We start from the raw sequence: 55,698 nt of genomic DNA on the forward strand, positions 1-55,698 counted from the left end.
CAGCTCACCCAAACCCAAGACACACAACAAGAAACGGGCCGCCGCTGACGCGGCGACCCGCCCCAAGGAACTCACCCCTGGTTAAAACACCAGGTCCACCTGAGGTGGACGAAAGCGCCGTTCATCGAGAGCGGAAGAGCTAGTGGACGACGGCCTTCTCGGCGCCCGCACCGGTGAGGGAGCGGACCTCCATCTCGGCCTGCTTGACCGGGTCGGCCTTCTCCTTGGACAGGATCGTGCCGACGTAGCCGAGCAGGAACGCGACGGGGATCGAGACGATGCCGGGGTTCGACAGCGGGAACAGGGCGAAGTCGGCGTTCTTGAACATCGAGGTCGGCGTGCCGGACACGGCGGGCGACAGGATGATCAGGGTGATCGTCACGATCAGGCCGCCGTAGATGCTCCACAGCGCGCCCGAGGTGTTGAACCTCTTCCAGAACAGCGAGTAGAGGATCGTCGGCAGGTTGGCCGAGGCCGCGACCGCGAACGCCAGCGCCACGAGGAACGCGATGTTCTGGCCGTTGGCGATGATGCCGCCGCCGATGGACACCAGACCGATCACGATCGCGGTGATGCGGGCGACCTTGACCTCGGAGTCCTTGTCCTCCTCCGCGCCCTTCTTGATGATGTTGGCGTAGATGTCGTGCGCGAACGACGCCGACGCCGTGATCGTCAGGCCCGCCACGACCGCGAGGATGGTCGCGAACGCGACCGCCGCGATCAGGCCGAGCAGGACCGGGCCACCGAGCTCCAGCGCGAGCAGCGGAGCCGCCGAGTTCGCCTTGCCGGGCGCCTTGTTGATCGCGTCCGGACCGACCAGCGCACCGGCGCCGTAGCCGAGGACCAGCGTGAACAGGTAGAAGATGCCGATCAGCCAGATCGCCCACACGACCGAGCGACGGGCTTCCTTCGCCGTCGGCACGGTGTAGAAGCGCATCAGGATGTGCGGCAGACCCGCGGTGCCGAGCACCAGGGCGAGGGCCAGCGACAGGAAGTCGAGCTTCGTGGTGCCGTTCTTGCCGTACGCCAGACCGGGGCCGAGCAGCTTCTCGCCCGCCTTCGGCGCGTTCTCCACGGCCGCGCCGAGCAGCCCGGACAGGTTGAACTTGTAGATGCCGAGCACCCAGACGGTCATGATCGCGGCACCCGCGATCAGCAGGACAGCCTTGATGATCTGCACCCAGGTGGTGCCCTTCATGCCGCCGATGAGGACGTAGGCGATCATCAGGGCGCCGACCACGGCGATGACCAGGGACTGGCCACCCGTGCCGGTGATGCCGAGCAGCAGGGCGACGAGACCACCGGCACCGGCCATCTGGGCCAGCAGGTAGAAGAACGAGACGGCCATGGTCGACGTGGCTGCCGCCGCACGGACCGGACGCTGGCGCATCCGGAAGCTCAGCACGTCACCCATCGTGTACTTGCCGGTGTTGCGCAGCAGTTCGGCGACCAGCAGCAGCGCGACGAGCCACGCCACCAGGAAGCCGATCGAGTACAGGAAGCCGTCGTAGCCGTTGAGGGCGATGGCGCCCGCGATGCCGAGGAACGACGCCGCGGACAGGTAGTCGCCGGCGATCGCGATGCCGTTCTGGGGGCCGGTGAACGCACGACCGGCGGCCAGGTAGTCGGCGGCGGTCCTGGTGTTGCGGCTCGCCCGGATGACCACGAACAGCGTGATCAGGACGAAGACACCGAAGATGCTGATGTTCAGGACGGGGTTGCTGCTGTTCACTTCGCGCTCTCCTCGATCTCGGCGCGGAGCTTCTCCGCGAGCGGGTCGAGGCTCTTGTTCGCGTGCCGCACGTAGAGCGTCGTGATCGCGAACGTCGACACGAACTGGAGCAGACCGAAGATCAGGCCCACGTTGATGTTGCCGAACACCTTGGTCGACATGAACCCGTGCGCGTAGTCCGCGAGGAGTACGTACAGCAGGTACCAGGCGAGGAACAACCCGGAGACGGGGAACACGAACTTCAGCAGCCGGTGCTTGAGCTGCGCGAAGTCATCACTTGCTTGGACGTCGACCCACTTCTGCGCGTCTGGGGACGACTCGGCCGGGGTGTGCTCAACAGTGCTCACAGTCCCCTCCTAGCGGTACTCGTCGTAGGTGTCAGCAACGTGACGGGCACGTAATGCCTCCAGGTGCGGTCCTGTTCTTGGTCGAGAACCGTATGGAGACCTGAGTCACTCGGTAAGACCCCGTTCGAGGCGTTGCGCCAGGCAGTCGGGTGAAGCGACGAACGGTCAGTATGCGTCGACGAACAGCACTCTGCGTGACCGAATTCGCCGTTCACCGATTCGAGTGACCGATTTTCACCCATTTGAAACGCTGACCACTCAGCGTGTCCGACTAGCTCCCCTGCGCTTGTCCTCGGCCAGGCGCGCCTTCTCCTCGGCGGTCCCGAAGCGGGCGATGTCGCGGTCCCGGATGAAGCCCAGCGGGTCCGGGGCGTGCAGGCGCAGCAGGATCTGGTTGACGTCCGCCGGAGCACGCCGGCGGGTCGCCTTGCTGACCACGATCATGGTCATGAACGCGATCGGCACCGTGACCAGCGCAGGCTGGGTGAAGACCGCGGGTGCCCAGCGGCCCGTGTAGGAGCTGACCACGCTGATCACCTGCGCGATGATCACCATGCCGCCGCCGAGGACGAGACCGCACACGGCACCCACCCAGGTGAGTCCTCGCCACCAGATGCCGAGCACCAGCAGCGGGCAGAACGTCGACGCGGCGAGCGCGAACGACATGGCCACGGTGAGTGACGCGTCGGAGCGCGGGAGTAGCAGCGCGAGGGCGATCGCGACAAGTCCGGTGAACACGGTTGCCCACCGGAAGTCACGAACCTTGCCCGGCATGATGTCCGTCGAGACCACCCCGGCGACCGACACGACGAGTCCCGACGAGGTCGACAGGAACGCGGCGAACGCGCCCGCGGCGACGATCGCGCCGAGGATCTGGCCACCCAGGTTCGGCACCATCGTGCTCGGCAGCATCAGCACCGCCGCGTCCGTCTTCCCGTTCACCAGCAGCTGCGGCAGGTAGAGCCGGGACAGCACGCCCAGCACCGTCGGGAAGATGTAGAACAGGCCGAGCAGGTAGAGCACGTGCAACGCCGTGCGGCGGGCCGCCTTGCCGTCCGGGTTCGTGTAGAAGCGGACCAGGACGTGCGGCAGGCCCATCGTGCCGAGGAACGTCGCGAAGATCAGCGAGTACGTCTTGAGCAGGTCGGAGATGCCCCCGGTCTGCGGCCGCGTCCAGTCGTGGTTGTTCGTCGGCGAGCCCTCGACCACCGGAACCGGGCTGCCGGCGGTGAACTCCATGACCGTGCCCGGGCTGAGCTCGTAGACGCCGCGGCCCCAGAACACCTTGCCGTCGGCCGGCCTGCCGTCGATCTCGCCGTGCACCTTCAACGTCAGCGGCTCGTCGACCCTGAGCTTGATCACCTGCTCGGCCACGGTGATCTTCTCGGCCTGCGGGAACCTGATCACGCCGTTGTCGCTGATCGGCTGCGTGCCGCGATCGGGAGAGGCGAGGAACACCACGAACAGCACGAACGTCGGCGCGGCGATCGCGAAGAGCTTGCCCCAGTACTGGAACGCCTGCACCAGCGTGATCGCCCGCATGCCGCCACCGAGCACGTTGATCACCACGATGACGGTGACGATCAGGCCGCCGAACCACGCGGGCAGGCCGGTGATCGTCGTCAGCGTCAGACCCGCGGACTGCAGCTGCGGCACCAGGTACAGCACGCCGATGCAGACCACGAAGAACGTGCTGAAGTGCCGCACGTTCGCCGATCCCAGCCTGGCCTCGGCGAAGTCCGGCAACGTGTAGGCGCCGGAGCGGCGCAGCGGTGCGGCCACGAACAGCAGCAGCGCGAGGTACCCGGCGGTGAACCCGATCGGATACCAGAGCGCGTCGATGCCGTCCTTGAGCACAAGGCCGGCCACGCCGAGAAACGACGCCGCGGACAGGTACTCGCCCGAGATCGCGGCGGCGTTGCGGGTGGCGGGGATCGCGCGGCGCGCCACCAGGAAGTCCGGAGTGGTGTTGGCCTTGCGCGAGCCGACGTAGCCGAGCAGGAAGGTCACGGCCGCGACGGCGACGATGGCGCTGAGGCTCCAGATGGTGGCGTTCACGTCAACGGTCGACCATGTTCACGAAGTCGCGCTCGTGCCGTTCGGCCTGCCTGCGGAACACCCAGCCGACCCCGTAGAGGACCGGGAAGGGCGCCAGGCCGAGCACGAGCCAGGGAATGCCGATGCCGAGGATCTTCAGATCCCCGATCTGCGGGAACAGGTAGAAGGTGATGGGCAGCAGGCACATGCCGATCAGGACCGCGAAGGCGAGCCCGAACGCGGAGCGGAGCTGCTGCTTGATGAGGTCGCGCACCAGCTTCTCGCCGACGCTGGTCTGCTCCTCCAGCTCGATGATCGTGCGCAGCGCCTTGCCGCGCGACTTCGTCGAGTCCGCGAGCACGACCCTGCGCCTGCGTGGTTTGCGGGCCTGCTCACCGAGCCAGGCCTCGCGGGCGGCCTGCTCGGGCTTTCCCGCGTCGTGCCTGCTCACCAGCCGCTCTTCGGGGGTCGCACGATCCGTTCCTTGAGCTCCTTGGTGTGCCGGCGGCTCACCGGGAGCTCCTTCGCGCCCTCACCGGTGCCGATGACCACCGCGTAGCCGTTCGCCGTCATCCGCAACTCGCTCACCAACGGCAGCGCGACCAGGTACGACCGGTGGATGCGCACGAACCCGGCGTTGGCCCACCGCTCTTCGAGCTGCGCCAACGGGATGCGCACCAGGTGGCTGCCGTCCTGGGTGTGCAGGCGGGCGTAGTCGCCCTGCGCCTCGACGTACCGCACGGACGCGCGCGGCACGAGCTTGATGGTTCCGCCCAGCTCGACGGGGATGACCTCGTCGTCGGCGGGTTCGGAGGCCTGGGCCATGGGCGCGGCGTTCGCGGCCGGGGCGGGCGCTGCCGTGCGGCCCACCCGGTCGGCGACGCGGGAGATCGCCTTGAGCACGCGCTCTTCGTTGATCGGCTTGTTGATGAAGTCGAGCGCGCCGACGTCGAACGCCGTGACGAGCGCGTCGCGTTCCTCCACACCCGTCACGAACACGAGCGCGGGCGGGTACCGGAACGCGCTGAGCACCCGTGCGAGATCCATGCCGGAAAGTCCGGGCATGTTGATGTCCGCGAACACCGCGTCGACCGGCGGCAGGCCGGCCTTGGTCCTCGCCATGACCTCCTGCTCGTAGTCACCCCTCAGGATGCGCAGAGCCTCGGCGGCGTCGAAGGCCGTGAGGACGCGCCGGATGTGGGGGCTGCTCTCGAGCAGGTACTTGATCTCGCTCAGGCCAGGAGCCTCGTCATCGACTGCGAGGACGAGGAGACCGGCGTTGTCTTGGGTACTCACTGTGTCGGGCATCTTGCCCATCAATGTGCGGTCATGTCTACGCCGGGGCAGGTCTCGACACGCCCTGCGAAACCGAACTGATGCTCACAGCCCGAATCGGGACCAGCGAGCACGTTCCTCCAGGCTCGCGAGCACCTGCGTCACGAGATCGCCCGATCGGGTGGACGCGCCGGTGAGCCCGAGCTTGGCCAGCAACGGCTTGCGCGGCTCGGCGACGGTCAGCTCGGCGTCCGGGAACCGCTTCGCCAGCACGCTGCGGAGCGTGCCGATGCCGTCGACCAACCCGAGCTGCTGCGCCTTCGTCCCGGTCCAGATCTCGCCGCTGAAGAGATCCTCCTCGGCCTTGAGCTTGCCGCCCCGGCGTTCGGTGACCCACGCCTTGAACTGCTCGTGCAGGTCGGCGTGCAGGCCCTTGAGCCACTCCACGTCCTCGGGCTTCTCCGCCTGGAACGGGTCGAGCCGCACCTTGTTCTCACCGGCCGTGTAGACGCGCCGCTCGACGCCCGCCTTGTCCAGCAGCCCGTTGAGCCCGAAGCCCGCGCTGACCACGCCGATGGAGCCGACGAGGCTCGTGCCGTGCGCGTAGATCTCGTCCGCCGCGCACGCCAGCCAGTAGCCGCCGCTCGCCGCCACGTCCTCGCAGAACGCGAGCACCGGCACGTGCTTCTTGGTCGCGAGCTCGCGGATGCGCTCGGCGATCAGGGCGGACTGCGTGGGCGCGCCGCCAGGGGAGTTGATGAGCAGAGCCACGGCGATCAGGCGCTCGTTGTCGAACGCGCGGTTGATGGCCGTCTCGACGTTCTGGAGGCTGATCGTGTTGCGGGCGACCGGCGAGGACTGCGGGGTGATGACCCCGTGCAACCGCACCGCCGCGACGACCGGTGGCCGTTCACCCCGGTCCATGACCCTCGGGAGCCGGGCCGCGATCTTGTCCGTGACGCTCATGTACTCGACAGTACGTGCGTTCTGGCGCCACGCGGGAGTCCCGCGTTTCCTTCCAGGGAACGCGGGACCCCCGCGTGACGTAAAACACGTGCTGCGCTGCTAGGTTCGGCGGGTGACGTTCAACCCGATCCGCTGGCTCGAACGCTATGTCGAGTGGTGGGACGACCGGGGCAGGCAGAACGCCGCCGGGCCGACGCCGATGCACATCTACTGGATGTGGGTGAGCTGGAGCGTGTGCGCCGTCGTGCTGATCACGACTCTGGCGGTGGCAGCACGCTGACCTGCGGTGCCTTTCAGCACTTGCAGCTGTTGAAGCCCTTGGCCGTGCACTTGATGCAGACGCGGACGCGCTCGGGTGCCTGTTGTTCCTGCAATTGATGTTGCCCTTAACTCGCGGCCGGCCTCGACCTGAGGGAGCGCCGGCTGTTCATTGGTCAACACCACAATCGGCACGTTGACCGTGCGGGTTGAGGATGGTTGCGCACTCAACTTCAGGCGCGGACGACCGGCTGCTCGTTCGTCATCGGCTCGTCCGTCAGCTGCGCGCCCAGGTTCAGGTTGGGCAGCACGTTCCGCGCGAACTTCGGCACCTTCAGGATGACCTTGGTGCCCGCGTTGGGCGCGGTCTCCACGACCAGGGCGTATTCGGCGCCGAACACCGTGCGCATGCGGTCGTTGATGTTGCCGATGCCCACGTGGGCGCCGGTCTGGTGGGCGTCCTTGATGTCGTCCAGGCGGTCGGGGTCCATGCCGACGCCGTCGTCCTCGACGCTGATCAGGGCCTCGTTGCCGTTGTCCTCGGCGGTGATGGTGAGCATGCCGCCGCCGGGCTTCTTGGCCAGGCCGTGCCGGACCGCGTTCTCGACCAGCGGCTGGAGCACCAGGAACGGCAGCACGACCTGCAGGACCTCCGGCGCGATGCGGAGCCGGACGTTCAGCCGGGAGCCGTAGCGGGCCTGCTCGATCGTCAGGTAGCGGTGGATGTTCGTGAGCTCGTCGGCCAGGGTCGTGAAGAGGCCGTCGGTGCGGAACGAGTAGCGCGTGAACTCGGCGAACTCCTGCAGCAGCTCGCGGGCGTGCGCCGGGTCGGTGCGGATCAGCGAGGAGATCGTGTTCAGGGCGTTGTAGACGAAGTGCGGCGAGATCTGCGCACGCAGGGCCTTCACCTCGGCCTGGGCCAGCGCCTGCCGCTGCTTCTGCACGACCTCCAGTTCGAGCTGGGTCGAGACGAAGCGGGCGGTCTCCTCGGCCATCCGGATCTGGCGCTTGGAGGCGACGCCGGACACGACGATCAGCGTGCCGGCCACGTCGCCCTCGACAACCAGCGGGACGACCACAACGCTGTGCAGTGAGCACGGGCCCTGCAGCTCGCAGCCGAGCTTGCGGTGGTCGACGTGTTCCTTGTGGCAGTTGTTGATCGCACGGGCAACCGTGTCGCGGAGGTACTCGTAGTGGTCGTTCGCACCGCCGTCCCACGACAGGACGGTGCCTTCCTCGTCGGTGATGGCGACCGCGACGCACCGCAGCATCTCGCGCAGGTGAGGGGTGGCCTTGTTCGCCGCTTCCTCCGTCAGGCCCGCGCGGAGGTCGCTCGACGCCCTGGACATGCGGTCGAGCATGTCCATCACAGCATCCTCGACGGAGGTGCTGACTCGTCGAGCGCGGCACAGCATCACGAAGAGGCCCAGAACGGCCAGGGTCGCGATGACGCCGAGCACAGCGCGCTCGGTCAACAGGTCGCCCACGGTGCACATGCTGTGCTGTGGGTGGCCCCGATAGCAAGAGGCGCGCCCGGCGTACGCCCGTACGGTCCACCGATCCGGGTAGACATCCGATGAATTTGGGGAGAGGGTGTGCGCGTGAAAGTGGCGCTGTTCGCAACCTGCCTTACCGACACGTTCTTCCCGTCGACCGCACGTGCCGTGGTGCGTCTGCTGGAACGGCTCGGCTGTTCGGTGGAGTTCCCGCTCGACCAGACGTGCTGCGGGCAGATGCACTTCAACACGGGCTATCGGGAGCATGCAAAGCCGCTGGCGCGCAAGTACACCGACGTCTTCGGCGGCTACGACCACGTGGTTGCGCCATCCGGGTCATGCGCGGGCATGGTGCGGGAGATCCACCCCACGCTGGGTGAGGCTCCGCCGCGGACGTTCGAGCTCGCCGAGTTCCTCGTGGACGTGCTGGGCGTGACCGACGTGGGCGCGTGGTTCCCCCACCGGGTCACCTACCACCCCACCTGTCACTCGCTGCGCATGCTGGGCGTGGGCGACAAGCCGCTGGCGCTGCTGAGGGCGGTCAAGGGACTCGATCTGGTGGAACTTCCGGACGCGACGCAGTGCTGCGGCTTCGGCGGCACGTTCGCGGTGAAGAACGCCGAGACCTCCACCGCGATGCTCGCGGACAAGATGCGGTGCGTGCTCGACACCGGCGCCGAAGTGCTCTCCGCCGGTGACAACTCCTGCCTCATGCACATCGGCGGCGGCCTGTCGCGGCTGCGCGCGGGCGTCCGGCCGGTGCACCTGGCGGAGATCCTGGCTTCGACGGAGGAGGACCCGTGGCGCGCAACCCCGTGACGTGGCTGGGCAGCCCGACGTTCCCCAAGGCCGCGAGGGCGGCGCTGCAGGACACCCAGCTGCGGCAGAACCTGCGCAAGGCCACCGGGACCATCCGCGGTCGCCGTGCCGCCGCGGTCGCCGAGATGACCGACTGGGAACAGCTGCGGGTCGCCGGTGAGCAGATCAAGGACGACGTCCTGGCACGCCTGGACACGTTGTTGCTCCAGCTCGAGGAGTCGGTGACGGCACGGGGTGGCGTCGTGCACTGGGCGCGGGACGCCGCCGAGGCGAACCGGATCGTGCTCGACCTGTGCCGCGCGGAGGACGCGCGCGAGGTCGTGAAGGTCAAGTCCATGGCCACGGCCGAGATCGGGCTCAACGAAGCCCTCGAAGCAGGTGGCGTGCACGCGATCGAGACCGACCTCGCGGAGCTGATCGTGCAGCTCGGCGACGACCGGCCGTCGCACATCCTGGTGCCCGCGATCCACCGCAACCGCTCGGAGATCCGCGAGATCTTCCAGCGCCGCATGGGGGTCGAGGTCTCCGACGAACCGGCGGACCTCGCCGAGGCGGCCCGCGTCTACCTGCGCGAGAAGTTCCTGACCACGAAGGTCGCCATCAGCGGTGCCAACTTCGCCGTCGCCGACACCGGGTCGATCGTGGTGCTGGAGTCCGAGGGCAACGGCCGGATGTGCCTGACGCTGCCGGAAACGCTGATCACCGTGATGGGCATCGAGAAGCTCGTGCCGACGTGGCAGGACCTGGAAGTCTTCCTGCAGCTGCTGCCGCGTTCGTCCACGGCGGAGCGGATGAACCCGTACACCAGCGTGTGGACCGGGGTGACGCCCGGCGACGGCCCGCAGGAGTTCCACCTGGTGCTGATCGACAACGGCCGCACGGCGACGCTCGAGGACTCCGTCGGGCGCCAGGCACTGCGGTGCATCAGGTGCAGTGCGTGCCTCAACGTCTGCCCGGTCTACGAACGCACCGGCGGCCAGTCGTACGGCTCGGTCTACCCCGGCCCGATCGGCGCGATCCTGACACCCCAGCTGGTCGGCGACATGCACGACCCGCAGGCCGCGTCGCTTCCTTACGCCTCCTCGCTCTGCGGTGCGTGCTTCGAGGTCTGCCCGGTGCGGATCGACATCCCGTCGGTCCTCACGCACCTGCGCGCAGAGGCCGTGGAGGCCAAGGGGCGCACCGCGGAGTCGGTCGCGATGGCCGCCGCCGCGTGGATCTTCGGCGCGGCCTCCCGCTACGAGAAGGCGCAGAAAGCCGGTTCCCTGGCCAGGTTCCTCGCCAGGGACGGGCGGATCACGTCCCTGCCGTGGCCGGGTTCGAAGTGGACGTCCTCACGCGACGTGCCCGCACCGCCCGCCGAGTCGTTCCGCACGTGGTGGAGGAAAAATCGTGGCTAGCGCGAAAGAAGAGATCCTCCAGCGCATCCGGAACGCCCGCGTGCCCGCCGCACCTCCGGTCGTGCGCGGCTACGACCGGACGGGCAAGGGCGGTGTCGAGCTGTTCGCCGAACGGGTCGCCGACTACCGCGCGATCGTGCACACCGTCAGCGACGTGCCCGAAGCGCTGGAACGTCTCGAAGGCAAGCGAATCGTTGCGCCGCAGGACGTTCCGCCTGAGTGGCTGATCGACGGCGTCACGTGGTTGCACGAACCGTTGTCGATCGACGAGCTGGACCAGGCCGACGGGGTGCTGACCGGGTGCGCGGTGGCGATCGCCGACACCGGCACGATCGTGCTCGACGGCGGCGAGGCCCAGGGCCGCCGCGCGCTCACCCTGCTCCCCGACTACCACCTGTGCGTCGTGCGAGCGGACCAGATCGCCGCCTCGGTGCCGGAAGCGTTGCAACGACTGGAGCCCACGCGGCCGTTGACGTTCATCAGCGGGCCGTCCGCGACGAGCGACATCGAGCTCAACCGGGTGGAGGGCGTCCACGGCCCTCGCACCCTGGAGGTCCTGATCGTCACTTGAGCAGACGCGACAACCGGCGGTCGGCCAGCGGCTTGCCGCCGGTCTGGCACGTCGGGCAGTACTGGAACGCCTTGTCCGCGAACGACACCTCACGAACCGTGTCGCCGCACACGGGACACGGCAGCCCGGTGCGCGCGTGCACCCGCAAGCCCGACCGCTTCTCGCCCTTGAGCCGGGCCGCGTCCTGACCGACCGACCGCGCCACGGCGTCGGTCAGCGTGCTGATCATGGCCTCGTGCAGCCGGTCCAGCTGCTCCTCGCTGAGCTTCCCGGCCGTGGCGTACGGCGACAACCGGGCCATGTGCATGATCTCGTCGGAGTAGGCGTTGCCGATGCCCGCGATCAGGCCCTGGTCCGTCAGCGCCGTCTTCAACCGCTCGGTGTGCCCGCTCAGCAGGTCTTCCAGCTGGGTGCGGGTGATCTCCAGCGCGTCCGGACCCAGCCGGGCGATGCTCGCGATGGTCTTCGGGTCGCGCACGATCCACGCCGCGAGGCCCTTCTTCGTGCCGGCCTCCGTCAGGTCGAAACCGGGGCCTTGACCGGGCGGACCGAGGTGCACGCGCAGCGCCAGCGGACCGCGCCCCTGCTTGGGCGGCGGCGCGGACATCGTGTCGGCCCACCTCAGCCATCCGGCGCGGGCGAGGTGAACGACCAGGTGGAGGCCGTCCGCGACCTCCAGGTCTAGGTGCTTGCCGTGCCGGTGCGCGGCCACGACCTCCTGGCCGTGCAGCGCGGTCCACGGCGGGTCGAACGTCTTGAGCACCTGCAGTGACGCCACGTCGACGCGGTGCACGGTTCGGCCCACCGCGTTCTCACGCAGGTGGTGGACCAGTGCTTCTACCTCGGGTAGCTCGGGCACCGGTCCAGTGTCGCATCAGTCGACGGGTTGCAGCGGGCCCTCGACGTCGGGCAGCGAGTGCATCTCGATCGTGCGAGCGACCCGCGAGGCCTCCTGGCGCACCGCCAGCGGCCCCCTGACCTGGCCGACCCACCGTTCGGGTGGCAGCTCGTCGGCCGTGGCCTTGCTCTCCGCGACCAGCGTGTGCGGCCGGCGCAGCGCCCAGCGGACCGGGAAGAACGCGAACAGGAAGATCAGCGCGAGGATGAGCCAGCCGGGCACGACCACCTGCTCCGGCGTCCAGGCGATCAGCACCACCGTCATCACGACGAGCATCCCGGCCATCATGACGCCCGGCAGGACGCCACCGCTGACGTCGTGCTCGAAGTCGTCGGACAACTCCGGGTTGCGCCACTCGATCCGGCTGTGGACCGTCCACATCCGCCCGTCGGCACCGCGCACCAGCCGCGTCATAAACCCGTCTCCCACGCTCGGTCGGTTCTGGTCAAACCGTACCCAACGCAGAGCGAGCCTTGTGGGTGAACTCGCCCGGTCTTGATCGTCACCGTCAGTTCTGGATGACGGGTTTGGGGTAGAGCGTGATCGTGGTGGACGTGGTCTGCGGCGACGAGCACGGGTCCGACGGCGGCGGAGGCGGAGGCGGAGGCCGATCGGACGACACCGGCGCCGTGTCCAGCGACCTGATGTCCCGCGAGCTGCTGATGATCGTGGTGACGACGACCTCGGCGGTGCTGGACGACGACTGCACGACCGGCAACGCCCGCTCGGCCGGTGGCTCCCGCCGTTCGGAGGTCTGCGGTGGCGGCACGTAGGGCGTCGTCTTGCGCACGGTCTCCAGCCGCTGTCCTCCGCCGGGGTTGACCACGTTCGGCTGCGGCTGCGGCTGGACCTGCTCCTGGTGGGTCTCGGGCGCCGGTGCGACCACGAGCTCCCTGCTGTGCCCCGAGCTGGTCGAACCCGACGTGCTCAGCGCGATCACCGGCCGCTGGTCCGGCTGCAGCACCGCCGCACCGGGGCCGCCGTTCAACACCGCGGCCATGGTGCCGATCAGGCCGACGGTCGCCACGCCGGCCGCCACGACGGCCATCTTCGCCTTGCTGATCAGCATCTTCCCGGCGAACGCGAGGCCGAGCGTGGACGGCACGACCAGGAACGCCGCGTTGGCGCGCAGGGTCGCGCAGACCTCGTTCAGCTCGGTGTAGAGCTGTGCGCAGGACGAGCAGCCGTCCAGGTGGGCGCGGATCCGGCGTTCCTCGACGCCCTGGACCCCGCCGGCGGTGAAGGTGCCGAGCTTCGACCGGATCGCCGCGCACGACGAACGCTCGTCGTAGGTGGCCAGATGTGCCTGCAGATACGCCGCACGCAGCCCCTCACGTGCGCGGCGGGCCAACGCCGACATGGCGTTCGGCGAAAGACCGAAGTGCGGTGCCACGGAGGCAGGGCGCTCGCCCTCCACCTCGACGCGCCACAGCACGACCCGCCACCGTTCCGGCAGGCTGGAGAAGGCCCTGGTGATCAGGTTGTGCTCGGCACGGCGGTTCGCGTTGTCGCCCACGGGCTCGACCCGGCGCCCCAGTTCCTCGTCCTCCACCGGGACGTCCCGCCTGCGGCCGCTCCACTCCCACGCGACGCGCCTCGCGACGGTCAGGAGGTAGGTGCGGACGTGGTCCGTCGGACCGCTCCCGCGCCGAATCGCCTGCAGCATGCGGAAGAAGGCCTCTGCGGTGAGGTCGTCAGCCTCGGCCGCCTCGCGGACGTGCCTGAGTGAGAAACGGCGGATCGCGTCCGCGTGCCGGGAGAACAGTTCGCCGTAGGCCGAGTCGTCTCCCTCGCGCACCCTGGCGAGCAGGTCCCGGTCGACCTCGTTCTCGTCGACCATCACGGGGTTCAACATGCCACAAGGGGCCAGACCTGCCCCTGGATGAGAACAGGTCGATATACAAGACCATCCGATAGTCGTGAGCTGATCAGCGCAACGCATTCGGTGACGAGACGGTCACAGGTGAGCGTCGGGCCGTCGGAGCGAGAAGATCAAGCGACTATCGTCACGGCCGTGGTGGACTGGCGGGAACGCGCTTCGGCCCTCGTGCCGGAACTTCGTGCTGTCGCCGAAACCGAGGAGTGGTCCTGCCACGTCTTCTTCTCCGAGCTGTCCCAGCTGACCATGGAGGCGCACCGCGAGCAGGACGACGACGTGCTGCGCCGCGCGTACGGCTTCGCGCACTGGTGCTTCCACCAGCCGGAGCAGTTCCTGGAGAACGCCGCGTTGATCAGCTTCTACGAGCACGTGTTCGACGACTGGGACCTCCGCGAGGAGGTCGCGGCCTGGCTGCCGTGCGACGTGCTGCCCAAGGTGCGGGCGTTGTGGGAGTGGCGCTGGCCCAAGGAGCAGTTGGACGAGGTAGATCAGCTGCTGGCGGGTTTGCGACCCCCCGGTCGAGACGCCGTTTGAGGCTGTTGTATAGTTCTTACCCGTAAGGCAGCAAGACAGGCGGATGTAGCGCAGTTGGTAGCGCATCACCTTGCCAAGGTGAGGGTCGCGAGTTCGAGTCTCGTCATCCGCTCTTCACTCAGGACGGCTCATGCTCACGAAGAGCATGAGCCGTTCCTCGTTTCGGAGGGCAGGGCCCCGGCAAAGTCGTCCAGCCCGCCCGATATGCCTGATGAGAGCGTGCCCACGCGGCGAGCGTCGTCCATGAAGGGCCCCTTCCTGAACCTGGGGTGGATGAAGGAGCCCTTCATCCACCACGACAAGGGCCCAGTTCCGGCTCTTGATCGAATCGCCAACCTCACGGAGGGCGTGAGCCGTTTTGTTCCGTTTCAGCGGACTGCTGGGCCGACGGTGAGCGTGCCCGCGTCGGCGTCCAGTTCGGCGACCGGCCCGAGGGGCACGGACAGCGGGTCGTCACCGTGGCCGACGTCGATGCCGCCGATCACCGGCACCCCCAAGATCTCCAGCCGGTCGCGCAGCACGTCGAGCACCGTCCACTCGCGGTCGGCGTAGTCCTCGAACCCGGGGAACCGGCCGAGCACGACCCCGCGCAGCCCTCGCAGGGAGCCGGATCGCATGAGTTGTGTCAGCTGACGGTCGACGTGTCCCAGTCCGACCGCGCGTGGCGCCTCCAGGAACAAGATCGCACCGTCGAGATCGGGCAGGCCGGCACCGACGGACCAGGCGAGCGTGCCGAGATGACCGCCGACGAGGTTCCCCTCAGCCGCACCTGGCACTCGGACGGCCGCCGTGAACGCCTCCGCGTCCCGGCGCAGAACGGTGGGACCGCTCTCCATCAGCAACGACCGCGTCGACGCCGCCGAACAGGCACCGGCCAGGAATCCGTGAATCCCCGCGACCCCGCAGTGCCGCCACAAGGCGAGGTGCAGGTTGGTGATGTCGCTGAACCCGACCAGCGGTTTGGGGTCGGCCCGGACGGCGGCGAAGTCGATGCCGTCGACGATGCGGTACGAGCCCGCACCACCACGGGTGGCGAACACCGCCCGCACTCCGGGATCCCGATAGGCGTCGTTGAGGTCGGACAGCCGGTCCTCGTCTCGACCTGCCATGTAGCCGTGCCGGTCCATCGCGTGCTCGCCGACCTCGACGACCAACCCCCAGCTCTCCAGGGTCCGCACGGACTCGGCGAGCTCCTCCTCGTTCGGGAAACTCGCAGGCGACACGAGACGAACCCGGTCTCCGGCCCTGACCTGCCGCGGCAGTACGACGTCCATCCCGCGACTGTGCCAGTCCCGGCCCGTGGTTCTCGGGGTGATCTCTGAGCCGCGCCGTGGAAAGGTGGTCCCTGTCCGCTCGCATCAACCTGATCGAGCTCGTTCGACAAGGACCTGGAGACCATGGCCATCACTCAGACGGCAAACGCGCACTGGGAAGGCTCTCTCGTCGAGGGCAAGGGAAACGTCAGCCTCGACACGTCCAAGAGCGGCAGCTTCGAGATCGACTGGAAGGCGCGTGCCGAGGAGGCGGGCGGCAAGACCAGCCCGGAGGAGCTCATCGCCGCGGCCCACTCGTCCTGCTACTCGATGGCGCTCTCGCACGGCCTGACCGGCGCGGGCACGCCGCCCACCTCGATCGACACCAAGGCCGAGGTCAAGTTCCAGGCCGGCCAGGGCATCATCGGGATCCACCTGACCGTGCGCGCCAACGTGCCGGGCCTCACCCAGGAGGCCTTCGTCGAGGCCGCCGAGGGCGCCAAGGCGAACTGCCCGGTCTCCAAGGCGCTCGCCGGCGTCGAGAACATCACGCTGGACGCCGCCCTGGTCTGAAGCGCAGCTCCGCGGGTCCGTTGCTGATCAGGTGCCTGCGGCGGCGCACGGGCTGCTCGACCACCTCGAACGAGCGGTCGAGCAGCTCCTCGGCGACGATGCGGCCCTGCAGCCTGGCCAGTCCCGCACCGAGGCAGTAGTGCGGTCCGTGCCCGAAGCCCAGGTGGGCGGGCACGGGCGGCCTGCCGGGGTCGAAGTCCTCGGTGAACACGCGCGGATCGCGGTTGCCCGCCGCGTAGTCGAGGAACAGGTGGTCACCCTCGGCGATCTTCACCCCGGCCGTGGTCACCGGACGGGTCGCCGTCCGGAAGAAGCCGATGAACGGCGGGTCGAGCCGCACCACCTCCTCGACCACACCACCCAGCCGGCGTTCCCGCCGGTCCAGCCGCAGCAGCATGCTGGCCAGCAGGTTCGTGGTCGAGTCGGTGCCGGCGACGACGACCGCGAGGCACAGCGACAGCCGTTCCTGCTCGGACAGCTGGCCGCCCTTGAACGCGTCCGAGCGCCCGAAGTAGGCGCAGAACTCGTTCATGCCGGTGAAGTACGACCCGAGCACCCGTTCGCTGATCTCCTCGCCGCTGGTCAGCTCCAGCACCGGTGCGACGAACTCGCGGAACAGCGGGAAGTCGCGTTCGGGCACGCCAAGCACGTCGCCGACGACCCCCAGCGCGAACGGCGCGGCGAACTCGCTCACGAAGTCGGCTTCCCCCGGCAGTTCGTCGAGGAGCTTCCGAGCCCGCAGCCGAATTGGGTCAGCCATTTGGCGCACAGCCGTTTGAGTGAATTTCTGATTCGCCGTCGCACGAATTCGGGCGTGCCTTGATCCGTCCGCCGCGTTGAGTGACGACATCAATTCCAGCAATCGCCGCTGCTCCGGCGGCAGCACCGCCGCCACGGCCGCGACCTGCGGACCTGCCATGTTCCGGGAGGAGAACGTCACCGGATCAGCCAGCACGGCGCGCAGGTCGGCGTAGGCGGTCAGCCGCTGGGCGTTGATTCTCGGGTCGAATTCCATTGCAGTATCTTGTCCCGGTTCCAGCCTTTGTCGGGGGCTGACGACAGGACGAATTCAAGTGATCATCCGGCTGCTCGGTCCGCTCGCACTCACCGGTCCGAACGGGCTAGTTCAGCTCAGCAGTGCGGGACAGCGGACCCTGGTGGCCCGCCTTGCTCTGAAGCCGGGGGAAACGGTGCCGAGGAGCGCGCTCGTCGACGCGCTCTGGTCGGACGAGGTGCCCGCCTCCGCCACGAAGACCCTGCACAGCCTCCTCGCGCGCCTGCGCAACCAGATCCGGGACGCCGGGCTCGGCGAGCTGATCACCACGCGGGAGCCGGGCTACGTGCTGAACGCGGCGGCCGACACCGTCGACGTGGCACGGTTCGAGACGCTCGTCGCAGCAGCACACGCCAGTGACGACCCGGTGCAGACCGCACGGCTGCTGCGCGAGGCGCTGGCGTTGTGGACCGGCGACCCGTTGGCCGACTGCCGGCCGGGTGAGTGGACGCGGCAGGAGTCCGCGCGGCTCACCGAGCTGCGGATGGACGCGACCGAGCACCTGATGGAGGCCTCGCTGGCGCTCGGTGAGCACGCCGCGGTGGCGCCGCTGGTGAGCTCGCTGGTCGAGCAGCACCCGTTCCGCGAACGGCTGTGGGAGCAGCTGATGATCGCGCTCTACCGGTGTGGCCGGCAGGCGGAGGCGCTGGCCGCGTTCCAGCGGGCGCGCGGCGTGCTGGTCGACGAGCTGGGCATCGAGCCCGGCGTTCGGCTGCGCGATCTCGAACAGGCGGTGCTGACCGCCGATCCACGGCTCGACCTGGCCGAACGCGTTGCGGTGACGGTGCGCGGCAACCTGCCGGCCGACCGGTCGAGCTTCGTGGACCGGCCGGAGACCGAGCACGTCGCCGAGCTGATCCGGGAGCACCGGTTGGTGACGTTGATCGGTGTCGGCGGGGTCGGCAAGACGCGGCTCGCGGTGCACGTGGCGCGCGGTGAGCACCCGCCGGACGGGGTGTGGCTGGTCGAGCTGGCGGCGTTGCGCGACCGGGCGCTCGTGCCGCACGCGGTGGCGGAGGCGCTGGGCGTGGTCGACCAGACCGGGCGCGGGCAGCTGACCGTGCTCACCGAGTTCCTCGCCGACCGGGACGCGTTGCTGGTGCTGGACAACTGCGAGCACGTGGTCGACCACTGCGCGGTGCTGGTCGACACGCTGCTGCGGGTCGCGCCGCGGTTGCGGGTGATCGCGACCTCCAGGCGTGCGCTGAGGGTCCACGGCGAGCAGGTGCTGTCCGTGGCGCCGTTGTCCGTGCCTTATCCGGCGGCAACGTTGTTCGCCCAACGCGCCAACGCCGCGGTGCCCGGCTCCTTCGTCATCACGGAAGCGAACGAGCAGGCCGTCAGCGATCTGTGCCGACGCCTGGACGGCATCCCGCTGGCGATCGAGATGGCCGCCATGCGTGTGCGCGCGTTGACGCCGTCGCAGCTGCTGGAACGGTTGGACGACCGGTTCAAGGTGCTGACCGACGGCGGCCGCAACGCGCTGCCGCAGCACCAGACCCTGATGGCCACCATGGACTGGAGCTTCGACCTCTGCTCACCGCGCGAGCAGCTGCTGTGGGCACGGGCGTCGGTCTTCGCCGGCAGCTTCGACCTCGCCGCGGCCGAGGCGGTCTGTTCGGACGACACGCTGACCGCGGACTTCATGTTCGACGCGGTCGACGGCCTGGTCGACAAGTCCGTGCTGCAACGGGAAGAACACGCGGGCGTGGCGCGCTATCGGTTGCTGGAGACCATGCGCCAGTACGGGCAGACGCGGTTGCGTGCGAGCGATGAGCAGGCACGGCTGCGCATGAGACATCGTGACTGGTACGCGGGCATCGCCGAACAGGGCGAGCGCGCCTGGTTCACGCCGCGGCAGGCCGCGACCGTCGGGGCGATGACGACCGAGCGCGGCAACCTGCGCGCGGCGCTGGAGTACTCGCTGACCACCCCGGGCGAGGCCGAGGCGGGACTGCGACTGGCGGCGACGCTGTGGTTCTACTGGGTCGGCTGCGGCCGGTTCGCCGAGGGACGGCACTGGCTGAACTGGGCGCTGTCGCTGGAGACCGAACCGTCACGCGCGCGCTGCAAGGCGTTGTGGGTCAACGGGTACTTGGCGACGTTGCAGGGCAACACGGCCGCGGTCCCCGCGCTGCTGGAGGCGTGCCGTGAGGAGGCCGCGCTGCTGGACGACGCGGACGCCGACGTTTACGCGACCTACGTGCAGGGCGCGGCCGCGGTGTTCAACGACGACCTGCCGCTGGGCGCGGCACTGTTGACCGAGGCCGACCGGCTGCACACCGAGCTGGGGCACCTGGACAGCAACGTGATCATGGCGCGAGTGGCGTTGGCGATCACCGTGGCGTTCGGTGGCGAACTCGACCGTGCGGCCGCCCTCTGCGCAGAGGCACGGGCCGTGTGTGAGGAGAACGGCGAGCTTTGGGCGCGCGCGTACGCGTTGTACGTCCTGGCCTTCGTCGCGATGGCACGCGGTGACGTCGTCGAAGCTCGTGAGCTGGCCACTTCTTCGTTGCTCATCAAGGAGAAGTTCGACGACCTGCTCGGGATAGCGGTGTCGGTGGAACTGCTGGCGTTGATCTCGGTGGTCACGGGGTCCGCCTCGCACGCGGCGTTGTTGCTGGGCGGCGCTGACCGCGTGTGGCAGTCCGTCGGGCTGCCGCTGTTCGGGTCGGCGAACTTCGCGGCGTCCCACGACCAGTGCGTGGCGTTGTGCCGGCAGGCGTTGGGCGAGGAGGCCTACGCCGCCGAGTTCGCGCGTGGTTCGGCGCTGACCGTGACCGCGGTGGTCGCGGCCGCGCAGTCGTGACGCAACCCCGGCGCAGCCGTCGAGGAGAAGCGTGTGTGGAATGAGGACCAGCGTCCGCACGCCCGACGCCGAGACCGTCGAGGAAGTGCTGAAACTCGCCGCACGGGCTCCGTCGTTCGGCATCGTGCCGCCGTGGCGGTGGAGGAAGGGCAACGAATGCCTCGAACTCCTGACGACACGCACGGACCAGACGGCACTCCTCGCGTGTGGCGCCGTCCTCCACCACGTGCGCGTCGCTCTCTCCGCCATGGGCTGGGACTGCCACGTGCTGCGGTCCGTCTTCTCCGACGGCCAGATCGCGTCGGTGCACCCGCGCTGGGAGCTGGACCCGTTCTCGTGCGAGGTGGCCTCCGCGGCGGCGATCTCACTGCGCCGCGCCGACCCGCGGCCGTTCCTGCCCGACGAGGTACCGGACTCGGCGCTGACGTGGCTGCTGCACGCGGCCCGCGCCGAGAACTGCGACCTGGAACTGGTCGCGCGGCGCAACGGCGCGCTGATGCGGGTGGTCGGCCACGACTGGCTGCGGATGGGCGAGGCGGTGAGCTCCGTGCTGCTGGCGTCGACCGTGTGGGGCCTGGCGTCGCAGGCGGTGCTGCACGAGGGCGAGGTGCTGGTGCGGGTCGGCTGGCAGTCGCCCAATGCCGAACCGTTGCCTCAGTCAGCCCGCTAGGTCTTCCGTTGGCGGGGACTATGTGTGCGTGGACCGCGACAGAACGCTCGCGCACCTGAGCGACGACGACTGGCTGAGACCTGACTCGTCGTCCACCCAGCTGTACCGGGACCTCAGCGCGTTGCGCGACCTGCCGGTGCGGGAACTGACGCCGACGTCGCTGCACCTGCTCGTGACGCACCAGGTGGGCCTGGACGTGACCGCGCTGCTGGCGCTGGAGCACGTCGAGTCGGACCCGCTGCGCTCGTTCGCGCTCTACCCTGGCGACCTGCTCGCCGCTCTGCTGAGAGTAGATCACTCCTTCTGGACCGATCACCCCGAGTTGCTGCACCGCATGTCGGTTCTGCTGGACCGCCTGCGCACGCTGCCCGAGGGCGACTGGCAGCTGCTGGTGTCCGCGGCCGAGCAGTTCCCCGGTTAGGCGCGCGTTAGGCGTCCCTTTGCCGCTCGGTGAGTTGCTGGCGCCATGCCAAAGACTCTCGCGGCCGCAGGCCTCACGCTGGCCTCTCTCGCCGCCACCGCAGTGTTCTTCTCCCCCGTCGCCTCCGCCGAGACGTGCAAGGCCTCCTACTACGACGGTGGCGGCACGACGGCCAGCGGCGAGCGCTTCGACCCCAACAAGCTGACGGCCGCGCACAAGACGCTGCCGTTCGGCACCAAGGTGAAGGTGAAGAACCGTTCCAACGGCAAGACCGTGACCGTGCGGATCAACGACCGCGGCCCGTACATCACCGGCCGGTGCATCGACCTGACCCCGAAGGCCTTCAAGGCGATCGCCCCGCTGTCACAGGGCGTAGTCGGAGTCACCGTCACGAAGATTTAGTTGAGTAGAAAACTTTCGTTTTGCTTGACCCAATCGAGTGAACGAGATAGGCAATCCGGGTGTTGGCGGCGATGAGTGGCCCAGGTCGGCTCGCGACCGGAGCTCTCCTCGGTGCTGTCGCCGCAGCGTTTTACGTGCTCGTACCGCATGTCGGATCGCTCGCGTCGGGCGATCCGACATCCCCGGACCACGACAGACCGGCGCGTGTGTCGCTCATCAACACGCCTTCGCTGGTGCCCACGGACTCCGAACCACCATCACACACCGTGTCGTCCACTCCGTCGTCGTCCGCGCCGTCTTCCTCATCGCAGGCAACGACTACGACCGCCACTACGACGGCCATCACCACGACGACGACCACTCAGGCGCCGGCGCCCACCACGACGACCACGCGGCCGCGGCCTACCACCACGACCACGACCACGAGGCCGTGCGGACTCATCTTCTGCTGATCACGCGGTCCTGCGCCGTCCGAAGAACACCGACGCGCCACCCACGAGCAGCGCCAGCACACCGAACGCGCCGAGGCCGGTCACGTTCACGCCGGTGAGCGCGAGACCCGTGTCCGCCTTGTGCACGACCGGCGCGATCTTCTCCGGCTGCGGCTGCGGCTGCGGCTGGGCACCACCCGGCGCGTCGACGGGCACGACCTCGACCGCCCAGCCGGGCATCCGAGTGCTGACGTACCACTTGCTCTTGACCGTGTACGGGCCGTTGACCTTCACCGTGTAGAGGCCCTTGGGGATGTTGTTGAAGTGGGCCCAGCCGTTCTCGCCCTCGCCCGTGGCGGTCGCGACGACCTGACCGGTCTTCGGGTCCACCAGGCTGAAGCTGACGCCGGTGAGGTGCTCGCCCTCGCTGTCCTGCCAGCCGTTGCCGTTGCGGTCCACGTAGATCGACCCGTAGGTGTCGGCGGTTCCACTGCCGACCTTGACGAAGTCGAACACGCTCGGAAATCCGTCGATGATTCCGTCCGCCGGGCCGAAGTCGCACACCACGAAGACCCAGCCGTACTCGGAGGCGTTCCTCGGCACGGTGCCCGTCACGGTGAACACGCGGCTCTGGCCCGCCGGAATCGTCGCGCCCCGATCCCAGCGCAGTTCGCCGAGGTTGTCGTCGATGCCGAGGTGCGGCCCCTCACCGGCCCGATCGCACCCGGCGACAACGCCCTTGATGTCCGCGCCGCCCTTGTTGGTCAGCGTGAACTCGACAGTCCCCTGGCCGCCGTCGACGTGCTCGGTGGACAACCAGCGCACCGACGCGGTCAGCTGGTCCGTCAACGGCCGGACCGCCTGGTAGCGGAGTTCCGACGTGGAGTCGCTGCCGTCGACGAGGAGGTACTCGTTGCTGTACTGCCGCACCCAGCCGCCGGGCAGCTCGTTGAACGAGAGACCCCACGTGCGGGTCTCCAGGTCCGTGAAGGTGAAGCGCCCGTTGGCGTCGGTGCGCGTCTTCGGCGCCACGTTGGGGTCGCCCCCGCCGTACAGGTACGCCTGCGCACCCGCCAGCCCTTCACCTGGGTCCTGGACACCGTTGCCGTTCGCGTCACCCCACAGGACGCCGCTGATCTTGCCGAGCTTCTTGGGCTCCACGAGCGGAACCTCGACCTCTGGACTGCCGTCGTACGGGTCCGAGTCGTTCTTCGCGTTGACGCGCACCCGGAACTTGGCGTTGCCGTTGTACCCGGAGGCACTGCCCTTGATCGTGAACGTCTTGGACGCGCCGGCGGCGAGCGTTGTCGTGGGGTCGTTCTACGGTGTGTTCAGGCCGTCCCAGCCGTCGTAGTTGACGCTGAAGTACGGACCGGAGATGTTTTCGGTCCATGCCGCGACCCCGATGGCCTCGGCGGCGCCGCTGTTCGTGATCGTGAGCTCGAACGGCACGGTCTGGCCGACCAGGAACGGACCCGCACCGATCTTGGCGGTCGCGGTCACGTTGGCGGTGGCCTGCGCCTTCTCCTCCGCCGGCTTCTCGGCCGGCTTCTCCGCGGGCTTCTCGGCCGGCTTGTCCGCCGGCGTCTCCGCGGGCTTGTCGGCGGGCTTGTCGACCGGCGTCTCCGCAGGCTTGCCGACCGGCGTTTCGGCAGGCTTGTCCGCCGGCGTCGGCGCGGGCTGCTCGGCCGGTGCCTCGACAGGTGTGGTGGGTGCGGGCTCGTCCTGCGCATAGGCGGTCAAACCGCTGGTGACAGTCAACGCCAGTGCCGCGACGAGCACGGCGGATCTGCGCGCGACACCGCGCGCCCTCAATGCTGACAAGGTGGTCTCCCCAGACGTAGGCCACCGCGACGACGCGACACGACCCCCGACGTACCGCGCGAAACCCCGACGTGCGGTGGACGTGGCTTCAGGCGTGCACGCTAGGGCTACCGACCAGGGAAAACAAGCCTCATTTGTCGGTCGTCACGGTGAGCCCGACCGGACAGGACACGCCGGTACCGCCCAAACCGCAGTAGCCGTACGGGTTCTTCGCATCCGAAAGATATTGCTGGTGGTAGTCCTCGGCGTAGAAGAACTCACCGAGCGGCGCCACCTCGGTGGTGATCTGCCCGTACCCGGAAGCGTTCAGCGCCTGCTGGTAGACGTCCCGGGACGCCGCAGCCGTGACGCGCTGCCCCTCGTCGGCGTAGAGGATCATCGACCGGTACTGGGTGCCGATGTCGGCGCCCTGCCGCATGCCCTGCGTCGGATCGTGACCCTGCCAGAACACCCGCAGCAGCTCCTGGAACGGCAGTTCGGAGGGGTCGAAGACGACGAGCACCACCTCGGCGTGGCCGGTGCGGCCGGAGCACACCTCTTCGTAGGTGGGGTTCGGGGTCACACCGCCCGCGTAGCCGACCGCGGTGGTCCACACGCCGGGGGTCTGCCAGAAGAGGCGTTCCGCTCCCCAGAAGCAGCCCATCCCGAACACCGCCGAACGCAGGCCACCGGGGAACGGGCCCTGCAGGCCCCGGTCTCCGAACACCGCGTGGGAGGCCGGCACCGTGATCGGTGTGGCACGTCCCGGCAGCGCGTCCGCCTGGTCGATCACGCGGTTCTTGTGGCGACCGAACATGCGGATCAATCTACGCCCGCGGGTTCCCTGACGGGCTCCTCGACACGAGCGGGAGGTGGCCGACGCGCCTTCATCGCAGGATGCTCCACGAGGTGCCACGACAGCAGGGCCAGGCCGAGGGAGAGCACCATGACCAGGGCGACGTGAGCGCCTCGTAGCGCAGGAACTGCTCGGTGGGGGAATCCGTACAGGTAGACGCCGTAGCTGGCCACCGTGAGGTGCCTTGGCACCGAGGATGTCGCCGGGTCTCCTGCTGCTGTCCGCCACGTCGCTCACGCGATCTTTCCGCCCCGGATGGTCACGAAATGCCTCCTTCCGCCCACCCCGGAGAAGAGCGACTCGTAGGATGGACACACCGCGAGCCCTGCACCCTGGGCGTGTCGGCGCGCGGACATGCGGTGAGCAGCAGAAAGGAAGGCCAGAGTGACCTGGCAGGAGGAGCTCAGCCGCCTTGACGCGGTGCTGGCCTCGGGACAGATCTCGGCGGAAGACTATCGCCGCCGCCGTGACGAGATCCTCTCCGGATCCGCGGGCACAGCGGCCACCCCGCCGGCGCAGCAGGCCTCGGCGCCGAACTCCTTCCCCCCGCCGTTCAAGTGGGACCAGGCGCAGGAGTCGCAGGACCGCACCCAGGTCGTGCCGAACCTCGGTGGTCAGGCCGCGCAGGCCGAGAACGCGGATCGCACGCAGGTCGTCTCCACGGGCAACTCCGGTTCAGAGCGCACCCAGTTCGTCCGGCCGCCGCAGACCCCGCCGGGTGGCTGGCAGGCCACGCCGCCGCAGAACCAGTACTCGGCCTCGTCGGCGCCACCGCCCTGGGCCACCGGCGACCCGGACCAGATCCCCGCACCCCAGTGGGGCGGTGGCGGGTTCCACGCGCACGGCCCCGAGGTCTTCGACGACAAGCCCTCCGGCAAGGGCAAGCTGTTCGTGATCCTCGGCATCGTGCTGGTGCTCGTGGTCGGCGGTGTGCTCTGGTTCACGGTGTTCAGAGACAAGGGCGGCAACACGGCTGACCAGCAGACGAACCCGCCCGCCACCTCGCAGTCGCCGACCAAGAAGAAGCCCGCGCCGTTCGGCACGCTGATCGTGCCGGAAGGCACCAAGAACGGCCCGAACACCTACAGCCCGCAGCAGCTGGAGGGCGTCAAGCCGCTGCCGGCGCCTGACCTGGTGCTGCTCAAGCAGGCCGGCGTCACCGAGTCGCGCTCGGTCATCGTGGTGGACGCCAAGTCCAACACGGACAGCCTGTGGGCGTTCAAGTGCGCTGACCCCGCCGCGTTGCGCGACGCGATCGAGGAGGACCAGTTGCGGTTCGGGTTCGCCGAGTCGGCCAGCGAGTCGAAGCCGTCGGTGAAGGTCTTCGCCGCGCAGAGCACGGACGGGGCGGGCAAGACCATCCAGGTGCGGCGCGGTCACTACGTCGCCGGTGACGAGCTCATCCGCGTCGAGGTGTTCGGTGCCAACGAGGCCGACGTGGTCGACGCCTTCAAGAAGATCTTGGCTGAGCAGCTCGAACACACGCCCGCGAAATGAGAACAACGGTTCGGGTCGCAGTAGTCCTGTTCCACAACGGACTGGACGAGGTGTGGCGTTGTGTGCGCGCTCTGAACCAGAGCGCGCGCCACGCCGATGTCGACGTGACTGTCCACATCGGAGACTGCTCGAGCACCCCGGTCATCGGCGCGACTGAAGTGAAGTCGTTGCAGGACAGCAACGACTTCGCCGCGCTGCACTACACGTGGTTCGGTGAGAACCTCGGCCACAGCGCGGGCAGCAACAGGCTCGTGGAAGGCGCGGACGAGGACTACCTGCTGCTGCTCAACCCCGACACCTACGTCGCACCGATGTTGCTCAAGCACCTGCTGGCCTCGGCCCGTGACGTGCACGTCGGTGCCGTGGACGCCCGCCAGATCCCCTGTGAGCACCCGAAGTGGTTCGACCCGTCGACGGGTGACCAGAGCTGGGCGAGCGGCGCGTGCCTGCTGGTGCGGACGAAGTTGTTCCACGAGGTCGGCGGGTTCGACCACGTGTCGTTCCCGTCCTACGTCAACGACGTCGATCTCAGCTGGCGCCTGCGCCTCGCGGGGGCACGCGTGGTGCACCAGCCGAAAGCCGTGGTGTTCCACGACAAGCGGCTCGACGACAAGGCGAACGTCGCACCGACGAGCATCGAGTTGCACGCCGGGCTGCTGGGCAGGCTCAAGCTGCTCACGAAGTACGGCCGCAGCGACCTCGTGGAGGAGACGGTCGAGGTCGTCACCCGGCACGGCCACGACGACCAGAAGCGTGCCGTGGCGGACTTCCAGCGGCTCGACGAGGACGATCTGCCCGAGCCGCTCCCGGACGCGAGCACGGTCGCGGACTTCATCGACTTCGAGTACGGCCGCCGCCGCTTCTGAACCTGGGGTACTTCGCGTGGGCAACTACGAGTTCGACTTCAACGAGAGCGGTCCGTACGGTGCCGCTGTCCGCCTGCTCGCAGGCACGGATCCGCGCGGCAAGATCGTGCTGGACTTCGGCTGCGGCGCGGCGGCGGTCGCGGACCCGATCACGACCGGCGGCGCCACGTACGTCGGCATCGACGTGGACGCGCCGGCGATCGAGGCCCTCGTCGCACGGGGTTTCGAAGGCCACGTGGTCGACCTGACCGCGCCGGACCTGGCCACGACGCTCGACAAGATCGTCTCCGGACGCTCCGTCGCGGCGGTCCTGTGCCTGGACGTGCTGGAGCACGTGCCGGATCCGTCGGCGGTGCTGACCGCGGTGGGTGCGATCGCCGACCACGACGCCGAGCTGATCATCAGCATCCCGAACGTGGCCCACGTCGACCTCGCCCGGCAATTGCTCGCCGGCCGGTGGGAGATGACGGAATCCGGTCTGCTCGACCGCACGCACGTCCGGTTCTTCACCGAGTCGTCGCTGACCGAGCTGATGACGTCGGCCGGCTGGTACGAGTCGGCCCGCGAGGACTTCCCGCTCGAGCACTCCGACCAGCACCGCGCCCTGCACCCGCTGTTCGAGCCGAAGACGAACGTCGGCTCCCTGCTGCGCACGCTGCGCGACAGCGCGGACGACTTCGGAACGGTGAACCAGTTCGTGCGCCGCTACCACCGCGGCGCCCGGCGCGTCCCCGCCGCACAGGACGCGGGCTCGATCTTCCTCAGCGTCGTGATCCGCACCCAGGGCAAGCGCCCGCTGGCGTTGAGCGACGTGCTGTGCTGCCTCGGCGCGCAGACGGACCTCGACTTCGAGGTCGTGATCGTGGTGCACGACACCGCACGGCTGGAGGCAGTGCGGAAGCTGGTCGACGACTTCGAGGGCAACCTCGCTCAGCGCGTGCGCACCATGTCGTGCGAAGGCGGCACCCGCAGCGTTCCCGCGAACGTCGGCCTGCGCGCCGCCCGTGGCGACTACGTCGTCTTCCTGGACGACGACGACCTCGTGCTGGCGAACTACGTGGAGAACATCCACGACGGCGCGAAAGAGGCCCCCGGCACGGTCGTCCGCTGGTGGGCGGCCGAGCAGAAGCGCACGTGGGGCGACGACGGCTACGCGAGCGGTCCGCTCACACCCGCGTACGCGACCCGATTCGACATGCTGAGGCATTTGCGGCAGAACGAAACGCCGTTCCACTGCTTCGCGTTCCCCCGCAAGCTCCTCGAACTCGGCTTCGAGTTCAACGAGACGCTGACCGTCTGCGAGGACTGGGACTTCCTGGTGCGCGCCGCCTCGTTGTGCGGAGTGCACGACACGGAGCAGATGACCGCGATCTACAACAAGTGGTCCGATCAGTCGTCGTCGCACGTCGTGAACGCCGACGAGTGGCTCGTCATGCGCGCGCTGGTGCACGTGGAGCTGGACAAGCACTCACTCCTGTTGCCGCCCGGTTCGGCTCGCAACCTCGACCGCGTGCTGGAACGCAACGAGATCAGCGCGCGCCGCATCGCCGAGCTGGAGGCGGAGCTGGCCGCCATCCACCAGGTCTCCAACAACGCCCATCACGCGCTCAACGAACTCCGCTCGTCGACGTCGTGGAAGCTCAGCGCCCCGGTACGCGCCTTCGGCAACATCGCCCGCCGCCTCCGCAAGCGGTGAACGCGGGGATCTCTGTTAAGAACGCGAGTCGGAGCCACTTGCAACCGCGGTCTCGTGCTAGACGTCTACTACGGGTGTAGGTCACCACTCGGAGGCGACACATGTGGATCAGCGTGACATTAGTCACATTGGGCGGTTTGGCGTTCCTGACGCGAACCGTAATGGCCCTCCTGGCCGTTTCCTCCAACAAGGACGCCAGTGATTACCCTAAGCCACAAACGTCCACCAATTGAGATACTCGTTCGGACTACGGCTTACGGACGAACGTTGACTTACCGTACGATCCTTTCGGGTCGTATGACTGAACGGTCCTCCGATGGGGACCTCACAGGGGTAGGTGCGCCATGGACCACGCACTGAGCAAGGTCATCGAGCTGCGCGAGAGCGGGTTCCAGTTCCTCCACCTGAGGGACGACGCCGGGCAGCTCGACCGCATCATGGCGTTCAAACAGCGCAGAGGCTTCATCGACTCGATCCTGTTCTGGTCCGAGACCGAGGCGCGAGCTGGGCGTCTGCCCGCGGTCCGCGACTCGACCCGTCCGGCGCAGGCCGTGTGGATCTACGAAGGACCGCTGGTCGAGGCCGTGGACAGGCTGCTCGACCTGCCCGAGCCCGGCGCGCGCAACGCTCCGACGCTGATGAAGGCGACCGCTTCCGATTTGGCGGTGGTCACCACGCTGCCGTTCAAGCTGAAGCTGCCGCCCGGCGCGATCGCCTAGTCCACGTCAGTTCTTTTCGAAGTCGCCGCGCTTTACGGCGCCGATGAACGCTGCCCAATCGGGCGCGGCGACAACGGAACTCGCCTTGTTCTTGGAGTCGCGCACGCGCGCGACTCCGCCATTCAGCGCAATCTCGACGCAGGCACCGTCGCTGCCGCCTCCACTGCGACTGCTCTTACGCCACATATCTACCTCTCGGCAGCCAACCTCTCGATCCACGCGACGGACTGTTCGGGGGTCAACGCCAGCTTCGAGAGGTGTTTGAAGACAAGGTTAGCGGTCTTCAGCCGCTCGGGATCCTCGATGTGGATCGAGCCTGCCATGTGCTCGATGTAGAGCACCTGCGGGTCCCCCGCGAACGGGAGATCCAGGAGGATGAACGGCCCGAACTGCCCGTCGTGCAACCCCGCCGACTCCAAGAGCACCTGGATCTTCACATTCGGCAGATGACCGGTTCTGATGAGATGCAGCAGTTGCTCACGATCAGCGTTCCTGAGGGCGGGCTCGGCGATGATCGCGTGGTACTGCAGTGGTTTGTCACCCACCAGCCGCTGCTGTCGGCGTTGCCGGACCGCGATGTCGTTTTCCGTCCACTTCTTGGACCGCTGACTCGTCGTCCCCGCGAAGACCTCCCGCATGTACCGCACGGTCTGCAGCTGTCCGGGGATGAACCCGAGCTGGAACTCCCGGACACGTGAAGCGTCGTGCTCAAGGCTGAGGTAGCCCTGCTTCAAGATCCCGTAGGCACGCCACCAGCCCTTCTCCTTGGCCAGCTCCCACATCTCGATGTACGGCGCTTCCTCGTCGCCGATGACGCCGTAGAGGTCGAGCATCGCTCGCAACGCGTGGATGTCCGGCACCTGGCCGTTTTCGATCCGGCTGATCTTGGGGACGTTGTAGAGCAGCCGCTCGGCGACCTGCTGCTGGCTCATACCCGCACGTTCACGCAGCAGTCGCAGCGCCTCTCCCAGGCGCTGCTGCCGGAACGTGGGTTCAGCCACGGTCCAAACGGTACGGGCAAGATCCGCAGTTTGAGATTCTCACTTCGCAGGTGCAGCGAGGACCGTCGTCCGCATGGACCACCTTCACCGCATCGAGTACCACCGGCGGTTGCCCGGCGGCGGCCTGAGGCTCGAGCACGCCGAGGAGGTCGTGGACCACGGTTGGTACATAAGGAAAGGCGAGGACTGGCGGGAGCGGTACACCGTGGAGTGCGCGCAGGACTTCATGGCGCGGGCCGGAACGCGGGCCGGTCTGTACGCGATATCGGTGTGGCGCGGTGAGAAGCGCGTCTGCACGGTCGCGATGGAGTGGCGTCCCCTTAAGGGATGAAGAAGTTCCCTCTCCCGAGTTACGGAGCTTGATGTAGAGGGGTCGAACACGACACCTTCGCGCCCATGAACCTCAGGAAGACCATCACGGGGGCCGCTGTTGCCCTCGGCAGCGCCACCGTCATGCTCGGCCTGGGCGGCATCGCGCACGCGGACACCGCGGACGCCAACGTCGCGACCACGCCCGACCTCGGTGGTCAGCTGGGCGACGTCGCCAGCGTCAGCGACCTCGCGTCGGTGAACACCAAGGATGCCGCCGGAAAGATCCAGGCGATCAACGCGCAGGACGTCGACGTGAACGCGCTCGTCGAGAACGTCGACGCGGGTGGCAGCGGTGTTCCCGCCGCGACGCTGCTCGGCCTCAACGAGCCGCAGGGCCCGCCGCACGCCAACGCCGGCATCGACATCTGATCTGACCAGTACTTCCTGGCCGGGGCGGCGCCCGATTCCCTCCCCCTCGAATCGGGCGCCGTTCCACTTTCTCCGGAGCGGAACGCCTTGAGCCTCAAGAAGATCGTCGCTTCCGCCGGTCTCGCCGCCGGTGCCGTCGCCGCGATGGCGGGCACCGCGAGCGCGAGCCCGGTCCCGCAGGTCGACGGCACGATCAAGCAGGTCAGCGACCTCGCCGGAAGCGCGGGCCTCAGCACGCTGCACAACACCGGTGGCGGCGTGTCGATGGTGCACGACGGCACCGAAGTGGTCGGCGGTTAACGTCCCACCGCGTAACCCTGCGCGCCGCGCGGATTCGCACCGGCCCGCAGCAGTCCGCCTGAGGAGTCCCTTGCCACGGCGGACATCCGGCCGAGCGTCCACTCACCGGCGTCCACGACCTGGTGGCCCTTGGCCCGCAACGCTTCCAGGACGTCCGCGCCGGCGCGGGACTCGATGACGAGCTCGCCGGGCGTCCAGGCACGCGGGTAGAACGAGCTCGGGAACGCGTTCGAGTGCCACATCGGCGAGTCGATGGCCTCCTGCAGGTTCAGGCCGGCCTGGTGCGCGAGCCAGAAGCCCAGCTGCCACTGGTCCTGCTGATCGCCGCCGGGCGTGCCGAACGCCAGAGCGGGCTCGCCGTCGCGCAACGCCATCGACGGCGACAACGTGATCCGCGGGCGCTTGCCGGGGGCCAGCGAGTTCGGCAAACCCTTGTCCAGCCAGAACATCTGGGCGCGGCTGCCCAGGCAGAAGCCGAGCGACGGGATCGTCGGCGACGACTGCAGCCAGCCACCGGACGGGGTCGCGGAGACCATGTTTCCCCAGCGGTCCACGACGTCCACGTGCACGGTGTCGCCACGCGTCACGCCGGAGCGGGCCACCGTCGGTTCGCCGAGCGCGCCGATCGGGTCGGACACCGAGACCGACGGTCCGGCGACGATGTGCTTGGGCAGCAACGGTTCCCGGCCGTCGGGTGAGCCGGGACGAAGGTCGTAGGACGCCTCCGAGCCGATCAACGCACGGCGTTCGGCGGCGTACGAGCGCGACAGCAACGTCTCCAACGGCACGTCCGGTACGTCGCCGTACCAGGCCTCGCGGTCGGCGAAGGCGAGCTTGGCGGCCTCCGCGGCCAGGTGCACGGTCTCCGCGGTGGGCTTGCCGTCCACATAGGACAGATCGTGGCCCTCCAGCAGCCGGAGCTGTTGTGCCAGAGCGGGTCCCTGCGTCCACGCTCCCGCCTTGACCAGCGTCCACGAGCCGAAGTCGGTCAGCACTGCGTCCTCGTACGACGCTTCCCACGACGCCATGTCAGCACCCGTCAGCACACCGGCGTGGTCGCGGCCGGAGTCGTCGCGGAACGCCGAACGGCAGAACTCGTCGACCTGCGCCGCCACGAACCCCTGCGACCAGGCCCGGCGCGCGGCCTCGATCTGCGCCTCACGATCAGCGCCCGCGGCCTCGGCGGCGGCCAGCAGCCACTCCCACGTGTCGGCGAGCTTGGGGTTGCGGAAACGACCGCCCGCGACCGGAAGCGAACCGCCCGGCATCCACTGGGCCGCGGACGTCGGCCAGTGGTCGCGGAACAGATCGGACACCAACGAGATCGTGTGCACGGCACGTTCCACGAGCGGGAAGCCGTCACGGGCGTAGCCGATCGCCCGGTCCAACACGTCGCGCAACGACTTGGTGCCGTAGTCACGCAGAAGAGTGAGCCAACCGTCCCAGGCTCCGGGCACGGTCGCGGCCAGCAGCCCACTGCCGGGAACGAGGTCGAGGCCCAGCGACGTGTAGTGGTCGATCGTGGCGCGGGCGGGCGCCACGCCCTGGCCGCAGAGCACCCGCGGCCCGGACCCGGCCGCCGCGAAGATGATCGGGACCTCGCCACCAGGACCGTTGAGGTGCGGTTCCACCACCTGCAGCACGAATCCGGCGGTGACGGCGGCGTCGAAGGCGTTGCCGCCGTCCTCCAGTACAGCCATGGCCGCCGCGGAGGCCAGCCAGTGGGTCGAAGCGACCATGCCGAAGGTGCCGACGAGTTCGGGGCGCGTGGTGAACACTCCATAAAGGTATGCGACGCTAACTAAATTGCGTGACTCCGAGTGACGCACGCCCCACACCCGAATGGAGTAGTCCGGCGCGTCGAAGGGCGTCGGCATCCAGGTGGTTGCGGGCGTCGACCACGACGTGACCGTCCATCAGCTCGGCGACGCGCACCCAGTCGAGCGTGCGGAACACCGGCCAGTCGGTCAGCAGCACGACCGCCTCGGCACCCTTGACCGCCTGGTACGGGTCGTCGACCAGCAGCATTCCCGGCAGCGGCCCCGTCACCTCGGGGTCGAACGCGGTCAGCTCCGCGCCCTCCAGCACCAGCTGCTCCGCCACCGCCAGCGCGGGAGAGTCGCGCAGGTCGTTCGTGCCGGCCTTGAACGCGAGGCCGAGCACGCCGACCCGCACGCCGGCCAGCGTGCCACCGCACGCGGCGCGAACCTTGTCCACCACCCGCAGCTGCGCGCGGACGTTGGCCTCGATCGTCGAGCGGATCAGTCCGAAGTCGACGCCGACCGCCTCGGCGATCTGCACCATCGCGTGCGTGTCCTTCGGCAGGCACGACCCGCCCCAGCCCGGCCCCGGCCGCAGGAACGACTGCCCGATCCGCTTGTCGTACCCCATGCCCTCGGACACCGACTCGATGTCCGCACCGAGCAGTTCGCACAGCTCAGCGACCGCGTTGACGTACGAGAGCTTCATCGCGAGGAAGCAGTTCGCGGCGTACTTGACCATCTCGGCCGAAGCGGCGTCCATCAACACCGTCGGCGCACCGAGCTTGGCGAACAACGCCGCGACCCGTTCAGCCGCGGACGGCGAGTCGGAACCGACCACGATCCGGTCCGGGTGCAGGAAGTCGCGCACGGCCGTGCCCTCGCGCAGGAACTCCGGGTTCGACACCACCGCGACGTCCTCACGCCCGAGCAGCGCGCGCACGCGCCCCGACGTCCCCACCGGCACGGTCGACTTGGTGACGATCACCGCCCCGTACGGCAGCACCCCGGAGATCTCCGCGGCCACCGACTCCACGGCGCTCAGGTCGGCCGCACCGCCCGCACCCATCGGCGTCGGCAGGCAGAGGAACACGACCTCGGCGTCCGCGACGGCGGAAGCGGCCCCGACGACGAACTCCAGCCGCCCGGCCGCCTGCCCCTCGACGACGAGCTCGGCGAGCCCCGGTTCCAGGATGTCGACCTGCCCGGCGCGCAGCCGAGCCACCTTCAGCGCATCGACGTCCGCGCAGACCACGCGGTGCCCCAGCGAAGCGAGACAGGCACCGGTCGTCAACCCGACGTAACCGGTGCCCACCACGGCGATACGGCGCGCAAACATGAGGGTGACCCTGACATGGCCAGTTGAACGCCGTACGACTTTCGTCGTAGCTGACCGTGACAGATCTCCTACCAGAGGTCTACCGGCGCGGCGGATGTTTCGAACACCGTCGAACGGCACAGTTCAGAGCATGGGAATCTTCATGATCGCGACGATCTTCATCGGGCTCGCGCTCCTGGCGGCGGTGCCGTTGGTGGCCCTGCTGCACTGGAGCGACCGTTGATCCAGTATCAACTCTCGGGGTAACGAGCGTTAACCTCCTCGCGAGCAGCTCGCTTCGAGGAGGATGAAGGCATGGACATCTCGGGTACCGCGGCCATCGTCACCGGTGGCGCGTCCGGTCTCGGCGGCGCGACCGCACGTTCGCTGGCGGCGCGTGGAGCGCAGGTGTTCGCGCTCGACCTGCCCAGCGCCATCGAGAAGGCCGACGCCGTCGAGAACGTCACCTACCTGGCCGCCGACGTGACCTCCGGTGAAGAGGTCCAGGCCGCCGTCGACACGGCCGCCGGCTCCGGCAACCCGCTGCGCATCACGGTGAACTGCGCGGGCATCGGTCCGTCGTCGCGCACCGTCGGCAAGACCGGCCCGCACGACCTCGACCTCTACCGCAAGATCATCGAGGTCAACCTGATCGGCACGTTCAACGTGCTGCGCCTGGCCGCCGCCGCGATGGGCAAGACCGAGGAGCTCGACCACGGCGCCCGCGGCGTCATCATCAACACCGCGTCGATCGCCGCGTTCGACGGCCAGATCGGCCAGGTCGCCTACGCCTCCTCGAAGGGCGGCGTCGTCGGCATGACCCTCCCGGCCGCCCGCGACCTGAGCAGCGTCGGCATCCGCGTGCTCACGATCGCACCCGGCATCGTCGACACCCCGATGCTCGCCACGGTCTCCGACGAGTTCCGCGCGGGCCTCGCCGCCGGCGTGCCGTTCCCGAAGCGCCTCGCGCAGCCCGCCGAGTACGCGCAGCTCGCGGTCTCGCTCATCGAGCACGACTACCTGAACGGCGAGGTCATCCGCATGGACGGCGCTCTCCGCATGGCTCCGCGCTAAAACGATGAACGGCGCATTTGTCCACGTGAGGTGGACAAATGCGCCGTTCATCGTTTTTCAGAGATCTCCCGCGAACGGCAGACGGGACATCGCGTCCGAGGTCATCCACTCGCGCAGGCGGTGGGTGGCCCGGACGTCGTCCTCGTTGTACTCGAGCAGCCGCCGCCGTTGGTCGATGTCGAGCGCGTCGCCGTTCATGCCGACCGCGGCCCGGTACCAGCGCATCGAGTTCTCGCCGCCCGCCTCCGGGTCGCGCCAGGAGAACCCCGCGACCGGCGCGATGATCTTCAGGCCCTTGCCGTGCGCGCACAGGAACTGCTCGCGGACGATCCCGAACAGGTCCACCCACGAGTCCGACTCGATGAACTCCTTGATCTGGGCGACCGTCGGAATGCCGGGCCTGCCCGCGAACCGTTCCGCCGAGGCGAGCAGCCAGCGGTTCTCCGCGAGCTCGTTGTAGCAGTAGGCGCGGAACGACAGACCGCGTGCCTTCGCCCGCAGCCGGATGCCCGTGAGCCAGGTCCAGAACTCGGCGAACGAACGTGCCTCGTCGTCGCACGGCAGCTCGTCCCACGTGACGAACGCGCGGTACCCGTGCTCCTCGTCGATGTCCTTTCCGGACAGCAGGCAGCCCCACATGTACGCGCCGAGATCGCCGAAGCTCTCCATGTCGACGTCGACCTCGACGTCCGCGCGCGGCACCCTCATCTCCGGCACCCGGCGCACCAGCGTGAGATCCCGCAGCCAGGCCCGTGCCAGCACCACCGCGTCGCCGAACGGCATGCCCACCAGCTGGATCGGCCCCTCGGCAGACGGGTCCAGCTCGGCAAGTGCATCCACAGTGGACAGACCGATCTTCCGCAGCGCCACGGCGTCCTCACCGCGCACCACGAGGCTGACGTCCCGGTCCTGCTTGAGATCGTTGTCGCAGGTCGGCCACCACGGGCAGGTCTTGCAGTCGACGATCCGCGACGGCCGCGCGAGCGGGTCGCGCTGGTTCGCCGCGGCCAGGGCCACGGCCAGCCGGTCGGAGAACCTGGCGTCGTACTCGGCCAGCGCGTTGCGGCCGCCCGGCCACGTCGGCGCCTCCAGGTCGTGCCACAGCACGACGTCCGCGTCCATGCCGATCACGCCACCGGTGGCGCGCCCGTGCGCGGCGTACCCGGCGGCCTGCAGCTGCCGTTGCGCGTGGGCGAGCCGCAGCTGGTCACGCGGCTGAGGGCGGACCTTGCGGTGCGGGTCCGTGCGGCTGCCACCGGGCAACGGCATGGTCAACGGGCTGGTGCGCGCGCCCTGGCCGGGATCGGTGATCTTGTGCCGGACCACCAGCACCGGCACGTACCCGGTGGAGTCCTTGACCAGCAGGTCGATCCCGCCGCGACGACCGCCTCGCGGATCACGCGGCAGCGCGGCGCCCCAGATGTACGGCGCACCCATCTCCATCGCGGCGAGCGTCACGCGTTCGCGGTCCGCGCTGCGCACGTCCGGCCCGTTCGGCACCTCGAAGAGGTCCGAGCCGACGATTCTGGCGAGTGCGTCCGCCACCGCGCGACGATGGTTCGTCGCGTCCGCTTTCCGTTGTTCCGAAGCCGGATCCGGCGCCGCTCTGGGAGCGTCGCGCATCTCCGGATCGTTTTCGAGGTGCACCCGCCGCCGACAACGAGTGACCACGCCGGCGTCTAGCTGCACCTGGGAAGTCACGGATGCAGCGTATGTCGCGCGTCGACCTGATGTGTCAGCAACCTGGGCAGTAAGTTTCATCTGACGGAGGAGGTGTACCCGAATGGCGCGCAGAACCGGGCATCTGATCACGCCCAAGAGGGCCAAGAACCTGGTCGGCGTGGCGAAGGTGGTGGCCCCGGCGCTCATTCCGGTGCTCGCTCCGGTGATCGCCCGCGGTGCCGGGATGCTGAGCGAGCAGTACGACCGCTATCGCGCGCGCCGCCTCGGCATCGACGTCGCGGACATCGGCAAGTACTCCGGCTATGGCGCCCGACTGCACGCGCGAATTGTCGGGATCTCGGACTCGATGGAGGGGTTGCGCGCCTCCGACTCCGCCTGGGTGACGAAGACGGAGACGCGACTGTCCCAGCTACTTGCCGCCGTGCGCGCTTCCGAGCGGATGCCGTCGGTCCGCCGCAAGGCCGCTCACCGCGCCGTCAGCACCGATCTCGACGCCATCGAGCAGGAGCTGCTGCGCCGCCTCGACGTGCGCTGAACGCCGGATGACCGGGTCGGACCGCAGGTCGCGCACCAGCGAGAAGCACAGCCCGATCATCACCACCATGAACGGCAGCGCGGCGATGATCGTCAGGTTCTGCAGCCCGGTCAACGCGTTCGACCCGCCGACGAGCAGCATGACCGCCGCGACGGCACCGGTCAGCACGCCCCAGAAGATCACCACGGGCTTCGTCGGCCGGATCGAGCCGCACTGCGAGAGCGTGCCCATCACGATCGACGCCGCGTCCGCGCCGGACACGAAGAAGATCGCCACCAGCACCATCACCACCACCCCGGCGACGGTGGCCAGCGGGAACTGGTCGAGCAACGAGAACAGCTGCGACTCCGGCGTGGCCCGACCGGCGAGGTCGACGCCGTTGCGCTGCTCGAAGATCGCCGTGCCGCCCATGATCGCGAACCACACCAGCGACACCGCCGACGGCACCAGGATCACGCCCGAGACGAACTGCCGGATGGTGCGGCCGCGGGAGATGCGGGCGATGAACATGCCGACGAACGGCGTCCACGAGATCCACCAGGCCCAGTAGAAGATCGTCCACCCGGACAACCAGGTCTCGGTGGCGTCCCCACCGGCGGCAGCGGTCCGTCCGGCCATCGTGGCGAGCTCGCGGAAGTAGTCACCCAGCGCCGTGGGCAGCAGGTTCAGGATGAACACGGTCGGCCCGACCACGAACAGGAACAGCGCCAGCACCACGGCCAGCACCATGTTGATGTTCGACAGCCACTGGATGCCGCGCGCCACACCGGACACGGCGGACGCGACGAACGCCACGGTCAGGATCGCGATGACGACGACCAGCAGACCCCTGCCGACCCCGCCGCCCGTCCAGCCCGCGGCCTGCAGGCCGCTGCCGATCTGCAGGGCGCCCAGACCCAGTGACGCGGCCGAGCCGAACAACGTCGCGAAGATCGCCATGACGTCGATCGCCCGCCCCCAGCCGCTGGCCGCACGACGGCCCAGCAGCGGCGTGAACGCGGCGCTGATCAGCGAGGACCGGCCGCGGCGGAAGCTGCTGTACGCGATGGCGATGCCGACGATGGCGTAGATCGCCCACGGGTGCAGCGTCCAGTGGAACAGCGTGGTGGCCATGGCGTTTTCCAGCGGATCACCGGACGTGCCGGGCGGCGGCTTCACGTAGTGCGTCAGCGGCTCGTTGACGCCGTAGAACATCAGACCGATGCCCATGCCGGCGCTGAACATCATCGCGACCCACGAGACGGTCCTGAACTCGGGTTTCTCGTCGTCACGGCCGAGCGGGATCCGGCCGTAGCGGCTGAAGGCGAGCCAGAGTGCGAAGAGGACGAACCCGGAGGCCGAGATCACGAAGGCCCATCCCAGATGCTGGATCACCCAGCCGAGCGCCGTCTTCGACACGGACGCCAAGCTGGAGGTGCCGACAATTCCCCAGGTCACGAACGCGAGCGTCAGACCAGCGGCAACGCCGAACACGACACGGTCGGTACGGCCCGGCTGGTCGCATTGGTTGTGCATGCGGCCCTAGTTACCCGCTCATAGACCGGGGCAAACTCCTCCGATTACCCTCAGCGCCGTGAGCACACGGTCGAGTGAGTTGCGCACCCTGCGTGGTGCCGCGCTCGCGCTGACCTCTGCGTCGCTCACGATCGCCGCGCACGGACTGGGCGGCGGAGCGCTGTCGGAGTTCATCCACGCGGTGCCGCTGGTCGTGCTGATCGCGTTCGCGGCCGCGTCGCTCGCGGACAAGCGGACCGGGAAGCTCTCGGTCATCGCCGGTCTCGCCACGGCCCAGCTCGCTCAGCACCTCATGCTGACGTGGGTCAACCACGAACACACCGGCACGCTCACCTGGCGGATGTTCGTGGCGCACCTCGTCGCCGCGACGCTGACCGGGATCCTGCTGTTCCACGCGGAGAACGCCCTGTTCAGGCTGTTCGCCGCGGTCACGCGCCTGATCCCCCGCAGGCTCACGCCGCTGCCGGTCACCAAGCCGGTGCGGGCGTTCACCAGCACGCCGTACGTGCAGAACGCGCACTACGCGCACGTGCTGCGCGCGAACGGGCGGCGCGGGCCGCCCTGTGGTTCCTGACCCCCAGTCCCCAATCCCCTTGGCAATCAGGAGCCACAACTTCATGTCGACAAATCGATTTGGCGTGCGCACGCTCGCCGTGCTCGGCGTTGCCGGACTCGCTGTCCTCGGCACCCCGTCCGTCGCATCCGCGCACGTCAGCGCTCAGCCCGCGGAGTTCACCCAGGGTGGCCGCGCCACCTTCGCGTTCCGCGTCCCGAACGAGCGGGACAACGCAGGCACCACCAAGATCGAGGTGACGCTGCCGCAGGACACCCCGCTCACGTCGGTGCGCACCAAGCCGCTGCCCGGTTGGAAGGCCGAGGCCGTCAAGGGCAAGCTCGACAAGCCCGTGACCATCGCCGGCAAGGAGGTCACCGAGGCTTATCGGACGATCACCTGGACCGCCGACCCCGGCGTGAAGATCGGGATCAACGAGTACCAGGAGTTCTTCGTCGCGCTCGGCACCCTGCCGGAGGGCAAGGACACGCTCGAACTGCCGACCAAGCAGACCTACGAGAACGGCGAGGTCGTCGACTGGTCCCAGTCGACCGGCGCCGACGGCAAGGAGCCGGAGCACCCGGCGCCCGCGCTGAAGCTCGCCCCGAAGAAGGCCGCCGAGTCCGACCACGACCACGGCGCGACCGGCCACACCGAGGGTGACACCCACGAGGCGTCGGTCTCCGGTTCCGACCAGACCGCCCGCTACCTCGGCGGTGCCGGCCTGGCCGTCGGCGCGCTCGGCCTGGGCTTCGGCGTCGGCGCGGTCCTGCGTTCGCGGCGCAAGGCATGAAGCGCGCACTAGTCGCGTTCCTGTTCGCCGGCGCGGCCGTGCTCGCCACGGCCGCCCCCGCGGCGGCGCACAACGCACTGATCAGCAGCGACCCGAAGGACAAGACCTCGCTGGAGGTCGGCCCGTCGACGGTGACGCTGACGTTCGACCAGGACGTGCAGGGCGGCCAGGGCATCAACGCGATCTCGGTCACCGACGCAGGCGGCGGCCACTACGAGGTCGAGGGCGACCCGACGATCAAGGACACCGCGGTCTCCCAGAAGATCAACGCGCTCGGCAAGGCCGGGCAGTACAAGATCGGCTACCGCATCCTGTCCGCGGACGGCCACCCCGTCTCCGGTGAGCTGACGTTCACGCTGACCAAGGACGGCACCGGCACGCCTCGCCAGGTCGCGGCGAACAGCGCGACCGACGACGGTTCGAGCGACGGCCTGCCCATCTGGGTGTGGATCGTCGGCGCCGTGGTGCTGCTCGGCGGTGGCGTGTTCTTCGCCCTGCGCGGTGGCGGGGGCGCCAAGGCATGAGCGACGTCCGGACCGCCGTCCCCTCCCACTACCGCGTGCTCGCCGGGCTCCTGCTCGGCGCACTCGCGGGCATCGCGCTCGGCCTCGTGCTGGCACCACCCGTCGTGGTCGCCGGGGTCTCGGACGCCGGGGCGGTGGTCCGGTACGGCCTGCCGGTGACGCGGGTGCTGCTCGACGTCTCGGCGACGGTCGTCGTCGGCCTGTCGATCCTGCCGAAGCTGCTCGGCTTCGACCGGCCCACGCACACCGAACCGGTGATGCGGCTCGCCCGCCCGGCCGCGGTGATCGCCGCCGCCGTCTGGGTGGCCGCGGCGCTGACGGCCATCGTGCTGCAGGCCGCCGAGCTGCGGCCGGGCAGCAACGTCAGCGTGGCCAACGCCGTCGACTACATCGCGAAGGTCGGTGCGGGCAAGGGGCTGCTGTTCAGCGCGGCCTGCGCGTTCATCTACCTGGTCATCGGCGTGATGGCCGTCCGCAGCGGTGAGTCGGTGCCCGCTGAGCTGCGGATTCTCGTCTCGATGTTCGGCCTGCTGCCGATCCCCGTGACCGGGCACGCCTCCAACTGGAAGTACCACGACTACTCGATGGTCTCCATGGAGCTGCACGTGCTGGGCGCCGCGGCCTGGACCGGCGGGCTCGGCGCGTTGATGGCACTGGTCGCGTACCGGAAGGGACTGCTGGCGGTCGCGCTGCCGAAGTTCTCGAAGGTCGCGACCGTCGCACTGGTCGTGGTCGCGGTGACCGGCCTGTTCAACGGCCTGCTGGAGCTGATCCTCAACCCCGTCGTCCCGTTCCCGCAGTCGCTGTACACCACCGGCTACGGGTTGCTGTTCCTCGGCAAGGCGGTGTGCGCCGGGCTGATCGCGCTGCTGGGCGCGCACATCCGGTGGCGGCTGCTGCCGAAGATCTCCCAGCACAAGGTCACCGCGATCGTGCAGTGGGCGGTGCTGGAGGTGACCATCATGGGCGTGGCGTTCGGTCTCGCCGTGGTCCTGAGCCGCGCTCCGGTCAGCTGAACCCCGTCGCGACCCTGACCAGGTCGGCGAGTGCGCGCGACCGGCTGTGCGGCGGCCAGGCGATCACGGTCGTCACCTTCGGCGCGTCGACCACGGGAACCGCCACCAGGCCCTCGGCCAGGCCGGTGCAGACGCCCTCCGGCAACACCGCGACGGCCCTGCCCAGCCCGACCATCTGCAGGAGCTGGGTGAGACTCCGCACCTCGACGCCGGTTCCGTCCGGGTAGGTGCCGTCCGCCGCCGGCCAGCGCGCGAGTTCCGGTGCCGCCAGGACGTCGGCCATGCGCAACCCCGTCCGCATCGCCAGCGGATGAGAGCCCGGCATGACAGCGACCTGCGCCTCGGTGTTCAGCACCTCCACGTCGAGGCCGTTCGTCGGTTCGTACGGCTCGTGCAGCAACGCCACGTCGGCCCGTCCGTCGAGCAGCGGGACGTGGGGGTTCGCCTCGCACAGCAGCAGTTCGACGGGAATGGCGCCGGGTTCGGCGGCGTAGGCGTCGAGCAGCTTCGCGAGCACTTCGCCGGAGCCGCCGGTCTTGGCGGCCATCACGAGTGACGGCCGGTCGGCGGCCGCACCGCGGGCGCGTCGCTCGGCCGCCACGACCGCGGCGAGGATCGCTCGTGCCTCGGCCAGCAGCACCGCGCCGGCGTTCGTCAGCGAGACCTTGCGGCTGGTGCGCTCCAGCAACGCGACGCCGAGCCGGTGTTCCAGCTGGGCGATGGTCCGGGAGAGCGGCGGCTGGGCGATGCCGAGCCGTTCGGCGGCGCGGCCGAAGTGGAGTTCTTCCGCGACCGCGACGAAGTATCGGAGCTCTCGTGTCTCCACACCGCAGAATTATCCATACCCGCCGGGTATCGCTGCGCGACTGAAGTGATGTTGGTCTGAAGTGCGGTCCCCACCAGGATCAACCGCATGAGCGAAAAGACGATTGCGCTGGTCACCGGCGCGAACAAGGGCATCGGGTACGAGATCGCGGCAGGCCTCGGTGCGCTGGGGATGGCCGTTGGAGTCGGCGCGCGGGACCGTCAGCGAGGCGAGGAAGCAGCGGCGAAACTGGGTGCGGAGGGCGTTGACGCGTTCTTCGTACCGTTGGACGTGACCGACGACGAGAGCGCCAGCGAAGCAGCAGCGCTGTTCGAGGAGCGGTTCGGTCGGCTCGACGTCCTGGTCAACAACGCCGCGATCGCCGGAGGGTGGCCGGACCAGCCGTCGACCACCACGCCGGAGGGCATCAGGACGGTGGTGGAGACCAACGTGATCGGCGTCGTCCGGGTCACCAACGCGTTGTTGCCGCTGCTGCGCCGTTCAGCGAAGCCGCGAATCGTGAACCTGTCGAGCCACGTCGCGTCGCTGACGTTCCAGAGCGGGCCGGGTGGGCCCCTGGGCGGGGTCAGCGGGACCTACTCGCCGTCGAAGACGTACCTGAACGCGATCACCGTCCAGTACGCCAAGGAACTGGAGAACTTCAAGGTCAACGGTGCCTGCCCCGGTTACGTGGCGACCGACCTCAACGGCTTCCAGGGCAGGGACACGCCCGCGGAGGGAGCCAGGATCGCGATCAAGCTGGCCACCCTTCCCGACGACGGTCCGACCGGTGGCCTGTTCGACCACGACGGACCGGTGCCCTGGTGATTGTTCAACGTGAAACATCCGCGCGATCGGGCCCGCACTCGGCGAGTGGTCCGATCAGCACGACGAGCTGCCCACGAACGGACTAGTCGGTGATCAGTCGGGCCGAAGATTCCTCGCGCATGCGCGCCAGCCGGTTCATCGTCCGCTGGCCCCGCCGGTCCAGCTCGCGGCTGTCGATCCAGCCGTTGGCGTAGTAGCGGTAGTCCTGCGCGAGAGCCACCAGCTCCGCGAGGTAGTCGGCTGACCTGCGCCGTCGCTCCTCGTCGAACGCCGCCAGCAGCGGCAGCTGGGTGTCCACCACCTCATCGAGCAACTGCGCGGACCGCAGCGCTCTCTTGGAACGCCACCTCCGAGTAAGGCTCACGCGCCGCACCTCGTCCTTCGCCCCGACCTGCCGCACCTTAGGCGTGGATTTCTCGCCCGTCGATGCTGCATTCGTGGGAGAAGGGCCTGGCGTTACCGGTTCGTGTCCCACACCATCCGAAAGTGGTGCTATAGGACCCAAACGAGATCGGATCAGGCGGCCGACTCGGTACCGGTGAAGCGGGCCACGCGGTCCGCCAGCTCGCGGGCCTCGGGGTTGTTGCGGCGCTTCTCGGCCTCCTGGCGCAGCGGCTCCATGCGCTGCTTGGTGCGCACGGACTTCAGGCTTTCCGACAGGTCGACGGCCTGGCGGCCGACCTTGGCGCCGTGGTCGATGTCGCCCTGGAGCAGGTGGTTGATGGCCATCGAGGTCAGATTGAACGAGCGGCTGCGCGCGTACTCGTCACCGAAGTTGTTGATCGCCTTGGACAGCGCCGGAATGGCGGTCCGCGAGTACTTGGCGTCCACCGTCTGCGCCAGCTCCGTGTGCACCGTGCCGATCATGGACGAGAGGTCGATCTCGTTGAAGAACTTGGCCCAGGCGGGGGCTTCGGCGACGTTCGCGCGGGAGAACTCGTCGCGCGCGCGGCCGAGCAGCTTCAGCGCCTGCTCGTCGGAGCCCATCTTCGCGTAGGCCCAGGCCTCGTTCGCGCACAGGATGCCCACGGCCAGTTCGGAACCGGAGTTCTGCGCGGCCAGCTGACCCAGCTGGAACACCTTCAGCGCGTCGTCGGGGGCGTTCTGGTGCAAGTACACGCGGCCCATGCGGTAGAGGATGTTCGCCATCAGCGCCTCGTTCTCGCCCTGCTTGGCGAGGTCGAGCGCCTGACCGAAGTGGTTGCGGGCCGAGTCCATGAGGCCCGTGTCGAACGAGGTCCAGCCGGCGAGGTTGTGCAGGTCGGCCAGGGCGACGTAGAGGCGCTGGCGAACGACGTCCGTGGAGCTCGCACCGAGCATCTGCTGGCCCCACGACAACTGGGCCACGACCGCGTCGCGGCAGGAACCGCCGCCGTACTGGTAGTCGAGGGCACGCAGAGCCCGCGTCGCCGCTTCGACCTGGCGCACATCGGTCATGCCGATGCGTCCCGGAGCCGGAGTCTGTGTGGGGTGAGAAACCCACGACCCGGAGTCCGCTCCGAACACGGCCGCGCCGACTGTCACGGCGGCGGCGTGCGCGAGGAACTTCCGACGCTTCACCGACTCGTCCTCCTCAGGATGGGGTGAGTCCGCGGTTGCGGCCACCCTCACTGCCGTTGTCTCGTCATAGGCGAGACCCATGTATCCACGTGGGACACCCAGGCCAACGGCGATCCGCGTCAGGACGTCATAGGCCATCACCTGGCGTCCCTTGAGGATCTCCGAGACCTCGGACTGCGACTGACCCGTGAGCGCCGCGATCTGGCGCTGGGACACGCCGTGCCGTCGGAGCAGCCGGTAGACCGAGCTGATCTCTCGTCGGGCCAGTGCGTCCCGCATCTCCTGCTGATCCCACACCTCGGCGGGAATCGGAGAGCCCTGGGAACTCATGGTGTTCATCGCGCACCCTCACAGTCCGTTGGGCGTCATCGGCAGACTAGGGGCAGGTCCCCTGGTCGAGAAGTCCTCTTCGGCGAGGCTGATCGGCCCCACCGAACACCGCTTACCGCTCACCGTAAGACTTCCACCGGTCAGCGCTGCGACGTCCCGTTCCGGCATGAATCATCGCAATCTAGATTCCGGTAAGCGAGTGAGCACGGAGAGGAACGACCAATCGTGGACAGCTCCTCCCCTGGCTCCACCTCCATTGTGGAGACGGGTGACACCGAATCCACATGGCGCGGCACGACCGGGCAGCGTCGGACGTGGCAGATCAGCTGCGGCGACGTGGTCGACCGGGACCGCCAGCTCACCGTGAAGGTCGTTCAGGGCCAAGTGGTTCTGGTCGGGCCTCCCGGGGAGACGGCAGTCTTGTCCCACGACCAGCTCGTACAGCTCAGGGCTGCGCTACGCGAAGCCGCCGACCAGGCGGAAAGGTGACGGTGACGTTTCGATGGACGCGATCCTCGGACAGGTTCTTCGCAACGCTGTGTGGGAACGCCTCGACCTGCTCACGGAGCTGGCGAGCCGCGCGGACGCCCCGTCCCTGCTGTCGGTGGCTCGATCCGAGCTCCCTCGGCTGACCGAGGGATGGCGTGCTCTGCTGGCAGCGCACGAGCCGGACGAGAAGGGCAACTGCCCCGAGTGCTCCGGCCGTTGGCGCCAGCAGAAGTCACCTTGCTCGGTGTGGCGCGCCGCGTACGAACACCTGGTTGCGGGCGGACTCGCCCCGCGCCCGGCTCGCCACCTGCGCGAGGCTCCGGTGACCCCTCCTGTCACCAGGACCCGCCGCGCGGTGGCTCGAGCCCACTAACGGGCCTTTGCGACCGACCTGGCGTCCCCCCGACACGACCAGGTCTGCAAACGGCCTACTGACCGGGTGTCCGCGATGTGCGAACCCCCGACCGCGACATCGCGGACCCCGGTCAGCTCACAACTCCACAGATTCCCGCGGGCCGGTGACGTGCACCTTCCCTCCCCGACCGGCGCCGGTCCGCGGTCACCACGTCGGCCCCTTGTCTGCACCTCCCGCGCAGGCAAGGGGCCGTTTCCACGCTCGCGCAGGGGTACCCCCTGGCTGGGAACCCCTGCGTTTCAACGTACTCAGCACCACCGACAAGATCAGCGGTGTGTGCCGGTCCTCCAGGTCAGGTACGACGTCAGGCCCGGGAAGAGCCGGCCGGAGAGTTCGAACGCCTTGAGCTGCCACGGGAACAGGTGCTCGGCGCGTTCCTTCTCCACCGCGTCGACGATCGCCTTCGCGCACTGCGCAGGCGTCACCGTGGGGATCAGCCGAGCGATCGCCGGGATCCGTTCCTCGGCACCGGGGTTGTTGTCGAAGTACTCGCTGGACACCTTGCCCGGCACCACTTCGCTGATTCCGACGCCGGTTCCGCGCAGGTCCAGGCGCAGCGACGCGGTCAGGCCGCGCAACGCCCAGCGCGCCGACTGGTAGCCCGCGCAGCCGGGAATCGGCAGCCGCGACACCGGTGAGTTCACGTTGACGATCCAGCCGGAACCGCGAGCGCGCATCGCGCCCAGGTATTCCCTGGTCAGGAGCAACGCCGCCAGGTACGGCACGGCGGTCATGGTCTGCAGCTCCTCGGCGGACGTGTCGTCGAGGAACAGCCAGCGGCCGACGCCGGCGTTGTTCACGAGCACATCGGGTGCCGGAACGCTCTCGGCGAGCGCGTGGATCTCCGCGGCGTCCGACAGGTCGGCCACGTGCGCGGTCGCCGAGCCGCCGAACTCGGTGATCCGTTTGACCTGCAGATCGAGCAGTTCGGCGCTCCGAGCCACAAGGTGGACGTGCGCGCCGTGGGCCGCGAACCGGAACGCGGCCTCGGCGCCGATCCCCTGGGACGCTCCCGTGACCAGAACCCTCTTGCCCGACAGCTGCATCAGACCACCGATCGCACTCGACTCATCAACGCCGCCGCCAGCGCCGTCGCCAACGCCGACGCGGCGAACAGACCGCGGTAGCCACCAAGGTTGGCCAAGATCCCCGCAGTGAGCAAGGGGGCCACGACCTGCGGCAACGCGTTGGCGACGTTCAGCACGCCCAGGTCCTTGGCTCGGTCGGCCGCGGCGGGCAGCACCTGGGTGAGCAGTGCGATCGCGACCGCCCAGTAAATGCCGAAGCCCACGCCGAGCAGTGGTGCGGCGACCAGCACCGCGGCCCAGGTCGGCCAGATCACCAGCAACACCGCCGCCAGCGTCATCACGGCCGCGGCACCGTACACGTACGGCTTGCGGCGGCCAGAACGATCACTTCGTGCGCCGAACAGCACCGCTCCTGCGGCGAGCGCCACCCCGTAGAGCGCCATCAGCACCAGCAGACCGTCCTCCGGAGACGGGTAGTGGACCACGTCGCCGAGGAAGTAGAGGAGGTAGAGCGTGCCGAACGCGTTGCCGAGGTTGATCAACAGGTGACCGCTCCAGGCCCACGCGAAGTCCGGGTGCTCGCGCGGCGAGATCCAGAACGTCGGCCTCACCGGCTTCACGATGAGCTGCGTGTCGGGCGTCCTCCACACGAAGAACAGCGCACCGATCAGGACGATGATCGCGCACGCCAGATAGCCGGCCTCGAGTCCACTGACCAGCAACGTCACGACGACCGCACCGAGCACGGTGCCGAGCATCTGGCTGATGCCGATGAGTCCGCCGACCTGAGCTCGTTGCTCGACAGGCACTTGGTCCGGCACCACAGCGGTCAGCGCGGCGAGCATGCCGCCGATCCCCGCCTGCACCAGGCACCAGCCGATCGTCATGATGAGCACTGACGGCGCGTTGGCGAGCACGGCGAGACCGATGGCACCGACAACAGCGCCGGCCAACGTCCACGGATGACGACGACCGAACCGTGAAGTCGTGCGATCGCTCAAGGTTCCGATGAGCGGCACGATGAACAACGACACGAGTCCGCCGACGCCGGTGACGACGCCGAACACGAACTCCTTGTTCGCCTTGTTCAGCAGCTCGGCCTGTTGCGGCAGCAGGACCTGGATCGGCGCGTAGACCGCCAGCCACAGCCCGAGGTTCGCGCAGAACAACCACGCCATCCACCCGCGGCGGACGCGCACCACCGGTTCCGCAAGAGCTTCACTCACCACTGATCACCCTTCTGTACCAGTGGAACGAGGCGCGCGGCGTGCGGCGCTGCGTCTCGTAGTCGACGTGCACCAGGCCGAACCGCTGGGAGTATCCGGACTCCCACTCGAAGTTGTCGAGCAGCGACCACACGAAGTAGCCGGAGACGTCCGCTTCCCGCGCGGCGCTGAGGTGTCCGTCCAGGTAGGAGACCCGGTCGGCGTCCTCGACCTCGTCCGGGAAGCTGCAGCCGCTCTCGGTGACGTAAACCGGTGGCAGGTTCGGGAACCGTTCGCGGAGAACGCCGATCATCTCGGACAGCCCGGACGGCACGATCGGCCAGCCGAACGCGGTCTTCGGGTACTCCTCGATGTCGACCAGGTCGAACGGCAGCGGGTTGCCCTCGGACGGCGCCCGCAACCGGGTCGGGTTGTAGTAGTTCACGCCGTAGAAGTCGAGCGGCTGCTGGATCGTGGCGAGGTCGCCGTCCTGGATCGGCAGCAGTTCCGCCACGGAGTCCGGATATCGGCCGGCGAGCATCGGATCCGCGTACAGCCAGTTGTGGATGTCGCTGTAGGCGGCGGCCGCGGCCTGGTCCGCCGGGCTGTCGGGGTTCTCCGCCCACGCCGGTGTGTGGTTGTTCGCCGTGCCAACGGCTTGTGCGTTGTACGACCGCAGCACCTCGACCGAACGGCCGTGCGCCAGGTTCAGGTGGTGGGCGGTCGGCAACGCGTCGAAGAGCAACGCCTTGCCGGGTGCGTGCACACCGATCGCATAGCCCTGCAACGTCACCATCGCGGGTTCGTTGATCGGGATCCAGAGCTTCACCCGGTCGGCGAGGCGGTCCGCGACCAGCGCGGTGTAGTCGGCGAACCGGTCGGCGATGTCCCGATTCAGCCAACCGCCCTCCGCTTCCAGCTCCAACGGCGTGTCCCAGTGGTACAACGTGACCACGGGAGCGATGCCGACTTCGACGAGGGCGTCGACCAGGCGGTCGTAGAAGTCGAGCCCCTCAGCGTTGACGGGCCCCTTGCCGGTGGGCTGGATGCGCGGCCACGCGATCGAGAACCGATACGCGTTGACGCCGAGCTGCGTCATGAGCGCAACGTCTTCGCGCCACCGGTGGTAGTGGTCGCACGCAACTGACGCGTTGTCGTTGTCGTGTACCGGAGCGAAGTCGTCCCACACGGAGGCACCACGGCCGCCTGCATCGAACGCGCCCTCGATCTGGAACGCGGACGTCGACACTCCCCAGAGGAAGTCGCTCATCGATCCTCCAAATGTGAAACTTGTTCGGATCGTAGGCGTGTTGACAGGTTCAGGGAAGTGAAAAGGCCGTACAACAGGCAAGATGAGATGTACCCGAACTACTGGGAGTCGCCGTGACGAGCACCACCCCGCTCCGCCGTCAGCCTGTCCAGCAGCGCAGCGCCAAGAGAGTCGAGCGAATGCTCGAGGCCTGCGCCACTCTCATCGACGAAGTGGGCTACGACGGCGTCACCACGACGTTGATCGCGGAGAGGGCGGGTGTCGCGGTCGGATCGCTGTACCAGTTCTTCCCCGACAAGAGAGCCGTCGTGCAGGCACTGACACTGCGCAACGTCGACAGGTTCTCCCACGGCATCACCGAACGGCTCCAGCAGGCGACGCTGGAGCACTGGTGGGACGCCGTGGACACGGTGTTCGACGTCTACGTGACGATGCACCGCGAGATCCCCGCGTTCGGGCGGCTGCACTTCGGTGACGTCGTGGACATGCGGCTGCTGGACGACCGCCGCGACAACAACGCGGTCATCTCCGACAAGATCTCCGAGCTCATCTCCGGCCGCTTCGGAATTCCGATGACCGAGGTCCAGCTGCCGATCGCGATCGCGGTCGAGGCAGCCGACGCGGTGATGAAGATGGCGTTCCGCAACAGCGCGATGGGCGACCCGGCGATCCTGGCCGAGGCGAGGGCGCTGGTCAGGGGCTACCTGTCCTCGCGCCTGCCCGCCTAGACCTGCCTGGACCTGCTAGCCGAAGTTCCTGCGCTCACCGCGGTACGTGGGCACGGTGCGCTCGATGCGGTCACCGTGCACCAGGTGCACCTCGTCGAACCGCTCGAACAACTCGCCCGCCTTGGCGTGCCGCATCCAGACGCGGTCACCGATCTTCAGGTGCTCCGCCGCCTTCCCGGTGACCGGCGTCTGCACCTCACCGGCCCCTTCGAGACCCAGCGTCTTCAGCCCCTTCGGCAGGTACGGCGACGGCTGCCGGTCGGGCGTGGGCGTGCCGGACGCGATGTAGCCGCCGGCGAAGAGCGTCGCGACCCGCTTGGTCGGCTTGCGCACGACCGAGAGCGCGAAGAGCGCGGCGGGTTCCGGCTTGAACGCCTGGTACGCGTCGAACAACGTCGGCCCGAACAGCCCGCTGCCGGCCGCGAGCTCGGTGACCGACGGGTCGGAGCCGGTCAGCTCCAGGCTGCCGGTGCCGCCGCCGTTGACGAACTCCAGGTCGGCGACCTGCCGGACCGCACTGATGACAGCCGTCCTGCGGTGGATCAGCTCGGGCCCCGACTTGGCCTGGATGAACCGGATTCCGAGCGCACGCAGCGGCTGACCGGGCGGGTTGTCGCCCAGACCGGCGATCTGCCCCTCGTACGCCATGACGCCGACGAGCTTGAAGCCACGCCGTTGGGTGATCTTGGCGGCCAACGCCCTGGCCTGCTGCGGGGTGTGGATCGACGAGCGGCGCGGGCCGATGTGCACGCCGGGCAGCGGCCGCCACGACACGTCCAGCTCCAGGCAGACCCGGATGTCCGAGTGCGGCCCGATCGCCGCGTCCACGAAGTCCAGGTGCTCTACCGAGTCGACCATGATCGTGACCCGCTGACGTGCGGTCTCGTTCGCCGCGAGCTTCTGCAGCGCCGCCCGGTCGGCCGTCGGGTACGCCACCAGCAGGTCGTCGCTGATGTTCTGCTCCGACAACCACAGCGCCTCGGCCAGCGAGTAGCACATGACCCCGTGGTAGCCGGGCCGTTCCAGCGCCCGGCTCACCAGGTCGCGCACACGGATCGACTTGCTGGCGACCCGGATCGGGTGACCGGCAGCGCGACGGGCGAGGTCCGCCGCGTTGTGGTCGAAGGCGTCCAGGTCGACGATCGCGAACGGAGGATCCAGGTCCTTCGTCGCGGCGTCGAGTCGTGTTCTGCGCATGCCCTGACGGTACGTCGAAAACCCTTGAAACGTGAAGGGCTTTCACTTACGTTACTCGCAGGTCACACTCTCTCGTGGAGGTCCGTGTGTGGACGAACTGGGCTAGAACCGCGTCGTGCAACCCCACACGCGTCGTCCACCCGACGAGCACGGATGAAATCGCCGCGACCGTCACGTCCGGCGGCCGTGTCCGCGCGCGGGGCAGCGGTCACTCGTTCAACGACATCGCGGTCGCGCCCGAAGTGGCGCTCGACCTGGACCGTTGGACGGGAATCGTGCGCGCGGACACGGAAACCGGCCTGGTGACCGTCCGCTCCGGCACCCAGCTGCGCGCCTTCAACGCCGACCTGCACCGCCTGGGCCTGGCCATGCCGAACCTGGGCGACATCGACGCCCAGACCGTCGCCGGCGCGCTCTCCACCTCGACCCACGGCACCGGCGCCAAGCTGGGCGTTCTCGCCACCACGATCGAGTCACTGGAACTCGTCCTGGCCGACGGCTCGGTCGTCACCTGCTCCCGCACCGAACGCCCGGACCTCTTCAACGCGGCCCGCGTGGGCCTCGGCGCGCTCGGCGTCATCAGCACCCTGACCCTGCGCTGCGTCCCGTCCTTCGTGCTGCAGGCCTCCGAGGCGCCGGGCCGTCTGGACGCCGTGCTCGAACAGTTCGACGACCTCTGCGCCGTCGAGGACCACGTCGAGTTCCACTGGTTCACCCACTCGGACCGCGTGATCATCAAGCGCAACAACAGAATTTCGGAACCGGCCCGCCCGCTCTCCAAGCTCCGGCAGACCTGGGAGTACGAGGTCATGGAGAACGCGGCGTTCGGCGCGGTGTGCAAGGTGGCCAAGACCTTCCCCCGCTACACCCGCAAGCTCAACGAGATGTGCGGCGCGCTGATCTCCGAGCGTTCCTACTCCGACTACTCCCACAACGTCTTCGTGACGCCCAGGCGAGTCCGGTTCGTGGAGACGGAGTTCTCGATCCCGCGCGAGACCCTGCTGGACGTCATCGGCGAGCTCCGCGCGGTGGCCGACCGGCTCGGCGACCGCGACGCCCTGATCGTGCCGTGCGAGGTCCGCGTGGCCCAGGCGGACGACATCTGGATGTCCACGGCGAACGGCCGCGACACCGCCTACATCTCGATGCACCAGGCGTTGGGCATGCCGTACAAGGCGTTCTTCGACGCGTACGCGAGCATCGCCAAGTCGGTGGGCGGCCGCCCGCACTGGGGCAAGATGCACGACCTCACGTCCGCCGAACTCCGCCCGCTGTACCCGCACTTCGACGACTTCCTGCGGGTGCGCGACGAGGTGGACCCGAACCGCACCTTCACCAACGCCTACCTGGACCGCGTGCTCGGCTGAGTGCACGCGGGGACTCCACGTGCACCAGGAGTACACGAAAGCTCCCCGCGTGCACTCAGAGAACGGCGCGAACGGCGTCGGCGACCGGCGTCTCGCCGTTCGTCAGTTCCAGCGTCTTGCCGATCGTCTGCGGTGCGGTGAGCAGCTCCGCCAGCACGGCGGCCACGTCCGCACGCGTCACTGACGACCGCGGCAGCCGAGGCGCGGCCAGGGTCACCAGCCCGGTCGGCGGATCGTTGACCAGCGGTCCCGGTCGCAGGATCGTCCAGTCGAGATCCCGGGACTTCAGGTCTTCTTCGGCGAGCTTCTTGGCCTTGAGGTAGACCGCGAACTCCGGATCCACCGAAGGCGAGTCGGCGAGCTCGATCCCGACCGTGGAGACCTGCAGAAACCGCCGCACCCCTGCTTCGACGGCAGCGGAGGCGAACAGCGCGGCGGCGCGAAAGTCGACGGTGTCCTTGCGGGCGGCTCCAGAGCCGGCCCCGGCACCAGCGGCGAAAACCGCGGCATCAGCGCCGTTCAAATACGCGGCGACCGAGTCCAGATCGGCGGACTCCAGGTCGCACAGCACCGGAACGGCTCCGGCTTCCTGCACGTCAGTGAAGTGATCGGGGTTGCGGACCAGCGCTGTCGCCGCGTCTCCACGGGTGGCCAGCTGCTGCTCGAGAAGCAGCGCGATCTGCCCGTGTCCGCCGGCTATGACTACTCGCATGTCCCCGACCGTAGATCAGGAAGCGGTGGCGAGCACCTGCTCGTAGACCAGCTCGTTGACCCAGCGGGTGATGGCGGTGTCCTCGGCGGGCACGTTCTCCTGACGACCGGAGACGTCGACCGAGAGGTCCTTCTCGTCGTCGGCCAGCAGGACCGAGACGCCGTAGCGGCGCACGCGCGGCAGGCAGTTCGACAGGTAGTCGTGCGAGAACGCGACCGACTCGGGCAGCACGACCGCGGCGTTGCCGTAGCGGGAGAAGGGGACGGCGGAGGCCAGCGCGGTCCGCCAGTGACGGGCGACGGCCAGGACGCCGACGATGCGCACGGCGGCGGGAGGAACGCGGCCTTCCATCTCCGGCCACACCCACGTCGACACGGTGGTCTTGTCGGCCTCGGGGCCCGCACCCACGCACACGCGCTCGGCGTGCGCGTCGGCGAGCAGCTCGGCCACGACGACGACCTTGCGGCCCATCAGGACCATCTCGGGCAGGACGACGCCGTGCCAGCCGAGGCGGATCGCCGCAGCGGCTGCCAGCTCCTCGACGGACGCGGGCAGTTCCGGAACCGGGAGCGCGGTGGTCGACAGTCCCCGTGCGCTGTCGGGTGCCGCGATCCTTGCTGGGGTGCTGCTCACGCCAGTGCCTCCTCGCCAGCGCGGCGGGAGATCCGCCGCGATTCGACTCGTGCTCTGCATAAGGCTTAGCAGTAAGCGCGCGGCCCTTCCCCAGGTCGCGAAGCCTGTTGCGATCGACGGCGCCGACCGGTCGGTGACCGGTCGAAGAGTGGCGCGGGGAGTTCGGTCCTACGGTGCTGCCGTCTGGGTGACGTTAATCCGGATGGACGCACCAAAAGACCTGCTCAGAGTGGGTGCGCTACGCGTGGCGACGAAAAGCCGCCCGGCGGCGCCGGTCACCGCCCGCCGACCGTTCACCGCGCCAGAACGACCACCTACATGATGATCACGGTCTTGCCAGGGCCACGACCTGCGAAAACGTCAGTCGCCTCACGCAACGGCACACGGCGGGCGATCGGCACGGACAGATCCCCCGCCTGCACCATCGACGCGAGCCGCACGAGCGTTTCCCGCGACCCCTTCATGCCGAAGTTCTGGGCCTTGTCAGCGGAGACGTAGTTGGTGTTGAACGCCAACGGCGCGTAGCGCGCGTTCGCCTCGAACGACGAACGGTCGGTGCTCACGAGGTCGATCAGCGCGTCAGCCTCGACGAGGGAGTCGCCCCGGCCGACGGGGATCACCCGCTTGCCGGCCGCGCGAGCGATCTGCACGGCGAACGACCCGACGCCGCCGTTCGGCCCGATGATCAGCACGGATTCCGCGGACCCCAGCGCCTCCACCAACTGCCACGCCGTCATACCCGCGGTCGGCAATGCGGCGGCAACGGCGGGATCGAGGTCTTCCGGCAACGGCGCCAACGCGTTCCCGATCGGAACTGTGACGTACTCGGCGTATGTTCCGCGGCCGACTGGACGGTGGAAGAAGGTGCCGAAAATCCTCTCTCCGGAACCAACCACCTCACCGGCACCATCAGTTCCGGGAACCATCGGGAACAGGTGCTCTCCGGTTCCGCGAAGCATCCCGTCGACGACTTTGCGGTCGAACGGGTTCACGCTCGCCGCGAACAACCGGACCTTCAGCTCGTTCGGGCCCGCTTCCGGCTCGGGAAGCTCCACG

General features: G+C 68.6%; 58 protein-coding genes, 1 tRNA gene and 1 pseudogene (1 of these 60 only partly in view). 29 read left to right on the plus strand and 31 right to left on the minus strand.

Annotated elements, in window-relative coordinates; genetic code table 11:
- Positions 1-139: 139 nt before the first annotated feature.
- The 6 genes from ABZV40_RS28020 to ABZV40_RS28045 form a co-directional block, all read right to left on the minus strand.
- Positions 140-1,732 (minus strand): cation acetate symporter, encoded by a 1,593-nt coding sequence (locus tag ABZV40_RS28020; protein ID WP_355447714.1) that lies wholly within the window; start codon positions 1,730-1,732, stop codon positions 140-142.
- The gene (locus tag ABZV40_RS28025; protein ID WP_355447717.1) at positions 1,729-2,079 is read right to left on the minus strand and encodes a DUF485 domain-containing protein; all 351 of its coding nucleotides are present in this window, start codon (positions 2,077-2,079) and stop codon (positions 1,729-1,731) included. The genes ABZV40_RS28020 and ABZV40_RS28025 overlap by 4 nt, the downstream gene beginning before the upstream one ends.
- 258 nt (positions 2,080-2,337) lie before the next feature.
- Positions 2,338-4,137, minus strand: a complete 1,800-nt coding sequence (locus ABZV40_RS28030; RefSeq protein ID WP_355447720.1) for a cation acetate symporter — start codon at positions 4,135-4,137, stop codon at positions 2,338-2,340.
- A gap of 1 nt (position 4,138) precedes the next feature.
- The gene (locus tag ABZV40_RS28035; protein WP_355447722.1) at positions 4,139-4,567 is read right to left on the minus strand and encodes a hypothetical protein; all 429 of its coding nucleotides are present in this window, start codon (positions 4,565-4,567) and stop codon (positions 4,139-4,141) included.
- A complete protein-coding gene (locus ABZV40_RS28040) occupies positions 4,564-5,433 on the minus strand; it encodes a LytTR family DNA-binding domain-containing protein (RefSeq protein WP_355447725.1) in 870 nt (289 codons plus the stop codon). The genes ABZV40_RS28035 and ABZV40_RS28040 overlap by 4 nt, the downstream gene beginning before the upstream one ends.
- A 63-nt stretch (positions 5,434-5,496) precedes the next feature.
- Entirely contained in the window at positions 5,497-6,357 is an 861-nt protein-coding gene (locus tag ABZV40_RS28045) for a S49 family peptidase (protein WP_355447728.1), read from the minus strand.
- A 112-nt stretch (positions 6,358-6,469) separates the two neighbouring features.
- Here ABZV40_RS28045 and ABZV40_RS28050 point away from each other — a divergent pair, with 112 nt between their 5' ends.
- Positions 6,470-6,637: a hypothetical protein gene (locus ABZV40_RS28050; RefSeq protein ID WP_166048541.1), complete on the plus strand. Its 168-nt coding sequence runs from the start codon at positions 6,470-6,472 to the stop codon at positions 6,635-6,637.
- A gap of 211 nt (positions 6,638-6,848) precedes the next feature.
- Here ABZV40_RS28050 and ABZV40_RS28055 read toward each other — a convergent pair whose 3' ends face one another.
- Complete coding sequence (locus ABZV40_RS28055) at positions 6,849-8,111, minus strand: histidine kinase (RefSeq protein ID WP_355447731.1); 1,263 nt, start codon at positions 8,109-8,111, stop codon at positions 6,849-6,851.
- Positions 8,112-8,222: 111 nt separating this feature from the next.
- Between ABZV40_RS28055 and ABZV40_RS28060 the strand changes: the two genes are divergently transcribed.
- Genes ABZV40_RS28060 through ABZV40_RS28070 form a run of 3 tightly spaced genes read left to right on the plus strand, consistent with a single transcriptional unit; the run spans position 8,223 to position 10,901 of the window.
- Complete coding sequence (locus ABZV40_RS28060; protein ID WP_355447957.1) at positions 8,223-8,930, plus strand: (Fe-S)-binding protein; 708 nt, start codon at positions 8,223-8,225, stop codon at positions 8,928-8,930.
- Entirely contained in the window at positions 8,912-10,330 is a 1,419-nt protein-coding gene (locus ABZV40_RS28065; RefSeq protein WP_355447733.1) for a LutB/LldF family L-lactate oxidation iron-sulfur protein, read from the plus strand. Before ABZV40_RS28060 ends, ABZV40_RS28065 begins: the two co-directional genes overlap by 19 nt.
- Complete coding sequence (locus tag ABZV40_RS28070) at positions 10,323-10,901, plus strand: LUD domain-containing protein (RefSeq protein WP_355447736.1); 579 nt, start codon at positions 10,323-10,325, stop codon at positions 10,899-10,901. The genes ABZV40_RS28065 and ABZV40_RS28070 overlap by 8 nt, the downstream gene beginning before the upstream one ends.
- On the opposite strand, the gene ABZV40_RS28075 is transcribed toward ABZV40_RS28070, so the two are convergent.
- The 3 genes from ABZV40_RS28075 to ABZV40_RS28085 all read right to left on the minus strand — a co-directional run bounded on the left by ABZV40_RS28075 (position 10,894) and on the right by ABZV40_RS28085 (position 13,654).
- A complete protein-coding gene (locus ABZV40_RS28075; protein WP_355447739.1) occupies positions 10,894-11,760 on the minus strand; it encodes a DNA-formamidopyrimidine glycosylase family protein in 867 nt (288 codons plus the stop codon). The two genes, ABZV40_RS28070 and ABZV40_RS28075, sit on opposite strands and share 8 nt — an antisense overlap.
- Positions 11,761-11,775: 15 nt before the next feature.
- Entirely contained in the window at positions 11,776-12,213 is a 438-nt protein-coding gene (locus ABZV40_RS28080) for a DUF983 domain-containing protein (RefSeq protein WP_355447742.1), read from the minus strand.
- A 94-nt stretch (positions 12,214-12,307) separates the two neighbouring features.
- Positions 12,308-13,654 carry a sigma-70 family RNA polymerase sigma factor gene (locus ABZV40_RS28085; protein ID WP_355447745.1) on the minus strand — a complete coding sequence of 449 codons (1,347 nt, stop codon included), beginning with the start codon at positions 13,652-13,654 and terminating at the stop codon, positions 12,308-12,310.
- A gap of 159 nt (positions 13,655-13,813) precedes the next feature.
- On the opposite strand from ABZV40_RS28085, the gene ABZV40_RS28090 reads away from it, so the two are divergent.
- Entirely contained in the window at positions 13,814-14,212 is a 399-nt protein-coding gene (locus ABZV40_RS28090; RefSeq protein WP_355447747.1) for a hypothetical protein, read from the plus strand.
- Between the two features lie 39 nt (positions 14,213-14,251).
- Positions 14,252-14,324, plus strand: a tRNA-Gly gene (locus tag ABZV40_RS28095).
- A gap of 256 nt (positions 14,325-14,580) precedes the next feature.
- On the opposite strand, the gene ABZV40_RS28100 is transcribed toward ABZV40_RS28095, so the two are convergent.
- The gene (locus ABZV40_RS28100) at positions 14,581-15,486 is read right to left on the minus strand and encodes an LD-carboxypeptidase (protein ID WP_355447750.1); all 906 of its coding nucleotides are present in this window, start codon (positions 15,484-15,486) and stop codon (positions 14,581-14,583) included.
- Positions 15,487-15,609: 123 nt separating this feature from the next.
- Here ABZV40_RS28100 and ABZV40_RS28105 point away from each other — a divergent pair, with 123 nt between their 5' ends.
- Complete coding sequence (locus ABZV40_RS28105; RefSeq protein ID WP_355447752.1) at positions 15,610-16,038, plus strand: OsmC family peroxiredoxin; 429 nt, start codon at positions 15,610-15,612, stop codon at positions 16,036-16,038.
- Here the strand turns inward: ABZV40_RS28105 and ABZV40_RS28110 are convergent.
- Entirely contained in the window at positions 16,013-17,053 is a 1,041-nt protein-coding gene (locus tag ABZV40_RS28110; RefSeq protein ID WP_355447755.1) for a cytochrome P450, read from the minus strand. The genes ABZV40_RS28105 and ABZV40_RS28110 overlap by 26 nt on opposite strands.
- 58 nt (positions 17,054-17,111) lie before the next feature.
- Between ABZV40_RS28110 and ABZV40_RS28115 the strand changes: the two genes are divergently transcribed.
- Genes ABZV40_RS28115 through ABZV40_RS28130 form a run of 4 tightly spaced genes read left to right on the plus strand, consistent with a single transcriptional unit; the run spans position 17,112 to position 21,394 of the window.
- Positions 17,112-19,901, plus strand: a complete 2,790-nt coding sequence (locus tag ABZV40_RS28115; protein WP_355447758.1) for a BTAD domain-containing putative transcriptional regulator — start codon at positions 17,112-17,114, stop codon at positions 19,899-19,901.
- A 40-nt stretch (positions 19,902-19,941) separates the two neighbouring features.
- Positions 19,942-20,571 (plus strand): hypothetical protein, encoded by a 630-nt coding sequence (locus ABZV40_RS28120; protein ID WP_355447761.1) that lies wholly within the window; start codon positions 19,942-19,944, stop codon positions 20,569-20,571.
- Positions 20,572-20,599: 28 nt separating this feature from the next.
- Positions 20,600-20,992 carry a contact-dependent growth inhibition system immunity protein gene (locus ABZV40_RS28125; protein WP_355447764.1) on the plus strand — a complete coding sequence of 131 codons (393 nt, stop codon included), beginning with the start codon at positions 20,600-20,602 and terminating at the stop codon, positions 20,990-20,992.
- Positions 20,993-21,037: 45 nt separating this feature from the next.
- Positions 21,038-21,394, plus strand: a complete 357-nt coding sequence (locus tag ABZV40_RS28130; RefSeq protein ID WP_355447767.1) for a septal ring lytic transglycosylase RlpA family protein — start codon at positions 21,038-21,040, stop codon at positions 21,392-21,394.
- 452 nt (positions 21,395-21,846) lie between these two features.
- Here the strand turns inward: ABZV40_RS28130 and ABZV40_RS28135 are convergent, their stop codons facing one another.
- The 3 genes from ABZV40_RS28135 to msrA all read right to left on the minus strand — a co-directional run bounded on the left by ABZV40_RS28135 (position 21,847) and on the right by msrA (position 24,451).
- A complete protein-coding gene (locus tag ABZV40_RS28135) occupies positions 21,847-23,052 on the minus strand; it encodes an SdrD B-like domain-containing protein (protein ID WP_355447770.1) in 1,206 nt (401 codons plus the stop codon).
- 93 nt (positions 23,053-23,145) lie between these two features.
- Positions 23,146-23,649: a hypothetical protein gene (locus ABZV40_RS28140; protein WP_355447772.1), complete on the minus strand. Its 504-nt coding sequence runs from the start codon at positions 23,647-23,649 to the stop codon at positions 23,146-23,148.
- 130 nt (positions 23,650-23,779) lie between these two features.
- The gene (msrA, locus tag ABZV40_RS28145) at positions 23,780-24,451 is read right to left on the minus strand and encodes a peptide-methionine (S)-S-oxide reductase MsrA (RefSeq protein WP_355447960.1); all 672 of its coding nucleotides are present in this window, start codon (positions 24,449-24,451) and stop codon (positions 23,780-23,782) included.
- 417 nt (positions 24,452-24,868) lie between these two features.
- On the opposite strand from msrA, the gene ABZV40_RS28150 reads away from it, so the two are divergent.
- The 4 genes from ABZV40_RS28150 to ABZV40_RS28165 all read left to right on the plus strand — a co-directional run bounded on the left by ABZV40_RS28150 (position 24,869) and on the right by ABZV40_RS28165 (position 29,262).
- Positions 24,869-25,981 carry a hypothetical protein gene (locus ABZV40_RS28150; RefSeq protein WP_355447774.1) on the plus strand — a complete coding sequence of 371 codons (1,113 nt, stop codon included), beginning with the start codon at positions 24,869-24,871 and terminating at the stop codon, positions 25,979-25,981.
- The gene (locus tag ABZV40_RS28155) at positions 25,978-26,847 is read left to right on the plus strand and encodes a glycosyltransferase (protein WP_355447777.1); all 870 of its coding nucleotides are present in this window, start codon (positions 25,978-25,980) and stop codon (positions 26,845-26,847) included. Before ABZV40_RS28150 ends, ABZV40_RS28155 begins: the two co-directional genes overlap by 4 nt.
- Before the next feature lie 16 nt (positions 26,848-26,863).
- Positions 26,864-28,543, plus strand: a complete 1,680-nt coding sequence (locus ABZV40_RS28160; protein ID WP_355447780.1) for a methyltransferase domain-containing protein — start codon at positions 26,864-26,866, stop codon at positions 28,541-28,543.
- 344 nt (positions 28,544-28,887) lie between these two features.
- Positions 28,888-29,262: a hypothetical protein gene (locus tag ABZV40_RS28165; protein WP_355447783.1), complete on the plus strand. Its 375-nt coding sequence runs from the start codon at positions 28,888-28,890 to the stop codon at positions 29,260-29,262.
- A gap of 6 nt (positions 29,263-29,268) precedes the next feature.
- Here the strand turns inward: ABZV40_RS28165 and ABZV40_RS28170 are convergent, their stop codons facing one another.
- Positions 29,269-29,448: a DUF397 domain-containing protein gene (locus ABZV40_RS28170; protein ID WP_355447786.1), complete on the minus strand. Its 180-nt coding sequence runs from the start codon at positions 29,446-29,448 to the stop codon at positions 29,269-29,271.
- A 2-nt stretch (positions 29,449-29,450) separates the two neighbouring features.
- The gene (locus tag ABZV40_RS28175) at positions 29,451-30,263 is read right to left on the minus strand and encodes a helix-turn-helix transcriptional regulator (RefSeq protein WP_355447789.1); all 813 of its coding nucleotides are present in this window, start codon (positions 30,261-30,263) and stop codon (positions 29,451-29,453) included.
- Positions 30,264-30,336: 73 nt separating this feature from the next.
- Here ABZV40_RS28175 and ABZV40_RS28180 point away from each other — a divergent pair, with 73 nt between their 5' ends.
- The 3 genes from ABZV40_RS28180 (at position 30,337) to ABZV40_RS28190 (ending at position 31,304) form a co-directional block, all read left to right on the plus strand.
- Positions 30,337-30,594: a hypothetical protein gene (locus tag ABZV40_RS28180; RefSeq protein WP_355447792.1), complete on the plus strand. Its 258-nt coding sequence runs from the start codon at positions 30,337-30,339 to the stop codon at positions 30,592-30,594.
- 65 nt (positions 30,595-30,659) lie between these two features.
- Complete coding sequence (locus ABZV40_RS28185; protein WP_355447794.1) at positions 30,660-31,004, plus strand: hypothetical protein; 345 nt, start codon at positions 30,660-30,662, stop codon at positions 31,002-31,004.
- 87 nt (positions 31,005-31,091) lie between these two features.
- The gene (locus tag ABZV40_RS28190) at positions 31,092-31,304 is read left to right on the plus strand and encodes a hypothetical protein (RefSeq protein ID WP_355447797.1); all 213 of its coding nucleotides are present in this window, start codon (positions 31,092-31,094) and stop codon (positions 31,302-31,304) included.
- Here ABZV40_RS28190 and ABZV40_RS28195 read toward each other — a convergent pair.
- Together ABZV40_RS28195 and ABZV40_RS28200 are read right to left on the minus strand one after the other, a co-directional pair.
- Complete coding sequence (locus ABZV40_RS28195; protein WP_355447800.1) at positions 31,301-33,082, minus strand: gamma-glutamyltransferase; 1,782 nt, start codon at positions 33,080-33,082, stop codon at positions 31,301-31,303. The two genes, ABZV40_RS28190 and ABZV40_RS28195, sit on opposite strands and share 4 nt — an antisense overlap.
- Positions 33,083-33,101: 19 nt before the next feature.
- A complete protein-coding gene (locus tag ABZV40_RS28200) occupies positions 33,102-34,403 on the minus strand; it encodes a UDP-glucose/GDP-mannose dehydrogenase family protein (protein WP_355447803.1) in 1,302 nt (433 codons plus the stop codon).
- Positions 34,404-34,697: 294 nt separating this feature from the next.
- Between ABZV40_RS28200 and ABZV40_RS28205 the strand changes: the two genes are divergently transcribed.
- Positions 34,698-35,456: an SDR family NAD(P)-dependent oxidoreductase gene (locus ABZV40_RS28205; RefSeq protein WP_355447805.1), complete on the plus strand. Its 759-nt coding sequence runs from the start codon at positions 34,698-34,700 to the stop codon at positions 35,454-35,456.
- Between the two features lie 57 nt (positions 35,457-35,513).
- Here ABZV40_RS28205 and ABZV40_RS28210 read toward each other — a convergent pair whose 3' ends face one another.
- Positions 35,514-37,157 carry a TM0106 family RecB-like putative nuclease gene (locus ABZV40_RS28210; protein WP_355447808.1) on the minus strand — a complete coding sequence of 548 codons (1,644 nt, stop codon included), beginning with the start codon at positions 37,155-37,157 and terminating at the stop codon, positions 35,514-35,516.
- An 82-nt stretch (positions 37,158-37,239) separates the two neighbouring features.
- Here ABZV40_RS28210 and ABZV40_RS28215 point away from each other — a divergent pair.
- A pseudogene (locus ABZV40_RS28215) lies at positions 37,240-37,668 on the plus strand (DUF6474 family protein); the annotation flags it as partial.
- Here ABZV40_RS28215 and ABZV40_RS28220 read toward each other — a convergent pair.
- Positions 37,549-39,189: a BCCT family transporter gene (locus tag ABZV40_RS28220; protein WP_355447810.1), complete on the minus strand. Its 1,641-nt coding sequence runs from the start codon at positions 39,187-39,189 to the stop codon at positions 37,549-37,551. The pseudogene ABZV40_RS28215 and the gene ABZV40_RS28220 sit on opposite strands and share 120 nt — an antisense overlap.
- 58 nt (positions 39,190-39,247) lie before the next feature.
- On the opposite strand from ABZV40_RS28220, the gene ABZV40_RS28225 reads away from it, so the two are divergent.
- The 4 genes from ABZV40_RS28225 to ABZV40_RS28240 all read left to right on the plus strand — a co-directional run bounded on the left by ABZV40_RS28225 (position 39,248) and on the right by ABZV40_RS28240 (position 42,075).
- Positions 39,248-39,763 (plus strand): hypothetical protein, encoded by a 516-nt coding sequence (locus ABZV40_RS28225; protein WP_355447813.1) that lies wholly within the window; start codon positions 39,248-39,250, stop codon positions 39,761-39,763.
- A 64-nt stretch (positions 39,764-39,827) separates the two neighbouring features.
- A complete protein-coding gene (locus ABZV40_RS28230) occupies positions 39,828-40,535 on the plus strand; it encodes a YcnI family protein (protein ID WP_355447816.1) in 708 nt (235 codons plus the stop codon).
- Positions 40,532-41,059, plus strand: coding sequence for a copper resistance CopC family protein (locus ABZV40_RS28235; protein ID WP_355447819.1), 528 nt, complete (start codon positions 40,532-40,534; stop codon positions 41,057-41,059). The genes ABZV40_RS28230 and ABZV40_RS28235 overlap by 4 nt, the downstream gene beginning before the upstream one ends.
- Positions 41,056-42,075, plus strand: a complete 1,020-nt coding sequence (locus ABZV40_RS28240; RefSeq protein ID WP_355447822.1) for a CopD family protein — start codon at positions 41,056-41,058, stop codon at positions 42,073-42,075. The genes ABZV40_RS28235 and ABZV40_RS28240 overlap by 4 nt, the downstream gene beginning before the upstream one ends.
- On the opposite strand, the gene ABZV40_RS28245 is transcribed toward ABZV40_RS28240, so the two are convergent.
- Positions 42,068-42,901, minus strand: coding sequence for a LysR family transcriptional regulator (locus ABZV40_RS28245; protein ID WP_355447825.1), 834 nt, complete (start codon positions 42,899-42,901; stop codon positions 42,068-42,070). The two genes, ABZV40_RS28240 and ABZV40_RS28245, sit on opposite strands and share 8 nt — an antisense overlap.
- Positions 42,902-42,988: 87 nt before the next feature.
- Between ABZV40_RS28245 and ABZV40_RS28250 the strand changes: the two genes are divergently transcribed.
- On the plus strand, positions 42,989-43,708 hold the full coding sequence (locus ABZV40_RS28250) for an SDR family oxidoreductase (protein ID WP_355447828.1): 720 nt from the start codon (positions 42,989-42,991) through the stop codon (positions 43,706-43,708).
- Between the two features lie 82 nt (positions 43,709-43,790).
- Here ABZV40_RS28250 and ABZV40_RS28255 read toward each other — a convergent pair whose 3' ends face one another.
- Positions 43,791-44,072, minus strand: a complete 282-nt coding sequence (locus tag ABZV40_RS28255) for a hypothetical protein (protein ID WP_109632983.1) — start codon at positions 44,070-44,072, stop codon at positions 43,791-43,793.
- 152 nt (positions 44,073-44,224) lie between these two features.
- Positions 44,225-45,607 (minus strand): helix-turn-helix transcriptional regulator, encoded by a 1,383-nt coding sequence (locus tag ABZV40_RS28260; RefSeq protein WP_355447832.1) that lies wholly within the window; start codon positions 45,605-45,607, stop codon positions 44,225-44,227.
- A 246-nt stretch (positions 45,608-45,853) separates the two neighbouring features.
- Here ABZV40_RS28260 and ABZV40_RS28265 point away from each other — a divergent pair, with 246 nt between their 5' ends.
- Positions 45,854-46,087 (plus strand): hypothetical protein, encoded by a 234-nt coding sequence (locus ABZV40_RS28265; RefSeq protein WP_045313063.1) that lies wholly within the window; start codon positions 45,854-45,856, stop codon positions 46,085-46,087.
- 13 nt (positions 46,088-46,100) lie between these two features.
- A complete protein-coding gene (locus ABZV40_RS28270) occupies positions 46,101-46,460 on the plus strand; it encodes a hypothetical protein (protein WP_035909125.1) in 360 nt (119 codons plus the stop codon).
- 308 nt (positions 46,461-46,768) lie between these two features.
- Here ABZV40_RS28270 and ABZV40_RS28275 read toward each other — a convergent pair whose 3' ends face one another.
- The 3 genes from ABZV40_RS28275 to ABZV40_RS28285 are packed head-to-tail and all read right to left on the minus strand — an operon-like array spanning position 46,769 to position 50,005.
- Positions 46,769-47,548, minus strand: a complete 780-nt coding sequence (locus tag ABZV40_RS28275; protein WP_355447836.1) for an SDR family NAD(P)-dependent oxidoreductase — start codon at positions 47,546-47,548, stop codon at positions 46,769-46,771.
- Positions 47,548-48,708, minus strand: coding sequence for an MFS transporter (locus tag ABZV40_RS28280; protein WP_355447963.1), 1,161 nt, complete (start codon positions 48,706-48,708; stop codon positions 47,548-47,550). The genes ABZV40_RS28275 and ABZV40_RS28280 overlap by 1 nt, the downstream gene beginning before the upstream one ends.
- Before the next feature lie 40 nt (positions 48,709-48,748).
- Positions 48,749-50,005 carry a GH1 family beta-glucosidase gene (locus tag ABZV40_RS28285; RefSeq protein ID WP_355447839.1) on the minus strand — a complete coding sequence of 419 codons (1,257 nt, stop codon included), beginning with the start codon at positions 50,003-50,005 and terminating at the stop codon, positions 48,749-48,751.
- Between the two features lie 113 nt (positions 50,006-50,118).
- On the opposite strand from ABZV40_RS28285, the gene ABZV40_RS28290 reads away from it, so the two are divergent.
- On the plus strand, positions 50,119-50,733 hold the full coding sequence (locus tag ABZV40_RS28290) for a TetR/AcrR family transcriptional regulator (protein WP_355447841.1): 615 nt from the start codon (positions 50,119-50,121) through the stop codon (positions 50,731-50,733).
- 15 nt (positions 50,734-50,748) lie between these two features.
- On the opposite strand, the gene ABZV40_RS28295 is transcribed toward ABZV40_RS28290, so the two are convergent.
- The gene (locus ABZV40_RS28295) at positions 50,749-51,930 is read right to left on the minus strand and encodes an amino acid deaminase/aldolase (protein ID WP_355447844.1); all 1,182 of its coding nucleotides are present in this window, start codon (positions 51,928-51,930) and stop codon (positions 50,749-50,751) included.
- Positions 51,931-52,004: 74 nt separating this feature from the next.
- Between ABZV40_RS28295 and ABZV40_RS28300 the strand changes: the two genes are divergently transcribed.
- On the plus strand, positions 52,005-53,297 hold the full coding sequence (locus ABZV40_RS28300) for a D-arabinono-1,4-lactone oxidase (protein ID WP_355447847.1): 1,293 nt from the start codon (positions 52,005-52,007) through the stop codon (positions 53,295-53,297).
- A gap of 55 nt (positions 53,298-53,352) precedes the next feature.
- Here ABZV40_RS28300 and ABZV40_RS28305 read toward each other — a convergent pair whose 3' ends face one another.
- From ABZV40_RS28305 to ABZV40_RS28315, 3 genes are all read right to left on the minus strand, one after another.
- Positions 53,353-54,009 (minus strand): NAD(P)H-binding protein, encoded by a 657-nt coding sequence (locus ABZV40_RS28305; protein ID WP_355447850.1) that lies wholly within the window; start codon positions 54,007-54,009, stop codon positions 53,353-53,355.
- Positions 54,010-54,024: 15 nt separating this feature from the next.
- On the minus strand, positions 54,025-54,642 hold the full coding sequence (locus ABZV40_RS28310) for a hypothetical protein (protein ID WP_355447852.1): 618 nt from the start codon (positions 54,640-54,642) through the stop codon (positions 54,025-54,027).
- A gap of 314 nt (positions 54,643-54,956) precedes the next feature.
- A protein-coding gene (locus tag ABZV40_RS28315; protein ID WP_355447855.1) for an NADP-dependent oxidoreductase crosses the window boundary here: on the minus strand, positions 54,957-55,698 show its 3' portion. 71 nt of this gene lie beyond the right edge of the window; only the last 742 of its 813 coding nucleotides appear in the window; its start codon lies off the right edge, out of view; the stop codon is at positions 54,957-54,959.

The organism is Lentzea sp. NPDC004782, from assembly GCF_040609115.1.
Lineage (GTDB): Bacteria > Actinomycetota > Actinomycetes > Mycobacteriales > Pseudonocardiaceae > Lentzea.

Coding starts and splice junctions, on each gene's coding strand:
- ABZV40_RS28085 (WP_355447745.1), bottom strand. CDS start 13,654: ATGTTGAACCCCGTGATGGTCGACGAGAACGAGGTCGACCGGGACCTG.
- ABZV40_RS28045 (WP_355447728.1), bottom strand. CDS start 6,357: ATGAGCGTCACGGACAAGATCGCGGCCCGGCTCCCGAGGGTCATGGAC.
- ABZV40_RS28280 (WP_355447963.1), bottom strand. CDS start 48,708: ATGGCGTGGTTGTTCTGCGCGAACCTCGGGCTGTGGCTGGCGGTCTAC.
- ABZV40_RS28170 (WP_355447786.1), bottom strand. CDS start 29,448: ATGTGGCGTAAGAGCAGTCGCAGTGGAGGCGGCAGCGACGGTGCCTGC.
- ABZV40_RS28250 (WP_355447828.1), top strand. CDS start 42,989: ATGAGCGAAAAGACGATTGCGCTGGTCACCGGCGCGAACAAGGGCATC.
- ABZV40_RS28055 (WP_355447731.1), bottom strand. CDS start 8,111: ATGTGCACCGTGGGCGACCTGTTGACCGAGCGCGCTGTGCTCGGCGTC.
- ABZV40_RS28110 (WP_355447755.1), bottom strand. CDS start 17,053: ATGGAATTCGACCCGAGAATCAACGCCCAGCGGCTGACCGCCTACGCC.
- ABZV40_RS28285 (WP_355447839.1), bottom strand. CDS start 50,005: ATGAGCGACTTCCTCTGGGGAGTGTCGACGTCCGCGTTCCAGATCGAG.
- ABZV40_RS28155 (WP_355447777.1), top strand. CDS start 25,978: ATGAGAACAACGGTTCGGGTCGCAGTAGTCCTGTTCCACAACGGACTG.
- ABZV40_RS28305 (WP_355447850.1), bottom strand. CDS start 54,009: ATGCGAGTAGTCATAGCCGGCGGACACGGGCAGATCGCGCTGCTTCTC.
- ABZV40_RS28040 (WP_355447725.1), bottom strand. CDS start 5,433: ATGGGCAAGATGCCCGACACAGTGAGTACCCAAGACAACGCCGGTCTC.
- ABZV40_RS28200 (WP_355447803.1), bottom strand. CDS start 34,403: ATGTTTGCGCGCCGTATCGCCGTGGTGGGCACCGGTTACGTCGGGTTG.
- ABZV40_RS28220 (WP_355447810.1), bottom strand. CDS start 39,189: ATGCACAACCAATGCGACCAGCCGGGCCGTACCGACCGTGTCGTGTTC.
- ABZV40_RS28165 (WP_355447783.1), top strand. CDS start 28,888: ATGGACCACGCACTGAGCAAGGTCATCGAGCTGCGCGAGAGCGGGTTC.
- ABZV40_RS28235 (WP_355447819.1), top strand. CDS start 40,532: ATGAAGCGCGCACTAGTCGCGTTCCTGTTCGCCGGCGCGGCCGTGCTC.
- ABZV40_RS28240 (WP_355447822.1), top strand. CDS start 41,056: ATGAGCGACGTCCGGACCGCCGTCCCCTCCCACTACCGCGTGCTCGCC.
- ABZV40_RS28100 (WP_355447750.1), bottom strand. CDS start 15,486: ATGGACGTCGTACTGCCGCGGCAGGTCAGGGCCGGAGACCGGGTTCGT.
- ABZV40_RS28105 (WP_355447752.1), top strand. CDS start 15,610: ATGGCCATCACTCAGACGGCAAACGCGCACTGGGAAGGCTCTCTCGTC.
- ABZV40_RS28180 (WP_355447792.1), top strand. CDS start 30,337: ATGGACCACCTTCACCGCATCGAGTACCACCGGCGGTTGCCCGGCGGC.
- ABZV40_RS28185 (WP_355447794.1), top strand. CDS start 30,660: ATGAACCTCAGGAAGACCATCACGGGGGCCGCTGTTGCCCTCGGCAGC.
- ABZV40_RS28205 (WP_355447805.1), top strand. CDS start 34,698: ATGGACATCTCGGGTACCGCGGCCATCGTCACCGGTGGCGCGTCCGGT.
- ABZV40_RS28130 (WP_355447767.1), top strand. CDS start 21,038: ATGCCAAAGACTCTCGCGGCCGCAGGCCTCACGCTGGCCTCTCTCGCC.
- ABZV40_RS28295 (WP_355447844.1), bottom strand. CDS start 51,930: ATGCGCAGAACACGACTCGACGCCGCGACGAAGGACCTGGATCCTCCG.
- ABZV40_RS28080 (WP_355447742.1), bottom strand. CDS start 12,213: ATGACGCGGCTGGTGCGCGGTGCCGACGGGCGGATGTGGACGGTCCAC.
- ABZV40_RS28260 (WP_355447832.1), bottom strand. CDS start 45,607: ATGAACACCATGAGTTCCCAGGGCTCTCCGATTCCCGCCGAGGTGTGG.
- ABZV40_RS28275 (WP_355447836.1), bottom strand. CDS start 47,548: ATGCAGCTGTCGGGCAAGAGGGTTCTGGTCACGGGAGCGTCCCAGGGG.
- ABZV40_RS28120 (WP_355447761.1), top strand. CDS start 19,942: ATGAGGACCAGCGTCCGCACGCCCGACGCCGAGACCGTCGAGGAAGTG.
- ABZV40_RS28270 (WP_035909125.1), top strand. CDS start 46,101: ATGGACGCGATCCTCGGACAGGTTCTTCGCAACGCTGTGTGGGAACGC.